This window comes from Janibacter alkaliphilus, from assembly GCF_013408565.1.
GTDB classification, from domain to species: domain Bacteria; phylum Actinomycetota; class Actinomycetes; order Actinomycetales; family Dermatophilaceae; genus Janibacter; species Janibacter alkaliphilus.
In genome coordinates, this window is record NZ_JACBZX010000001.1 from 1900411 (window position 1) to 1957424 (window position 57014).

A 57014-nucleotide genomic window follows, 5' to 3' on the forward strand; every position below is an offset into this window, starting at 1 on the left:
ACGACCGTGTGGGACCCGATGTAGCCGGCTCCGCCGGTGACGAGGACGCGCATGGCGCCCACCGTAGATGGGTGGGCCTGGCGACGCCCGTCGGGTCGCTGTGCGCCCGCTGCGAAGGGGGCCGACCGCCCCGCGGGGGGCGGGGTCAGTCCTGGGTGTAGCGCACCGAGGAGCGACGCACCTCGGTGTAGCTGCCGTCGCCGCCGTAGGTGGTGATCGAGCGCATGATCGTCGTGCGCAGGTGCGCCGGGGCGGGTCCCTCCTGGCAGGAGCGGTGCACCAGCTGCTTGACCAGCAGGTCCACGTCGTGCTCCTCCAGGCAGGGCCCGCAGGTCTGCAGGTGCGCGGCGATCTGCTCGGCGTCGGCGCGGGTGAGCTCGCCGTCGACGTACTGCATCATCCGGTAGAGCGCCTGCGAGCACTCCATGTGGCTCTGCGCGTCGTGCGGGTCGGTCTCGCGGGGGCTCATCGGGTGCCCTCCTCGTCGCCCACGGACATCCCGCGGTCACGGGCGTAGTCGGTGAGTTTCTCCCGCAGCAGCCGCCGGCCGCGGTGCAGCCGCGACATCACGGTGCCGATCGGCGTCCCCATGATCTCGGCGATCTCCTTGTAGGCGAAGCCCTCGACGTCGGCGAGGTAGACCGCCATCCGGAAGTCCTCGGGCAGCTCCTGCAGCGCCCGCTTCACCTCGTTGTCCGGCATCCGGTCGATCGCCTCGACCTCGGCCGAGCGCAGCCCGGTCGAGGAGTGCGACTCGGCCTGGTGCAGCTGGTAGTCCTCCACCTCGGGGGAGTCGGACTGCTTCGGCTCGCGCTGCTTCTTGCGGTAGCTGTTGATGTAGGAGTTGGTGAGGATCCGGTACATCCACGCCCGGAAGTTGGTGCCCGGCTTGTACTGGTGGAAGGCGGCGTAGGCCTTCGCGTACGTCTCCTGGACCAGGTCCTCGGCATCGGTGGGGTTGCGGGTGTTGCGCAGCGCCGCCGCGTAGAGCTGGTCGAGCAGGGGCATCGCCTCGCGCTCGAAGCGGGCGTTGCGCTCCTGCGGGGTCTCGGTCTCGAGGTCGACCGTCGCGTCGGCGGCGGCCTGCGCCTCGAGGGCGTCGGTGGTGGAGTCAGACATCGCGCTCCACCCTAGCGGGGTGGTGGTGCGGTCTCCGGCGTGCAGCACGAGCACGAGCGGCCTCCTGGGGTCTCGGTGGTCACCGAGGTGCAACCGGTCTCGTCACGGCGGCATTCCCGGGGCGTCGTTCCCGTGGCGAGGCGCGGCACGAGGTCTCCGGCCGGTACGGCACCGGCCCCCTGCCCGAAGGGGGTAGGGGGCCGGTGACGATCGTTGTCGCTCGTCAGGCGTTGGGGCGCTTGCCGTGGTTGGCGTTGTTGCCCTTGCGCGAGCGGCGCTTGCGACCACGCTTGCTCATCTGTGCCTCCTCGGTCCGGTGGGCCCCCTCGGCCGGTCACGACCCCGGGGGCGGGTCACGCGGGCAGATTGTCGCACATCAGGGCGTGACGGTGGCGTCTCGACCATTGGGATGCTGTCCGCGTGCTGGCATCATGTGTGGTGCCCGTCATACGCCACGGCGGGCAGAACGCAGACCCCCTGCGCACCACGGAAGGCAGCCGCCATGAAGCGTTCCCTGTCCATGCTCGCCATCTCCCTCGCCGTCGTCGCCACCAGCATCGCCGGGTCCGGCGCCTCCACCGCGCGGTCCATCGGGTACGACTGGGCCGGTCCGGCGGCCGTGGTCAGCCGCTGACGGCCTCCACCGAGGCCCCGGCCCCCGCGGCGGGCACGCCGCGGGGTGTCGTGCTGTACGTCGGTGCCGTCGCGCTGCTGGGCGCGGCGGCACTGACGGCTGCGTTCGTCGCCTCCGGACCGCCGCAGCAGACGACCTGGCTGGCCTGGCTCGTGGTGATGACCCTGCTCGTCTCCGTCGGGCCGCCTCAGGTGGTGGGTCGGATCCAGCTCTTCAGCTCCGGGCTCTTCACCATCGCCGCGGTGCCCCTGGTCGGTCCGGTGGGCACGGCGATCGTCAGCGTCGTCCCGGTGCTCGCCGCCCGCAACGAGCCGATCAAGCGGGTCTACAACACCTCCATCCGCATCCTGTACGGCCTGGCCGGCGGCGCCGCCTACGCCCTCGCCGGTGGGGTCACCCTCGGCACGACCCCGCTGCCGGACGCGGCCGTGCTGGCCCTGGCCGGGCGGATGGCGCTGGCCGCGGTCGTCATCGCCACCGTCAACATCGTCATGCTCGCCGGCATCGTCCGGGTCACCAGCGGGGCCAGCCTCCGAGCCGTCGTGCCCGACCTCGGTCGGACGATCGTCCCGGGCTACAGCGCCTACCTCGTCGCCGCCTTCCTGCTCACCGTGCTGTGGGCGCCGGTGGGGCTGGGGGCCTTCGCCGCCCTCATGGGGCTGCCCTGCCTGGCCGTGGCCCAGTGGGCGCTGCGCCAGTACGTCGCCGAGCACGAGACCCGGCAGAGCGTGCTGGCCGCGGTGCTCAACGCGCTCGACGTCCGCCTGCCGGGCACCCGCGAGCAGGGCGAGCAGGTGGCCAGGGTGGCCGAGCAGATGGCCCGGGTGCTCGGGCTCGCCCCGCGCGACGTCGAGACGCTGACCACCGCGGCGCGGCTGCGGGACATCGGCCTGCTCAGCCTGCCGATCGCCGAGCTCGACCCCGGGCGGCCGCTCGGCGCGCTCGACGGGCCGCTGCGCGAGCACCCCCGGGCAGCGCGTCAGGTGCTCGGCGAGCTGGGCTTCCTCGCCGATGCGCTGGACATCATCGAGGCGCACCACGAGCGGGTCGACGGCAGCGGCTACCCCCGCGGCCTGCGGGACGCGCAGATCCCGATGGGCAGCCGGGTCCTGGCCGTGGCCGACGCCTACGTCAACCTCGTCCTGCCGATCGGCGCGCACCCGGCGCTGACCCCGGAGGCGGCGGTGGCGGCGTGCCTGGACGCCCACGGGCATCTCGACCCCGCCGTCGTCCGGGCGCTGCAGGTGGCCCTCGAGCGGGGGATGCCGCCGCTCGCCGGCGCCGAGACCGCCGGGTCCGCCGGGTCCGCCGGGCGCGCGGCGGTCCCCGGAGCGGCCGTGGACCACGCGCACCCCGACTCGCCCCGGACGGTGCCGCGATGAGCCCCACGGCGGGCGCCGCGCCCCGCACCGCTGCCGGCCTCCTCGTCTTCGTCCTGGCCTCCCTCGTCGGCACCGGCGCGGTGGTGACCGCGTCCCCGGGCGCGGTGCTGCTCGCGCCCACCGTGCCGCTGGCGTTCCTGCTCATCGTCGTCGGCGAGCAGCTCACCGTGCGCGTCTCCGGGCGGCTCATCGCCCCGGTGACGACCGCGGCGGCGCTCGGGCTCGTGCTCAGCCCGATCGCCCGCGACGGGGAGATGCTCACCACCTCGACGGTGGTCGCCCTGGTGTGGGTGGCCATGCTCGTCGGCGCGCTGCTCGCCAAGGTCCGGGGCGGTCCGGTCGTCGAGGGATCGATGGCGGCGCGCTTCCTCGGCCTGGCCACCACCGCCGTGCTGGCGCACGCGGTGCCCTTCGGCGGCTCGACCATCGTCGACCCCGGCTTCGCCCAGGACCGGCACCGGATCGGCACCGCCGTGGCGCTGCTCGCGGTGGCCGCCACCGGTGGCCTGGTGGAGCGGCTGCTGGAGGCGGTGACCGCCTGGTGGGACGAGCGGCAGCCCTGGCGGGCGGTGCTGGCCGCCGAGAGCGGGGTGGTCGCGGCGCTGAGCGTCGCGACGATCTCCTCGGGGCCGCTCATCGCCATGGCCTACCTGGAGATCGGGTGGCTCGGGCTGCCGCTCTTCCTGCTGCCGATCGGCGCGGTGCTCTACACCGTCCGCCGGGTGGCCGCCATCCGGCTGGCCCAGAGCCAGGCCCTCGAGGCGCTCTCCCGGCTCGGCGAGACGGCCGGGGTGAGCCCGCCCGGGCACACCCACCGGGTCGCCCAGATCTCGACCCGGGTGGCCCGCGAGCTGCAGCTCGACGAGGCCGCGGTGCGCCGGGTGCGCCGGGCCGCGCTGCTGCACGACGTCGGTCTGCTCGGCCTGCCGGGCGAGCCCCTGGGCGGGACGGTGGCGACCCTGCCCGATGAGGACGAGCAACGGGTGGCCGCCGCGGAGCAGCGCATCCTGCGCGAGTCCGGGGTGCTCGGCGACGTCGTGCCGATCGTCGAGCAGGTGCGCACCCCCTTCCGCCGCTACCGCGAGCTGGGGGAGGCGATCCCGCTGGCCTCCCGGATCGTCCGGGTGGCCAGCGCCTGGGACGACGTGACCGAGGGCGCGACCTCGCCGCGCGCCCGCGAGGTGGCCCTGGAGCGGATGCACCTCGGCCTCGGCTACGAGTACGACCCCGAGGTGGTCGACGCGCTGGCCGCCACGCTCGCCTCTCGGCGCTGAGCCGGGAGGCGTCGACCCGTCCCGGCCGGGTCGGTCCCCTGGGCATGGCGAGACATGACGAAGGGGGTGCCTGCCGAGCCGGCGGGCACCCCCTTCGTCGGACCTGCGAGGCGGTCAGCCCTGCTTGGTCTCCTTGAAGATCTTGTCGATCTCGTCGATCTTGGCCAGCAGCTCGTCCGCCTGCTCGGCGTCGAACTCACCCTTGGTGCCGGAGGCGCCGGCCAGCTTGGTGGCCTCGTTGATCAGGGTGTGCAGCTGCGGGTACTTCTCGAAGTGCGGCGGCTTGAAGTAGTCGGTCCACAGCACCCACAGGTGCTCCTTGACCAGCTGGCTGCGCTGCTCCTTGATGAGCACCGCACGGGTCCGGAAGTCGGGGTCGTCGTTGTCGGCGACCTTGGCGATGATCGCCTTGACCGACTCGGCCTCGATCCGGGCCTGTGCCGGGTCGTACACACCGCAGGGGAGGTCGCAGTGGGCGCTGACCTCGTCGATATGGAAAAGCTCGCGAAGACGCATGTGTCGTTCCTTCCTGAACGGTGTCCGTGGGGTCGGGTACCAACCTACGCGCCCGGCTCATCGGCGCGAACACCCCTGGCTCAGGTGCGATCCCGTCGCATCAGCACCACGGCGACGAGGGCCGAGCGGGGCAGCGAGCCGATCGACCACGAGTCGACGCCCTCGCGGGGGTTGTCCCGCTCGATCCACAGCCGCTCGGGGGCCTGCGGGTCGGGTCCGGCCAGGCGCTTGACCGCTCGCGGGCGCGACCGCCCGTCGGCGTCCGGGGGCAGGTCGACCAGCACGACGTCCCCCGGCCGTGCGCGTCGCCCGTAGAGCACCACCAGCAGCTGCCCGTCCCGCAGGGTCGGCTCCATCGAGCGACCACGGACCCGGACCAGCCCGGGGCGGATCACCGCGGCGCCCTCGCCCGGTCGACCGCCGCGCTCAGCGCCGCACCGTCGCGGTCCAGGAGCTCCACGCGGTCCCGGTGGAGTACCCGCTGCGGCGGGCGACGACCTTCACCCGGATGCGGTGGCCGACGTCGGAGGAGCCGACCACGTAGGAACGGCCGGTCGCCCCGGGGATGGCGGCGCCGTCCCGGTACCAGCGGTAGGCGTAGCTCGTCGGGCTGGGGGTCCACGCCCCGACCCGGGCGAAGAGGGTCCGCCCCGGCGAGGTGCCGCCGATGACGTAGGGGCGGGTGGTGTCGTGCATCGGCACGCCCACCCGGCTGCTGACCTTGGTGGCGTCCGCGTAGCCGTCCCGGTGGACCGTGACCGCCATCGACAGGTAGCGCCCGGCGTCCTTGGTGGTCGGGGTGTAGGTGCGCGCGGTCGCGCCGGAGATCCGGATGCCGTTGCGCTTCCACTGGTAGCTGACCCGGCTCGGGGAGGGGCTCCAGGAGCCGGCGTCGGCGGTCAGCGTCCGGCCGACCGCGCGGGAGCCGGTGATACGCGGGTCGCTGGACCGGCTGAACGAGGACAGCGAGTCGCGGACCTCGATCCGGACCGTCGCCATCTCGCTGCTCGTGGACTCGGTGGTGACCCGGACGGCGCCGTCGTAGCTGCGCAGCGACGACCCGGCCCGCAGCACCGGGTCACGGTCGCCGGCCCCGCCGGACCCGGTCGGCGTGGGGTCCAGCAGCACGGTCTCGCCGGTGCTCGGGTTGACCCGCAGCACCCGCACCCCGGTCCGCTGACCCCAGCTGTTGTAGCGGTCCGCGCCGGCCGCGGTGCGGTACTCGACGTAGTAGGTGACCCCGGTCAGCGGGTTGCGCACCCGGGCGACGCGCTGACCGGTGTGCCCGGCCAGCGGGCGCAGCCGGACCGTGGTGGTGCCGGTGCCGACCGTCTTCGCCGCCCACGAGCCGAGCATCCCGGTCCGCAGCGCCTGGGGGGCCGACAGCAGCGGGCTCGGGGTGCTCGTGTCGTCGATGCCCATGATGTCCTGGCCGTCGCCGTAGGCGTGCTGACGGCACCCCGAGCGCCACAGCCGGCTTGAGGAGTGGGCGGCGTCGCTGACCGATCCGCAGACCAGGCTGTCGGCGTGCTCCAGGGACATGTTGTGCCCGACCTCGTGGGCGAGCGCGTCGGCGATCGAGCCGCTGGTGTAGAGGTAGCCGGCGGCGGTCACCTCGTCGCCGATCGAGCCCAGGCCGTGGTCGCAGCCGGCGCTGCGCGGCAGGACGAGCGCGAGCGAGGTGTTGCCGCGCGGGGTGTAGCCGACCCGGTCGGCGGCGTCGTCCCACATCTGCCAGTACTGGTCGCAGCGGTAGGCCGAGGTGTAGGAGCTGCCCACCTTCTCCACCGTGACCCCGATGGCGCCCTGCGAGCTCTCCTGCCAGAAGTCGTCGGCTCCGGCAGCCTGGCTGCGCATCGCCGCCGCGGAGGCGTAGCTGCCGCCCGCCCCCTTCGGTCGCACGCTGATCATGGTCAGGCGGCGGGGAGAGTCGGCGGTCGTGGCGCCCGCGGAGGCTACGCTCTCGTCGGTGCTGACCACCTCGTCCACCGCCAGCGCCGACCCGGTCGGAGCCAGGGCGCTGTCCACGGTGGCCGCGCCGAGATCGGAGGAGGCGTCCGGCGGGGTCGCCGACCGGGCGTCCCCGAGGTCGCCGTCGTCGAGGCGGTGGGTCTCGACCTGACCCTGGCCGTCGGTCACCCGCAGCGCCTGCCCGTCGTCGGCCGCGTCCTGGACCTCGGTCGGCACGGTGACGTCCACGGTGACCTGGCTGCCTGGTGCCACCTCGGCCACCGGGTCGGCGGCGATCGGGACCAGCCGGTCGCCGACCCGCACCGCCGCCTGCACCGGGACGCCGGGCTCGGCGGCGGTCTTGAGGAGCTCGCCGTCCAGGCGGACCCGTGGCTCGTGCGGCCCGCCGGGCACGGAGGGTGCCGCCGGGGCGGAGCCAGCGGTGGGCCCGGCGGCCCCGGCTGGCGCAGCGGCCACGGCCGGCGTCGCGGTGGAGGCTCCGGCCGGGGCGGCAGCCGAGATCGTCAGGGCGGTCAGGGTGACCAGGGTCGGCATCAGCGCGCGGTGGGACATAGCGGCTCTCGCAGTCGAGGGCAGGTGCGGACCCGACGAGCGGGCCGCTGCGAGGATACGCCCGCGACCACCCGGAGCGCCTGCTGCGACACCCCCGGTGGTAGCCGTGACGGACGGGTCGCGGGCGGGGGCGCCCGCTGTGCCATGATGACCAGCGGTCCCACCCGGCCCCCTCCGCGCGACCGCCACCCCCGGCCAGCGCCGCCCCACGAGCCCATGACGGCACCCGGCAAGCCCGGACGGAAAGTGAGTCCCTGATCGTGTCGCAGCCCGAGCAGACCACCACCTTCGACCTGGACGCGGCCGCGTTCCGGGCGCACGAGGGCGGCAAGCTCGAGGTACGAGCCACCAAGCCGCTGCGTGACCGGGACGACCTCTCCCTGCTCTACACCCCCGGGGTGGCCGACGTCTGCCTGGCGATCGCGGAGGACCCGTCGCTGTCGCGGCGCTTCACCGCCCGCAACAACACCGTCGCGGTGGTCTCCGACGGCACCGCGGTGCTGGGCCTGGGCGACATCGGCCCGCTCGGCGCGATGCCGGTCATGGAGGGCAAGGCGGTGCTCTTCAAGCACTTCGGCGGGGTCGACGCCATCCCGGTGACGCTGGAGTCCGGTTCGGTCGACGAGCTCGTCGAGGCCGTGGTCCGGCTGGCGCCGAGCTTCGGCGGGATCAACCTCGAGGACATCTCGGCACCGCGCTGCTTCGACATCGAGCGGCGGCTGCGCGAGCGGCTGGACATCCCGGTCTTCCACGACGACCAGCACGGCACGGCGATCGTCGTGCTCGCCGGCCTGATCAACGCCTGCCGGGTCCTGGACCGGCCGATGTCCTCGCTGACCGTCGCGGTCAGCGGCGCCGGCGCGGCCGGGGTCGCGGTCACCCAGCTGCTGCAGCTGGCCGGGGTCACCGACATCGTGGTCTGCGACTCGCGCGGGGTCATCGAGCCCGGCCGGGCCGACCTGGTGGCCCACAAGCAGCAGCTCGCCGACACCACCAACCCGCGCGGGCTGCGCGGCAGCCTGGGCGACGCGCTCGTCGGCGCCGACGTCTACGTCGGGGTCTCCGGGGGCACCGTGCCCGAGGAGCAGGTGGCCACGATGGCCCCCGACCCGATCATCTTCGCCCTGGCCAACCCCAACCCCGAGGTGCACCCCGACGTCGCGCACCGCTACGCCTCGATCGTCGCGACCGGCCGCAGCGACTACCCCAACCAGATCAACAACGTGCTCGCCTTCCCGGGGATCTTCCGGGGTGCGCTGGACGCCGGTGGGGTGCAGATCAGCGAGGAGATGAAGCTGGCCGCGGCCCGCGCCATCGCCGACCTGGTGGAGGAGCCGAGCGCGGACCTCATCGTGCCGCCGGTCTTCCAGGAGGGCGTCGCCGAGGCGGTGGCCGCCGCAGTCGCCGCGCACGCCAGCTGAGCCGCTGCCGCCGCCCCACCCGTCACCCCACCGGCTGCCCACGCCCCACCCGCCACCCCTTTATGGGGTTACCCGATAAAGGCTCGCTCACCCCGGAAGGCTTCTCGGGTGAGCGAGAGGTTCTCGCGGGTGGGGTGGCGATCGGCAGGGCGAAGGGGGTGGTGCGGCCGTCCCCCTTCGCGGCCGGTCAGCTCGGGCTCGTGACTGAGCACAGATGGTTGCCTCGGGTCGGCCCGAGGCGACCAGATGCGCTCACTCAGGTGCGGCCTGCGCGTTCCACCCCGGTCTCGGGTCAGGCGTAGATCTCGGCGAGCCGCTGTCGCTGCACCTGCGGGTTCATCTCCCGCAGCAGGTCGCGTGCCCCCTGCAGCGCGCGCTCCCGCACCGCTCCGCCGGCCAGCACCTCGAGCACCCGGTCGGCCGCCGCCGCCGGGTCGGCGACGGTGAGCAGGCCGGTCCCGGCGAAGGCGGGGATCTCCCGCGCCAGCACCGGGGCGTCGCACCAGGCCGCGTCGAGCACGCTGATCGGGAAGCCCTCGTAGGCGGCGCTGTGCAGGTACACCCCGGCCGCGGTCAGCTCGGCGACCAGCGCGTCGGCCGGCAGCCACCCGGAGACCGACACCCCGGCCCGCTCGAGCCGGGCGGTCAGCTCGGGGTCGTCGGCGCTGCCCAGCCAGCGCACCTCGACCGCGGGGTCACGCTCCCGCAGCCGCTCGGCCGTCTCGGCGAGCCAGCCGGGGTCCTTCTGCGGGCTGACCCGCCCGGACATCACCACCCGTCGGCGGCGCGGGCCGTCCGGCTGCGGCGCACGCACCCCGGGGGAGGCCAGGCTGGGCACGTTGGGCAGTACGGTGCGCCCGGCGCCGGGGGAGAGTCGGGCCGCCAGCCGAGCCTCCTGCTCGGAGAGGACGACCACCCGGTCGGTGCGTCCGCCCAGCGCCCGTTCGACCGCGGCGACGGCGGTCCGGGCGGCCCGCGGCAGCCGGGGGTCGAGCAGCTTGTAGGCGTGCGGCTGGTAGACCACGGGCGCACCGGCCGGGACCGCCCGGGCGTAGACCCCGGCCCGGCTGGAGTGCGCGTGCACGATGTCGGCGCCGGTGGCCCGGACCGCGGCCCGCACCGCCCGCAGCCGCGCCAGGCTCGACCCGGGCAGCGCGGTGGTGCTGGCGAAGCCCTTGCCGGCGGGGTCGTCCTCGCCGGCCCACAGCAGGTGGTGCTCGTGCTCCGGGCTGAGCCCGACGATGGTGTCCACCGCCCGGCCGACGCCGGTGCTGTAGCAGTCGGTGACGTGCAGGACGCGACGCATCAGGCCCTCGGGGCGTAGCCGACGACCGAGTGCGCCAGCCGGCGGGCGGCGGGCGCGGCGGAGAGCGCCTGCCGGGCGGCCGGGTAGGCGCGCCGCAGCTTGAGGTCGAAGCTGCGCAGGGTGTCGGTGGTGTTGACGTCGACCCGCGGGAGCGCGTGCCGGCCGTGCCCGTCGTAGGTGGCGAAGGCGGCCTCGAAGCCGGCGGTGCGCACCGCCTCCCGGGCCCGGGAGTCGTGGTGCCCGAAGGGGTAGGCGAAGGTCCGCGGGTGCTCGCCGCTGATCCGGAAGATCTCGGTCCGGGCCGCCGTGGTGGCCTGGGCCAGCGCCGGGTCGGCCATGCCGCGCATCGAGTCGTGCACCCAGCTGTGGCAGCCGAGGTCGATCCCGTGACCCGGCAGCGCCCGCATCTGGGCGTCGTCCATGAGCTGCTTGGCCGGCGACTCGCCGGGCCCGGGCACGTGCCCGGACAGGCCGGGGGAGACGTAGCACAGCGCCGGCATCCCACGACGCTGCAGCACCGGGGCGGCGTCCTCGAGCACCGAGACGTATCCGTCGTCGAAGGTGATGAGCACCGGCCGAGCCGGGCCGGGCCCGCCGTCGAGCATGTCGAGGTAGGTCGCCTCGTCCACCGCGGTGAACCCTCGCCGCTGCAGGTGGTCCATCTGGGCGGCGAAGGCGGCCACCGGGACGAAGTTGTTCGGCGGGTCGAGCGCGGCCGGGACGGTGCCCAGGCCGTGGTACATGAGGACCAGGGTGCGGTGCCGGCGCCTCATCGGGCGCTCCGGCGCAGCAGCCACAGCCCGACCGCGCAGACCAGCACGACCGCGTAGCCCGCGGCGAGGTACAGCGGCCGGGACGGGGTGGTCGTGGTGTGGTCCGGGCTCGGCTCGGAGAGCTGGACGACGGCCACCTGGGGGTCGTCCTCGGCGCGGTCGGCGGCCAGGTCGACGAGCCGGTCGGCCAGCCGGCTGGCCTGCCCGGCGTCGTCGGCGGTCGCCGAGATCCGCACCGTGGTCGAGTCCGGGTCCACCTCGGCCGTGGCGCCGGCGTCCTCACCGAGCCCGAGCTCGGCGACCGCCGCCTCCACCTGGGTGTCCGCGGCCAGCGCCACCGCGTACTGCTGGGCGATCAGGCGCAGCTCGTCGGAGCTGGTGGGCACCTGCTCCTGGGAGACCCCTTCGCTGCGGAGGCCGACCACGGCGTCCGCCTGCTGCTGGGTGGGCAGCTGGGCGACACCCACGGTCACCGCAACCGCGCCGAGCACGGCGAGGATCGCGGGCAGCAGCCACGCCCGCCGCCGCCTCGGCGCTCGTGCACCGCCGGCGCTGTCGGCGCTGTCGGCGTCCGGGACACCGGCGTCCGGGTCGTCCCCGGAGACCCCGCGCGGGCGCGAGCGCTCTTCCTCGGGGAGGTGGCTCTGGCGGCGCTCGGCGCCCTCCAGGCTCCCCGTGCGCTCGGCGCTCGCCACGCTCTGGTCGCTCCCGGTGCGCTCGGCGCGCGGCTGGTCTGGCCGGGGCTCCGCGTCGGCGGGCGTCCCCGAGGTGCGGCCGGTCTCGGCCGGTGCCTCGGTGGCGCGGTCCGCGCGGTTGGGCAGGATCTTCATGTCCGTCCTTTCGACTGACGTGCTTCTCGACCGGGTGACGACCGGCAGCGTCCCGGACGCTGCGTCGCGGACCCGGCTCAGGGGCAGGGCGGCGACCGCCCCGGCCAGCAGCCAGGTGGTCGCGGTGATGATCGGGTTGCGCCAGGGGAAGTCGATGACCCCCTGGACGCCGGCGCCGCACAGCGCCGCCGTCGCGCCGGCCGCCACCCACCGGGCGCCGGCCTGCTCCCAGCCCGGGCCGCGCCCGGAGGCACCGAGCAGGACCAGGCGGAGCAGCACGGCGAGCAGGGCGAGCAGCACGACGAGGCCGAGCGCGCCGGTCTCGGCGAGCACCGTGAGCGGGAGGTTGTGCGCGTGCAGCGGAGGCTCGGCGACCAGCGGCGAGTCCGGCCCGGAGCCGATCTGCTCGAGGCCGCCCGGACCGACGCCGATGATCGGCGAGGCCGCGGCGGCGGACGCCGCCATCGCCCAGATGAGCGGCCGGTGGTCGTCGGGGGAGGCGCTGGGGTCGCTCAGCGAGCTGATCCGCTCGATGAGCACCCCGCCCGGTCCGTCGGCGCCGAGCAGCATGAGGCCGGCGAGCACGAGCACCACCGCGCCGACGCCCCCGGCCACCGGGCCGCGGGCCGGCGGCAGCAGCAGGACGAGCACCAGCAGACCGGCCACCGCGCCCACCCAGGAGCCGCGGGAGAGGCTGAGCGCCAGGGCGCAGAGCACCGGCACGGCGGCCACCAGCAGGACCGCGCGCCAGCCCGTCCGCCGGGCCGTGCTGGCCGCGGCGAGCAGCAGCGGCAGCCCGAGCATGGTGTAGGCGCCCAGCTCGTTGGGCTGGGCGAAGGGGCCCTGCAGCCGGCCGCTGACCACCGCCCCGCCGGAGCTGCTGGAGAGCTCGCCGAGACCGGTGAGGGACTGCGCGCTGACGGCGACCAGCGAGACGAGCACCGCCGAGAGCACCACACGACGCTCCGGAGGTCCGAGGTGCACCAGGGCCGCGGCCGTGCCCCAGCCGAGCATGCTCGCCCCGGTGAGCACCAGCGAGCGGGCCGGGTCGACCGCTGTGGGCAACGAGATCACCTGTGCCAGCGGGATGCCGGCCGCGACCGCGAGCAGCGGCGGCAGCGGCTGGCGCCGGGTGTCGAGCACCAGCAGCAGCCACAGCACGACGACCGCGAGGCTCAGCGGCAGCACCAGGCCGGGTGCCCACGGTGCGACCACGGCGAGCACGACGAGAGCGCCGGTGACCAGCGGGGTCAGCGGGCTCGGGGGCGTCGTGCCCGGCGTCGGTGACGGATCCGCGGCGCCGGTCCGTCGGGGCGAGGTGTCGGGCGGCGACCCGGTCGGGGCCAGGGTGCTCATGCCGGCTCCTTGACCATGACGCCGCGCACCATCCGGTAGGTGCCGGGGTCGAGGTGCCGGGTGGCCAGCACCCAGGCGGCGACGTAGGCCAGCCCGCCGAGCACCAGCCCGACGATCGTCGGCAGCGGCAGCAGCATCACCCCGGCGGCGACCACGGAGGCGCCGGCGGACAGGACGAGGTTGCGGCGCACCCGGGTGTGCGGGAAGCGTCGCCGCAGCGCGACCAGCAGCACGGTGGCCTGGACCAGGTACGAGACGGTGGTCGCGGCGGCGGCGGCCGGCGCCCCCCAGACCGGGATGAGCGCCAGGTCGATGGCCAGGTTGGCCACCAGGGCCAGGCTGCTGGCCAGCAGCACCGCCGGGTCGGGCCGCAGCGAGAGCAGGGCGCTGAGGCTCACCTGGGCGATGCCGAAGAAGAGCGGCGCTAGCGCCAGCCAGGCGATGATCGCCACCGACCCGAACTCGTCCCCGAAGAGCAGGCCGACGAGCTCGTCGCCGCGGGTGAGCAGCACCGCCGCGTACGGCAGGTAGATGGCGCTGACGATGATGAGCGCCCCCGAGACGGCCCGGTTGCGGTCCGGGGAGCCGGCGCTGCTGTCGGACAGCGCCGGCAGCAGCACCCGGGCCACCGACCAGCTGATGAAGAGGACGGTCTCCAGGAGGCGGTAGGCGGCGGTGTAGTGACCCACCGCGACGGTGCCGGCGAGCCAGCCCAGCAGCACGACGTCGATGCGGAAGAGGGCCATCGAGACGAGGTCGTTCAGTCCGGTCACCCGGATCGCGCTGACGAAGTCAGCGGTGTGCTCCCGGGTGACCAGCCCGGGTCGGGGCCGGACGTCCGCCTGGCGACGCGCGGTGCCGGCCATCAGGACCACCCCGGTGAGCGAGGCGGCGCAGTAGGCGGCAGCCGCCCCGGCGACCCCGGTCCCCAGGTGCAGGGCGAGCACGACCAGCCCCAGCGCGAGGAAGCGCTGCACGACCAGCACCACCGCGGGTCCGGACTGCACGTGCCGGACGCTGGCGGCCGAGCGGAAGGCCTCGATGACCGTGTCCGCGCAGGCCGCGACGACCAGCGCCAGGCTGGGCGCCCAGCGTCCTGGCTCGTCCAGGGTCAGCCGCAGCACCAGCGCCGCGCCGAGGACGACGACCAGGGTGAGCGCGAGCCGCATCGCCAGCAGCGACGACAACCGGGCCGACAGGCTGGTGGGCTCGCCGCCGGCGAGCTGGACCAGGCGCTGGTCCAGGCCCAGGGTGGTGACCGAGGACAGCAGCAGCCCCAGCCCGAGGGCGAAGGAGAAGGCGCCGAACTCGGACACGCCGACGACCCTCGCGAGCACTCCGAGCATCGCGAGGGTGGCCAGCTTGCCGAGGATCTCGCCCGCGCTGAGGGTCACCCCGGCGCGGGTCATCCGGCGGGCGTCCGTGGGGCTCACCCGGGCCGGCCGCCTGTGGTCGTCGGCGTCGTGCCGGCTCCCTCAGGCGCGCCCTGGCGCAGACCCACGGCGGCGCCGGCCACCTTCGCCCCGTCCCGCAGCACGGTGACCAGCGGGACCAGCGCGGTCACGGCCATCGGGTGCGGCCGGGACGCCGCCCGGCGCAGCGGCACCCACAGGTAGAGGGTGGCGCCGGCCGCGGCGAGGCCGCGCAGCCGCGGTCCGCCGGCCAGCAGCATGGCGCCGCCGGCGCCGTAGGCCAGCGCCCGGGCGCCGTCCCGGGCGAGCAGGCGGCGGTCGCCGGAGTGCCCGGAGCCGAGGCCGTACCGGTAGTACATCCGCAGTGTGCTGCGCAGGGTCGGCCGCTGCTCCCAGGTGACCAGGGCGTCGCTGACCAGGTGCGCGTCGTGGGTGCGGGCCACCGTCCGCCCGAAGGTGACGTCCTCGCCGGTAGCCAGGTGCTCGGGGAACCCCCCGGCCTCGCGCCAGGCCTCGGCGGTGACCGCCATCGACCGGCCGGTGGGCATCGTCGCGTCGAAGGACCGCCCGAAGAGCCGTCCGTGCAGCCGGGTGAGCGGGCTCGGGTGGGTCAGCTCGTCGACCATCGGGTAGCCGGTCACGGCCAGCGCCGACTGCAGCGCCGAGGTGCTGGTCACCGCGTAGACACCGGTGAGCAGGCCCGCCTGCGGGCGGTCGGCGCCCGCGGCGCGCAGCGCCGGCAGCCATCCGGGGTCGGGGTCGCAACCGACGTCGGTGCAGGCCAGCAGGTCGTGGCGGGCCTGGGCGATGCCGATGTTGCGACCCTGCGAGATCCCGGCGCCGTCGGTCTCGACGATCCGCACCCGCGGGTCCTGCGCCGCGTGGCGGTGGCCGGTCTTGAGCGTGCCGTCGCGGGACCCGCCGTCGACGACGACGATCTCGTCGTCGTCGCCCAGCTGCGGGCGCAGCGCGCGCAGCAGCTCGTCGAGGCCCTCGGCCTCGTCGAGGACGGTGGTGATCACCGAGACCGGTCGCTGCTCGGCGAGCCCGGCACCGGGCCGGCGGGCGACCTCGGCGAGGTGGCGCTCCAGGGCGTCCGTCCCGCTGTCCTGGTGCACCGAGGCCTCGTGGGCCAGCCCGTGGCTGCCCAGGTCTGCGCGCAGCTCCGGGTCCTCGAGCCGGACCAGCACCTCCGCCAGCGAAGCGGGGTCGCCGGGCCGCACCGGCAGCGCCGCCCGGCCGAGGTGGCCGTGCAGCGGTGGGGTGGAGACCACCGACGTGCCGCAGGCCATCGCCTCGTGCGCGGAGACGCCGTAAGCCTCGCCGCTGACGGCGGAGCCCGGGTCGTCGCGGGTGAGCACGGCCACCGCGTCGAAGGCGGTGAGCCGGGCGCGGATGTCCTCGACCGCGGCGTGCAGGTGGACCCGGTCGGCGACGCCCCGCTGCTGCGCGTACCGGGTCAGCCGGTCGGCCTCCTCCGGGTGCGCGGCGTCCGGCAGGGCGTAGACGTGCAGCTCCCAGCGGGGCGCGTCGGCCAGGGCGCCGATCGCGTCGTCGACACCCTTGTAGGGCACCAGGCGGGTGGCCATGGCGACCCGGTGGCGCTCGCCGTCCGCGGGCAGCCCGAGCTCGTGGCAGGCCTGCTCGCGAGGCAGGACCGTCTGCACGGGGGGCGGGCCGGCGACCACGGAGGTGTGGCCGCGGTCCTCGGTCAGCCGCTCGACGGCGCTGATGCTGCCGTCGGTGAGCCGGTCCAGCAGCCGCACCGGGCGACCGCTGAAGGAGTCGTCGTGGCGCACCCACGCCGAGCGGGTCGCCGACAGGTGGCCGGCGGCCGCCCCGACCAGGCCGGCCTTGACCCCGTGGCCGAGCACGAGGTCGGGGCGGCCGGCGCGCAGGTGGCGGGCCAGCCGCAGCACGGTGCCGGCGGCGCCCTTCGCCCGGCGGCCGGTGGGGATCACCGTCACCGGGACCCCGCGCTCGCGCCAGGCCTGCGCCGCCGGTCCCTCGGCGAGGGTGACCACGTCGACCTCGAGCCGGCTGCTGGCGGCGGCCAGCCGCTCCATCCAGATCTCGGCACCGCCACGGGTGGCCGAGGGCAGCACCGCGCACACCCGCAGCGCGCGAGGCGCCGGCGGCGTCGGGGGTGCCTGGGTGTCGGGGGTCGTCTCAGCGACCGTCTCGGCGTACAACGCTGATCACCGTCTTCATGAGGATCTTGGCGTCCGACCACAGCGACCAGGTGTCGATGTAGACGTTGTCCAGGTGGGCTCGGTCCTTGATCGAGGTGTCGCCGCGCAGCCCCTCCACGGCGGCGTAGCCGGTCAGCCCCGCCGGGGCACGGTGCCGGTCCTCGTAGCCGGGGTAGGCCTCGCGGTACTGGTCGACGAAGTGCGGGCGCTCCGGCCGGGGCCCGACGAGGCTCATGTCGCCGCGAAGCACGTTGACCAGCTGGGGCAGCTCGTCCAGCGAGGTGGCCCGGATGAACCGCCCGACCGGACCGATCCGGTCGTCGTGCGAGATGTTCCACGTGGTCGCGGACTCGGCGTCGTCGGCCGGGGTCAGCGAGGTGAACTTCAGCAGGGTGAAGGGGCGTCCGCCGCGGCCGATCCGCTCCTGGCGGAAGATCACGCCCGGGCCGATCTCCCAGCGCACCGCCAGGGCGGTGGCCAGCATGACCGGGGAGAGCACGAGCAGCGCCGCGAGCGAGAGCACCACGTCCGCGGCACGCTTGACCTGCCAGCCGGCGCCGCTGCGCTCGGCCGGGGCGACGGCCACCAGCGGGATGCCGGCGATCTGGTCGTGGGCCGCCGAGGCGGGCGCGCCGAGGCTGTAGCCGACCGGCACGGTGTAGACCTCCAGGCGCTGCTGCTCACGGCGGATGGTCCGGGCGAGCTGCCACTCCTCGATCCGGGGGAAGGCGAAGACGACGCAGGTGATCCGCTCCCGGGCGACCACGGCGGTGAAGTCGTCGAAGCCGCCGAGCACCGGCAGACCATCGGTGGTCGGCTGGGCCTGCTCGCCCAGCAGCCCGACCGGTTCGACGCCGTCGTGGGTCCGCTCGATCATCCGTCGACCGAGCTCGACGGCCTCCGGGCCGTCGCCGAGGATGAGCACCCGGGTGCGCCGCTCCGGGTGCCGGCGCACCGCCCGGCGACGCAGGGCGTAGGCGACGAACCGGCCCAGGACCATCGAGCTGAGCACCGCCAGCAGCAGCACCGGCGCCTGCGGCAGCCCGCTGAGGCCCGGTACCACGACGGTCATCTCGCCCGCGGCAATGCCGGCGACCGCGGCCAGCAGCAGGCGGGGGAGCTCGTCGAGGACGTTCTCGGTGAAGCGGGTCCGGTAGAGGCCGGTGGCGCGGTTGACGCACAGCACGCCGAGGGCGACGGCGAGCAACCCGACGAGGTCCTGCGGCATGAGCACGGCCAGGACCACCAGGCCCCACAGGTCCGCGGCCAGCAGCGGCAGCAGGCTGCCCCGACGCTGTCGCGCCGGCGGCGTCGACGGGGACGCCGGGCTCGGGGTGGGGCCCTCAACGGGTCGCGGCGGCTGCGGGTGTCGTCGGCTCAGCGGGGTGGCCATCCGGCGCCAGGCGGGGTGGTCGGTCCGGGTGGGCGGGTGTGCTCGGTCGGGCAGGCGCAGCCGGCGCCGGGTGGGTGCCGGCTGCGGGCGTACGGGGTCCGTGGTGGACGTCATGCGTGCTCCCCCCTCAGAAAGCAAGCGGTGTCTGCGTTCCCGACGGCGGTCAGCCGCGGGATCCTGCGTGACGGTGTCGACCGCTGGGGCCGAGCGGGCGGTCAGCCCGCGCGGACACCTCCTCCGGGCGTGGTCGACATGCTCCGGGACGTGTCACGACCTGGCGGTGACGCCCCCCACGAGGCGGTGCCTCGTGGTCGTGACGGTCCGGTGTAGGTCTGGGCGCGGCGCACCGCGCGGACCAGCTGCTGAGCGGCCGGCGAGGCGTCCCGGGTGTCCCGGAGCCGCTGCCGTGCCTGCTCGGCCCAGCGGCGGCCGCCCAGGTGCGCAGCCGCGAGCCGCGGGTGCGACCAGAGCTGCAGCCGCTGGGTGGGCAGCTCGTTGTTGCTCAGCCGCTGCTTGAGGCCGGTCCGGCCGCGGCCGAAGTCGACGCCGGTGATGGCGGGGTCGGCGTGCCAGCGCTGCAGGGCCCGGCCGAAGAGGACGTCGCTGGGGGAGTGCCCCTCGGCGCCGGGCCGCATCCGGTGGTCCAGCAGCCGCACCCGGTCGTGGTCGTGGGCGGCCAGCAGGTAGGCGAGCAGCTCACCGTCGTGGACCAGGCGCCACAGCTCCACCTGGCCGCGCCCGGCCAGGTCGGCCACCAGCTCGGTGTGGGCCCGGGCCCGTCGCGGGTCGGCGAACTCGTCGGCGCGGGACAGCGCGAGCTCCCGGGCCCGGCGCAGCCGCAGGGTCTCCGGCAGCGCGGCCCGCACCTCGTCCGGCTCCGCGAGCCGGTCCACCTGCCAGCGGGTGCCGGAGGCGTCCAGGGCCCGCTCGGCCCGGCGGGCGTTCTGCCGCGCCTTCTTGCGGGCCCAGGTGTGCTCGTCGCGCACCAGCGGCCAGTCGAGCTGGGGCGTCGGGTCGCCGGGCGTCAGCAGCGCGGTGCCGGTCCGCGCGTGCAGCGCGGCCGTCACCGGGTCGTCCACGGGCAGCTGCTCGAGGTCGACGTACCAGGCGCGATCGCGGCCCAGCCGGGCCAGCAGGGCCTCGGCCAGCGCCACGGCGGCGTCGGCGTCGACCGCGACCAGCCGCTGGTGATCCAGGTGGCCGTGCCCGGCCAGCCGCACCGTGCGCAGGTCGCCCAGCGGGGTGCGCCGTCGGCGCTCCTCGAGCAGCGCCGCCGCGCCCAGCCCGGCACCCGGCCGGTCCACGGTCAGCGGGCTCACGGCACGGCCGGCGGTGGCCGCCCAGGGCAGCAGCTCGCGGGCGTGGCTGCCCAGCGGGACACGGGCGTGCTCGTGCAGCGCGAGGAGGTGCTCGCGCGGGTCGGCGGGGTCGCCGGCACGCACTCCTGCCCGGGAGCCGAGGGTGGGCGTGGTGGGTGCCGGGGCGGTGCCCGCGGTCACAGCGCCCGCACGCCGTCGGGCGCGCTGGCGTCGATGGTGAAGGAGGGCTGCGGGCCGGCGACCTCGGGCCGCGGCCGCACCTTGCGGGCCACCCGGCTCAGGGTGATCTTGCCGGCCGTGCCGAGGCCGTGCTCGGCCTCGCTGGGCCGCTGACGACCCAGGGTGTGCCGGGCGAAGTGGTTGCCGGCGACGACCTGCTCGCGCCGGGTGGAGGCGGCGGTGCGGTGCTCGGTGGAGAGCGAGACGTTCAGGCCCTCGACGTTGACCACCCGGTGCGGCGAGTTCTGCGGCCACCAGGCCACCTGCCCGGGGGTGAGCTCCATCGACGAGGCGTGCTCGTCGAGCTCGACCCGGTAGGGCAGCTGCTCGTCGCTGGCTCCGGCGACGACCTCCTCGAGGTGCTGCGGGCTGACGAAGCGGGGACCGCGGGGGTAGACCCACACCCGCTTGGTGCCGCGCATCTGCCACAGGGCGTTCGGCTGGTTGTCGGCGTGGTAGTAGACCTGCGCCGTCGGCGAGGAGATGAGCAGGGTCGCCTTGACCGAGAGCGGCCGGAAGCCCGGCACCAGCTCGGCGATCTCCTCGTAGAGCTCGCGGGTCAGCCGACCGATGGTCTCGTCGTGCTGGCCGACCCCGACGACGTTGAGCCACAGCCGGCCGCCGGCGACGATGTCGAGCAGCTCGGCACCGGGCAGGTCGGTCAGCGCGCCGCGCTGCCACTCGTCGGTACGGGTCGGGTCGGTGCCCATGGTGTAGGGCTGGACGATCGAGCGCGGCACCCGGTCCAGCAGCGCCGCGAGCGCCGAGTCCGACCAGGCCTGGTCCTCGTGCAGCCGGTGGGCCGCCCGGTGCGGCCCGTCCCCCCAGCTGTCGATGTCGTCGAAGGTCCACTGCGTGCGTGCAGCAGTCATCACTGTTCGAATACCCCCGGAATCTGGTGTGCCAGGACGAGGGTGATCGTCCGGCGTGATCCGATCGTGACATATGAGGTGGGGCCTTGTCGCGTCGAGCGCGGGTCGTGACGAGGCTCTCGCCCGGCAGGACGGGCCAGGCTCGGCGTGTCGCGAGCCGCCCTCGACGGCCGCATGGCGAACGCGAAGTTTGCTCACCCATAACAGGTGGTTATGCTGGCGGCGTTCCGCACCCCATCCTGAGGAAGCCGCTCGTGACCCTAGCGACCCCGCTCGAGACGCGTCCGCAGACGCATCTCGACCAGCTCGAGAACGAGTCGATCCACATCATCCGTGAGGTCGCCGCAGAGTTCGAGCGGCCGGTGCTGATGTTCTCCGGCGGCAAGGACTCGATCGTCATGCTTCGCCTGGCGGAGAAGGCGTTCCACCCCGCGCGCATCCCCTTCCCGGTGCTCCAGGTGGACACCGGCTACGACTTCCCCGAGGTGCTGTCCACGCGGGACGCGTGGGTCGAGCGGCTCGGGGTGCGCCTGCACGTGGCCTCGGTCGAGCAGGCGATCGCGGACGGGGTCGTCGTCGACGACGGGCACACCCCGCGCAACCGGCTGCAGATCGGCACCCTGCTGCACGCCATCGAGTCCGAGGGGTACACCGCGGCCTTCGGCGGCGGGCGCCGCGACGAGGACAAGGCGCGCGCCAAGGAGCGGGTGTACTCCCACCGCGACGACTTCGGCCAGTGGGACCCCAAGAACCAGCGCCCGGAGCTGTGGAGCCTCTACAACGGGCGCATCCACGAGGGCGAGCACATGCGGGTCTTCCCGCTGAGCAACTGGACCGAGCTGGACATCTGGCAGTACATCGGCCGCGAGCAGATCGAGATCCCGTCGATCTACTACGCGCACACCCGCCGGGTCTTCGAGCGCGACGGGATGCTGCTCAGCGAGAGCCCGTACAACCCCCTTCGCGACGGGGAGCGGGCCGAGGAGCGCACGGTGCGCTTCCGCACCGTCGGTGACCTCACGCTCACCGGGTGCGTGGAGTCCACGGCGGCCACGGTCGCCGAGATCGTCGACGAGGTGGCCACCGCGACGCTCACCGAGCGTGGCGCCACCCGCGGGGACGACCGCTTCAGCGAGGCCGCCATGGAGGACCGCAAGAAGGAGGGGTACTTCTGATGACCCTGCTCACCGACACCCCGCCGGTCACCGACGCGGCCGCCACCCAGCCGCACGGGCTGCTGCGCTTCGCCACCGCCGGCTCGGTCGACGACGGCAAGTCCACGCTCATCGGCCGGCTGCTGCTGGACTCCAAGGCGATCATGGCCGACCAGCTGGAGGCGGTCGAGACCACCTCCCAGGCCAAGGGCTACGACTACACCGACCTGGCCCTCTTCACCGACGGGCTGCGCAGCGAGCGCGAGCAGGGCATCACGATCGACGTGGCCTACCGCTACTTCGCCACCCCGGCGCGCAAGTTCATCATCGCCGACACCCCGGGCCACGTGCAGTACACCCGGAACATGGTCACCGGCGCCTCCACCGCCGACCTCGGACTGGTGCTCGTCGACGCCCGCGAGGGGCTGACCGAGCAGTCCCGTCGGCACGCCGTGCTGCTGTCCATGCTGCAGGTGCCGCACGTCGCCGTGGCGGTGAACAAGATGGACCTCGTCGACTACTCGCAGGACGTCTTCGAGCGGATCCAGGCGGACTTCCTCGAGTTCTGCGCCGGCCTGCACGTGCCCCGCCCGGTGGTCGTGCCGATCTCGGCGCTGGTGGGGGACAACGTCGTCGAGCCCAGCGCGCGGATGCCGTGGTACGCCGGGCCGACGCTGCTGCACCACCTGGAGACGGTGCCGGTCGAGGCCGAGCAGCCGGACGGGCCGGGGCGGCTGCCGGTGCAGTACGTCATCCGGCCGAAGTCGGACGCCTACCACGACTACCGCGGCTACGCCGGGCAGGTGGCCGGCGGGGTGCTGCGCCCGGGCGACCCGGTGGTCGTCCTCCCCTCCGGCCGGCGCAGCCACGTCGCCGGGATCGACCGCTTCGAGGGCGAGGTGCCCCAGGCCGGCGAGGGGGAGTCGGTGACCCTGCGGCTCACCGACGACGTCGACGTCGCCCGGGGCGACATGATCGTCGCCGCGCAGGGCGCCCCGCAGCCGGTCAAGGAGCTGGAGGCGACGATCTGCTGGATGGCCGAGGCGCCGCTGCGCCCCCGGCAGAAGCTGGCGATCAAGCACACCACCCGCACCGCCCGGGCGATGGTCACCCGGGTGGACCACCGGGTCGACACCAACACCCTGCACCGGGACAGCTCGGCCGAGGAGCTGGGCCTGAACGAGATCGGTCTCGTCGCGCTGAAGCTGACCCAGCCGCTGGTGGTCGAGCCCTACGAGAGCAACCGGACCACCGGCTCCTTCATCCTCGTCGACGAGGCCACCGGGGCCACCGTGGGCGCGGGCATGGCCTGGCTGGGATCCGACGTCAGCGAGCAGGAGCTCTACGACATCTGAGCGCGGACGCGACGACATCTGAGCGCGAGACGCGACGACGTCTGAGCGCGAGACGCGACGACCTCTGAGCGCGCGCGGGTGGCGCCTCAGCCGAGGCGCATCCACTCGCTCCAGCCGTGGTGCAGCACCAGCCAGGCGAGCAGCCCGTAGCCGGCCTGGCCCGGGTGGGTGCCGTCCCGGCTGGTGGCCAGGTCGGAGGACCACTGCTCGTGGCCGGCCAGCGGGGTGCAGGTGTCGATGAAGGGCACGCCCCGGCGGTCGCACACGTCGCGCTGCGCCTCGGAGAGCTGGCGGACCTGCTCGTCGGTGGCCGGGTCGGCGCCCGGCGGGGGACCGACGACGAAGGTGGCGATGCCCCGGCTGGACGCCTCGTCCAGGATGTTCGCGAGGTTGAGCCGGTGCCGGGCCAGCGAGGTGCCGGCCTGCAGATCGGCGTGGCCCACCTGCACCACGAGACGACGCTCGGCCGCGTCGCCCCAGCGCGACGGCCCCTCGCTCTTCCACCGCTCGGCGACGTCCGCGGAGGTGGCCCCGCGGACGCCGAGGTTGTAGAAGGCGAGCGAGGCGTCGCCCAGCGGGGTGCGCCCGAGCACCCGGCCGACCCAGCCCTGCGCCTTGGGGTCGCCGATCCCGGCGACGAAGGAGTCGCCGACGAAGACCACGACGATGTCGCGCTGCCCGCCGTCCACCGCGAAGGACGCGCTGGGGGTGAAGTCGTTGCCGGCGGCGTCGGTGGTCGGGTGACCGCTCACGTGGTGCTCCTCGGGGTGTCGTCGATCTCGTCGTCCAGGTCGTCGTCCAGCCGCGCCAGCCAGGAGGCCAGCCGCTCGACCGCGGTCTCGTGCTCGGGGTGCAGGTCGACGAAGGTGCGCAGCTGGTCACCCACCCAGGCCAGGGAGACCTCTTCGTCCCCCCGGCGCTGCTCGAGCTCCTCGATGCCCCGGTCCGTGAAGTACATCGCTCAGCGGTCGAAGGCGGCCGACATCAGCGCGGCCTGCTCGGCCGCGTGCTTCTTCGCCGTCCCGGCCGCCGGCGAGGCGCTGGCCGGTCGGGCGACGACCCGCAGCGGCCGCTCCTCGCCGTGCGCCGCGAGGGCGCGGGAGAGGTTGAGCGCCAGGAACGGCCAGGCGCCCATGTTGGACGGCTCCTCCTGGACGACGACGATCTCGGCCTGCGGGTACTGCGCGAGCGCCGCGGCGATCTCCTCGCCGGCGATCGGGTGGTACTGCTCCAGCCGCAGGATCGCGGTCTGCTCGTCGCCGCGCTTGCTGCGCTCCGCCTCGAGGTCGTAGACGACCTTGCCGGAGCCCAGCAGCACCCGGGTGACCTGGTCGCCGGCCGGTGCCTGCGGGTCCGGCAGGATCGGCCGGAAGGTGCCCTCGAGGAAGTCCTCGGGCTGGCTGGCCGCGGCCTTGAGCCGGAGCATCGACTTCGGCGTGAAGACCACCAGCGGGCGGCGCGGCCGGGCGTAGGCCTGGCGACGCAGCAGGTGGAAGTAGCTGGCCGGCGTCGAGGGGAAGGCGACGGTCATGTTGTCCTGCGCGCACAGGGTGAGGAAGCGCTCGATCCGGGCCGAGGAGTGGTCCGGGCCCTGGCCCTCGTAGCCGTGCGGCAGGAGCAGCACGACCGAGGACTGCTGGCCCCACTTCTGCTCGCCGCTGGAGATGAACTCGTCGACGACGGTGGCCGCGCCGTTCCAGAAGTCGCCGAACTGCGCCTCCCAGAGCACCAGCGCGTCCGGCCGCTCCACGGAGTAGCCGTACTCGAAGCCCATCGCGGCGAACTCCGAGAGCAGGCTGTCGTAGACCCAGAAGCGAGCCTGCCCGCCGCCGAGGTAGAGCAGCGGGGTCCACTCCTCGCCGGTGAGACGGTCGGTGAGCACGGCGTGCCGCTGCACGAAGGTGCCGCGTCGGCTGTCCTGACCGGTGAGCCGCACCGGGGTGCCCTCCATGAGCAGCGAGCCGAAGGCCAGCAGCTCTGCGGTGGCCCAGTCGATGCCGCCCTCGCGTACCGAGTCGGTGCGCTTCTGCATCGCCTGCTGCAGCTTCTTGTGGACCGAGAAGTCCTTCGGCGGGGAGCTGAAGGCGTCCCCGATGCGCTGCATGTCCTGCTCGGAGATCGCCGTCTGGTCGGCCGGGTGCCGGGTGTCGTCGGAGGTCTGGGTGCTGGGACGCTCCAGGCCGGCGTTGTCGCTCTCGTCGACGCCGGAGCCGCTGAGCGCCTCCTTGGTCTCGACGAAGACCCGCTCCAGCTGGTTCTGGTAGTCCTTCAGCGCGGCCGCAGCCTCGTCCTCGCTGATGTCGTCCCGGCCGATGAGCGACTCGGTGTAGAGCTTGCGCACCGAGCGCTTGGACTCGATGAGCTTGTACATCAGCGGCTGCGTCATCGACGGGTCGTCACCCTCGTTGTGCCCGCGGCGGCGGTAGCAGACGAGGTCGATGACGACGTCCTTGTGGAACTTCTGCCGGTACTCGTAGGCGAGCTCGGCGACCCGCACGCAGGCCTCCGGGTCGTCGCCGTTGACGTGGAAGATCGGCGCCTGGATCATCCGGGCGACGTCGGTGGAGTAGACCGAGGAGCGGCTCGCGCTGGGCGAGGTGGTGAAGCCGACCTGGTTGTTGACCACCACGTGGATGGTGCCGCCGGTGCGGTAGCCGCGCAGCTGGCTCTGCTGCAGCGTCTCGGCGACCACGCCCTGCCCGGCGAAGGCGGCGTCGCCGTGCATGAGGATCGGCAGCACCGGGAAGTCCTCGCCGGCGTGGTTGAGCCGGTCCTGCTTGGCCCGGGCGATGCCCTCGAGCACCGGGTCGACCGCCTCCAGGTGGCTGGGGTTGGCGGCCAGGTAGACCTTGGTGCTGGCGCCGTCCTCGGCGATGAACTCGCCCTCGGTGCCCAGGTGGTACTTCACGTCGCCGGAGCCCTGGACCGACTTCGGGTCCAGCTTGCCCTCGAACTCGCGGAAGATCTGCCCGTAGGACTTGCCGGCGATGTTGGCCAGCACGTTGAGCCGGCCGCGGTGCGGCATGCCGATGCAGACCTCGTCCATCTCGTCGGCGGCCGCCCGGGAGAGGATCCGGTCCAGCAGCGCGATCGCCGACTCGCCGCCCTCGAGGGAGAAGCGCTTCTGCCCGACGAACTTCGTCTGCAGGAAGGTCTCGAAGGCCTCGGCGGCGTTGAGCCGGCGCAGGATCCGCAGCTGCTCGTCGGAGGTGGTGCGGGCGTAGCCGACCTCGATCCGGTCCTGCATCCAGCGGCGCTGCTCGGGGTCCTGGATGTGCATGTACTCCACGCCGATGGTGCGGCAGTAGGAGTCGCGCAGGATGCCGAGGATGTTGCGCAGCTTGAGGAAGGGCTGGCCGCCGAAGCCGCCGGTGGCGAAGTGCCGGTCGAGGTCCCACAGGGTCAGCCCGTGGGTGGTGATGTCCAGGTCGGTGTGCCGCCGCTGCTGGTACTCCAGCGGGTCGGTGTCGGCCATGAGGTGGCCACGCACCCGGTAGGCGTGGATGAGCTCCTGGACGCGGGCGACCTTGTTGATGTCGTCGTCGTGCGTCGCCGAGATGTCCTGCACCCAGCGCACCGGCTCGTAGGGGATGCGCAGGCTCTCGAAGATCTCGTCGTAGAAGGCGTCGTCGCCGAGCAGCAGCTGGTGGATGACCCGCAGGAACTCGCCGGACTGGGCGCCCTGGATGATCCGGTGGTCGTAGGTCGAGGTCAGGGTGAGGATCTTGCTGACCGCGTTCCGGTTGAGCGTCTCGTTGCTCGCGCCCTGCCACTCGGCCGGGTACTCCAGCGCGCCGACGCCGATGATCGCGCCCTGCCCCTTCATCAGGCGGGGGATGGAGTGCACCGTGCCGATGCCGCCGGGGTTGGTCAGGGTGGCGGTGGTGCCCTGGAAGTCCTCCAGGGTCAGCTTGCCGTCACGGGTCTTCTTGACGAGCTCCTCGTAGGCGCTCCAGAAGGCGGTGAAGTCCATCTTCTCGGCGGCCTTGACCGAGGGGACCATGAGCGAGCGGGAGCCGTCGTCCTTCTGCAGGTCGATGGCGATGCCCAGACCGACGTGCGCCGGCTGCACGACGACCGGCTTGCCCTTCTCGTCGGTGGTGAAGCCGACGTTCATCTCCGGCATCTTGGCCAGCGCCTTGACCAGCGCGTAGCCGATGATGTGGGTGAAGGAGATCTTGCCGCCGCGGCTGCGCCGCAGGTGGTTGTTGATGACGATCCGGTTGTCGATGAGCAGCTTGGCCGGCACCGCCCGCACGCTGGTCGCCGTCGGGACCTCCAGCGAGGCCTCCATGTTGGTGACCACCCGGGCGGCGGCCCCTTTCAGCGGCTTCTCGACGTCCTGGTCCTCGACCTCGGGCTGGGAGGGCTTCTCCGGCTCGCGGGGAGTGGGCTCGGCGGCCGCCGCGCTGCGCGCCTGGCCGCCCGAGCTCTTGGAGCTGGACGACGAGCTCTTCGACGACGAGCTCTTGGACTCCGAGCTCGTGGTGGACGAGCTCTTGGACGCCGAGGCCTTCGTGTCCTTCGACCCGGCGCTCTGCGACCCCTTCGAGTCCTTGGCCTCGGCGGTGCTCGCCGCGGACTGCTCGGCGTTCTTCCGCTTCGCCTGGGTGTCCTCGGCCTCCTGGGCGCGCTCGGCCTGCTTGGCCTCCTTCGCGCCCTCCGCCTTCGCGCCGTTGGCACCCGCCCCGTTGCTGGGGGACCCGCCGCTGCCCGGGGTGTAGCTCTCGAAGAACTCCCACCAGGCCTCGTCGACGTTGTTCTTGTCCTGCTTGTACTGCTCGTACAGCTCGTCGACGAGCCATTCGTTGGGACCGAAGTCGGTCAGGGAGCTCGAGCCGTCCTGCTCAGGCACGCCGCATTCGCCTCTTCCGTGGACATCCGCGATCGAACGGACCCGTCATCGGGCCACCACGACAGCCTAACGCTCCCACCGGCCGCATCCGAAGGACCGGGGCCGGGTTGTGCCCGGGGCCTGCCGACGGCCTCCCGGAGAGCTCCGGGAGGCCGTGGGTGCGGCGGGCTCAGCGGTCGGTCAGGAGACGTCCTGGCGCACCGCGCGGAAGATCCCCGGGACGGCGAAGAGGGCCGCCCAGCCGGCGAGCACGAGGGCCCCCGCCCACCAGCTGAGCTGCTGGGTCTCCTCGGCCCCGGGCTGCGCGCTGATCGCCAGCACGGCGCTGGTCGCCGCGCTCGGCAGGTACTGGGCGATCTCGGCGCCCCACTCGGTGATGCCCAGCAGCACCCCGATGATCGGCTCGACGATCCAGGCGATGCTGATCGCCAGGACGAGGGCGGCGACCTGGTTGGGGATGAGGATGCCCACCCCGAGCCCGATGAGGGCCCACAGCCCGAGCACGAGCATTCCGAGCGCCAGGGTCCGCCAGACATCGGCGGACGGGAAGAGCTCGGCCCCCTGGATGCCGAGGATCGCACCGCCGACGAACACCGAGGAGACGATCGCCAGCAGGCCGTAGACCACCCCGAGCACGAGCAGCGCCAGCACCTTGGAGCCCATGACCTTGACCCGTCGGGGGGTCGCCAGGAAGGTGCTGGTGATCGTCTTGTGCCGGTACTCCGAGCCGACCTGCATCACGCCGATGGTCAGCAGCAGCACGTAGCCCACGCCCAGGCCGCCGGTGTAGACGTTGATCGCCAGGTCGGTCGGGTCCATGGGCCCGCCCATCATCTCCTCGGCCGAGCTGCTGGTGAGGAAGAACCCGTTGAGCGCGGCGAAGGCGGCGCCGACCAGCACGACGGCGATGGCCATGCCCCACCAGAGGCGGGTGGTGAAGAACTTCAGCAGCTCGGACCTCACGGTGGCGATCATGCCGAGGCTCCTTCCGGACGAGCGGCGGCGCCGTCGACGGCACCACCACCGAGGTTGCGGTTGGACCCCTCGGTGAGCTCGAAGAAGAGCGCCTCGAGGTCGGCGGTCTTGGCCTGCAGCTGCCAGATCGGCAGGCCGGCGCGCAGGGCCACGTCACCGACGAGCCGCAGGTCGTCGGTCTCGGCGAGCAGCGTGCCGTCCTGCTGGGGGCGGGCGACGACGTCGGCCACCCGCAGAGCACCGGCCAGCGACTCCGGGTCGGAGGTTCGCACCAGGGCTCGCGAGGTGCCGTGCAGCTCCTCGATCGAGCCCTCGCGGACCAGCCGACCGTTGGCGATGATCACCACGTCGTCGACGGTGGTCTCCACCTCCTGGAGCAGGTGGCTGGAGATGAGGATGGTCTTGCCGCTGTCGGCCAGGGAGCGCAGGAAGCCCCGCAGCCAGCGGATCCCCTCGGGGTCGAGGCCGTTGGCCGGCTCGTCGAGGATGAGCACCTGCGGGTCGCCCAGCAGCGCGGCGGCCAGCCCGAGCCGCTGGCGCATGCCCATGGAGTAGGCGCCCGCACGCTTGCGGGCGGCCGCCGGGATGCCGGTGAGCTCGAGCAGCTCGTCGGCCCGGCGGTCGGGCAGGCCCGCGGCCGCCGCGATCACCCGCAGGTGGTCCCGGCCGCTGCGTCCGGGGTGGAAGTTGGTCGCCTCCAGCGCCGCGCCGACGGTGCCTGACGGGTTGCTCAGGTCGCGGTACGCCTGGCCACCGATGGTCGCCGTCCCCGAGGTCTGCCCGATGAGCCCGAGCAGCATCCGCAGCGTGGTCGTCTTGCCGGCGCCGTTGGGCCCGAGGAAGCCGGTGATCCGGCCCGGCGCCACGTGGAAGCTGAGGTCGTCGACGGCGGTGAAGCCGCCGAAGCGTTTGGTGAGGTTGCGGACCTCGATGGTCGTGCCTGCCACTGCCATCCGATCTCCCCTGTCTCTTGGAAGTGGCACTATCCAAGCAGCCGGAGCGCTCGCTGTCCTCCTACGAGGGTCGGATCTTCGTGGCGTGTCGCGCCGGCCCGGCTCCACCTCAGGTCGGAGATGCGGCCCGCGCCTATACTCGCCCGCATCATGACCACTGGTCTCCTGCTCCTGCTCGCGGTGGTCCTCACCCTCGGCACCGCGATCTTTGTCGCCGCCGAGTTCTCCCTCGTCGCCCTGGACCGGCCGGCGGTGCAGCGGGCCGTGGACGAGGGCGACGCACGGGCCCGGCCCGTGCTGGGCTCGCTGCGCCGGCTCTCCACCCTGCTCTCGGTCTGCCAGGTCGGCATCACGGTCACCACCCTGATGCTCGGCTACGTCGCGAACCCGGCCATCGGTGCGCTGATCTCGCCGTTGCTGGAGTCGGCCGGGATGCCCGAGGGCGCTGCCGGGGGCGTGGCCTCGGTGCTGGCGCTCGTGCTGGCCACCGTCTTCTCGATGATCCTCGGGGAGATGGTGCCCAAGACCCTCGCCGTCTCCGAGCCGCTGGGCACCGCCAAGCTCGTGGCCACCCCGATGCGCGTCTTCGGGATCATCTTCAAGCCCTTCGTCGTCGTGCTCAACGGCTCGGCGAACTGGTTCCTGCACCGGATCGGGGTGGAGCCGCAGGAGGAGCTGTCCGCGGCCCGCAGCCCGGCCGAGCTGGCCAGCCTGGTGCGCACCTCGGTCGAGGCCGGGACGCTGGACAGCGCCACCGCCCGCCTGGTGACCCGCTCCCTGGGCTTCGGCGACCAGACCGCGGCCGACGTGATGACCCCGCGCAACCGGGCCACCGCCATCGACCGCGGCGGCAGCGCCGAGGAGCTGGTGGCGCTGGCCCGGCGGACCGGGCACTCCCGCTTCCCGGTGATCGACGACGACTGGGACGACGTCGACGGGGTGGTGCACGTCAAGCGGGCCATCGCCGTGCCGCACGATCGCCGGGCGGACGTGCCGGTCTCGGCGCTCATGGTGGACGCCGAGGTGGTCCCGGAGACGCTGCGGCTGGACCCGCTGCTCATCCAGCTGCGCGACACCGGGCTGCAGATGGCCGTCGTCGTCGACGAGTACGGCGGCACCGCCGGGGTGGTCACCCTCGAGGACCTCGTCGAGGAGATCGTCGGCGAGGTCTCCGACGAGCACGACCTCGGGCAGACCACCGGACGGCCGCTGGCCGACGGGTCGTGGACCGTGCCCGGGATGTGGCGACCCGACGAGGTGCGCGAGCGGCTCGGCGCACCGGTGCCCGAGGGGAGCGCCTACGAGACGGTCGGCGGCTGGGTGATGGCCGCCCTGGGCCGGGTGCCCGAGGTCGGCGACGAGGTGCCGCTGGAGGGCTGGCAGGTCACCGTCGCCGACATGGACACCCGCCGTGTCGACCGGCTGCGCTTCGTGCCGGTCGGCCCGCCGGGCACCGGCCTCGGCCCGTCCTCGGACGCGGCCGGGAGCGGGTCGACCTCCGTCGGGCCGGGGGAGGCGTCGTGACGATCCTGCTCATCACGGTGGTCCTGCTGCTCGGCAACGCCTTCTTCGTCGGTGCCGAGTTCGCCGCGATGTCCGCCCGGCGCAGCCAGCTGGAGCCGCTCGCCGAGGCGGGTGACAAGCGCGCCGCGGTGGCTGTCGAGGCGCTGCAGCACACCGGGGTCCTGCTGGCCACCTGCCAGCTCGGCATCACGCTGTGCTCGGTGCTGCTCGGCGCCGTGTCCGAGGCGGCGCTGCACCACGCGCTGCACCCGGTGATGGAGGCGGTCGGGGTGCCGCACGCGATGACCGACGCGGCCTCGCTGGTGCTGGCCATCCTCATCGTCGTCTACCTGCACGTCGTCGTCGGCGAGATGATCCCGAAGAACCTCGCGATCGCCGGACCGGAGCGCTCCGCCCGGCTGCTCGTGCCGCCGCTGATGATGGTCGGCCGGATCGCCCGGCCGGTGATCACCGGGATGGACCGGGTCTCCAAGGCCTTCGTGCGCGGCATGGGCGTCGACCCGAAGGACGAGGTGTCGGCCGCCTTCACCGCCGAGGAGGTCCAGCACATCGTCGACGAGTCGCACCGCGAGGGGCTCGTGGAGAGCGAGCAGTACGGCCTCGTCGGCGCCGCGCTGGAGTTCTCCGACAAGGACGCCGGCGACGTGGCGGTGCGGCTCGACCAGCTGGTCACCGTGCCCCCGGAGGCCACCCCGGACGACGTCGAGCGGCTCGTCGCCCGGCACGGCTACTCGCGGTACCCGACCTGCGACGACGACGGCGAGATCACCGGCTACCTGCACCTGAAGGACGTGCTCTACGCCGACGACGAGGACCGGGCCGAGCCGGTGCCGCGCAAGCGGGTGCGACGCCTGGCCAGCGTGCGGGCCGGGGACGAGGTCGAGGAGGTGCTGGCGACGATGCAGCGCACCGGCGCGCACCTGGCCCAGGTCACCGACGCCGACGGCGAGGTGCTCGGGGTGGTCTTCCTCGAGGACGTCATCGAGGAGCTCGTCGGCGAGGTCGCCGACGCCACCCAGCGCGAGCGGGACTGAGCCGCGTCGTCCCGGCAGGGCGCTGGGGCTTGTGTGACCGGTGCGACTCGTGGGACTTTGCTCCGGTCGGCCGGTGATCTCGGCCGTCCCGGGACAAGGAGCGCCATGAGCACCCAGAGCACAGGCCAGGGCCACGAGGCCTCGGAGAAGCATGGCTTCTCCACCCGCCGCGCCTTCATCCTCGCCGCCATCGGCTCGGCCGTCGGGCTGGGCAACATCTGGCGCTTCCCCTACGTGGCCTACGAAGGGGGCGGCGGCGCCTTCATCGTCCCCTACCTCGTCGCGCTGCTGCTGGCCGGCATCCCGATGCTCTTCCTCGACTACGCGATCGGCCACCGGCTGCGCGGCTCGCCGCCGCTGAGCTTTCGACGGGTCTCCCGCAAGGCCGAGTGGCTCGGCTGGTGGCAGGTGCTCATCTGCGCGGTGATCGCCGTCTACTACGCGGCGATCATCGCCTGGGCGGTGCGCTACACCGGCTTCTCGATCGACCAGTCCTGGGGGGCCGACCCCGAGGCCTTCCTCTTCGGCGACTTCCTGCAGGCGGCCGAGACGCCCGGGCCGACGCTGGAGGTCGTGCCGGGCGTGATGATCCCCATGGTGATCGTCTGGCTGGTCACCCTCGCCGTGCTGGCGCTCGGCGTGCAGGGCGGCATCGGCCGGGTGGCCACCGTCTTCATCCCGCTGCTCGTCGTCGCCTTCGCCGTCCTCGTGGTGCGGGCGCTCTTCCTGCCCGGCTCCGAGCTGGGGCTGGACGCCCTCTTCAGCCCGGACTGGGCCGCGCTGGGCGACCCGTCGGTGTGGGTGGCCGCCTTCGGTCAGATCTTCTTCAGCCTCTCCGTCGGCTTCGGGATCATGATCACCTACGCCTCCTACGTGGACCGCAAGACCGACATGACCGGGTCCGGCGCGGTGGTCGCCTTCTCCAACTCCGGCTTCGAGGTGCTCGCCGGCATCGGCATCTTCGCGGCCCTGGGCTTCATGGCCCAGGCGGCCGGGGTGGCGGTCTCGGAGGTCGTCGCCAACGGCATCGGGCTGGCCTTCGTCGGCTTCCCGACGATCATCTCCGAGGCGCCCGCGGGGGCGCTCATCGGGCTGCTCTTCTTCGGCTCGCTGGTCGTCGCCGGGCTCACCTCGCTGATCTCGATCACCGAGGTGGTCATCTCGGCGGTGCGCGACAAGCTGGGGCTGACCCGGCCGGTCGCGGTCGCCGTCGTCGGGCTGCCGATGATGCTCATCAGCTGCCTCTTCTTCGGGACCACCGGCGGTGTCTACGTGCTCGACACGATGGACACCTGGATCAACTCCTTCGGCATCCTCGTCGTCGCCGCGGTCGCCATGCTGCTGCTGACCTACGTGTGGCGGGCGCTGCCGGCGCTGGCGGACCACATGAACCGGATCAGCTCGATCCACCTCGGACGCTGGTGGTTCGTGCTCGTCGGGGCGGTCGTCCCCTTCGTGCTGCTGGTCATCCTCGGCCAGGACCTGTGGAACCGCCTGGAGACGCCGTACGAGGACTACCCGGCGAGCCTGCTCAACACCTTCGGCTGGGGCGTGGTCATCGTCGTGCCGATCCTCGCGGTGCTGCTCTCGCTGCTGCCGTGGCGCTCGGGCCTGTCGCTGGAGGACCCTGGTGAGGAGCCCTCGTCTCGTGGGCCGGACGAGCGCGACGTGCCCGACGCGCACGCCTCGACCAACGGCACTGCCGAGACCCACGGCACCGTCGACCAGGAGGAGACCCGATGAGCACCGCCGCCATCATCATGCTGATCGTCGCCGTCGTCTGCGTGTGGGGTGGCCTGGCCGCCGCCGTGGTCAACCTGCGCCGCAGCGACGCGGCCGGGGACGAGGGCCCCGGTCGGGCGCCGACGGGCGGCCGAGGGGCGAAGGGCGGTCGCCACGCCGCCGGGTGAGCCGGCGACCTGTCCGGTCGGGCTGGCCGGTCGGGCCGGTCGGGCCGGTCGACCAGGGCAGAGCGTGGGTCTGCGACTGCTCCGGAAACGACCGTGCGACGCCGCGTGACCTGGCATGATGCGCCTCACGCCAGCAGGGGAGCAGGGGAGAGCCACATGAACGTCCGGGCACGGGTCGCGCTCGTCGGAGCCGCCACGATCGGTCTGACCGCCGCGGGAGCGTCGGCGGCGCACGCCGCACCAGGCATCACCATCACCGGCTGGGACACCTCGACCTGCGCGAGCGAGGGGGCGCCCTCGCCGCAGATCCGCTGGGAGCTGGCCGAGGCGCAGGACCCGAGCGAGCAGCCGACCACGGTCAAGTACCAGCTGGGCATCGACGACCAGGCCGACTACGAGCCGTGGATCGACTTCGGGTTCGGCGAGACTGTCGTGACCTTCACCGGCGAGCCGGTGCGCCCGGGGGAGCACGTGCTCACCCAGGGGGTCGCCGGACAGGCGCCGCCGCTGGCCGAGGCGCTCACCTTCACCGCGCCGGCCTGCCCGGACGGCTCGCCGGCCCCGGCCGCGACGGCCTGGCCGCAGCAGGCAGAGGGCGCGGGGGAGCTGACCGCCACCTTCGGCGAGCCCACCTGCAGCAGCCCGGTCGTCCCCGGACGCTCGGCGCTCCCCTTCGACTACACGGTCAGCGACTCCGGTGACGCCCAGATCGTCGTGCTCGTCGACGGCGAGGAGACCATCGGCACCACCCTGACCGCCGGGAGCGAGGACACCTACGCGGTCGCGATGCCCGAGGGCGAGCACGAGTACGTGCTGCAGGACGGCGCGGGCAACGAGCTCGACACGGCGACCGCCACCGCGATCAGCTGCTCCTCGGACGGCGACGAGGACGCCACCGGGGAGGACGACGGCGCCGACGGCTCGAGCGACGACGGCGCCGGCGACGGCACCTCGGCCGCGACCGACGACGGCAGCGAGGGTGGCCAGGGCTCAGCCTCGACGGAGGGGGCCGACGCCGCCGACGGGGCGTCCGGCGACGGCGCGGGCACCGCGGACGACGGGTCCGCGGCGACCGGCGCGACGGACGACGCCGGTGCGGACACCCCGGCCGTCCCGGTGGTGGTGCAGACCGACAGCCCGGCCCCAGGGGTCGGTGCCTGGCCGGCGCTGGCAGCGTCCTCGCTGGTGCTGCTCGGCCTCGGGCTGCTCGTCCGGCGTCTGTGGGCTCGCGACCGTCTCGGCTGATCGGTTCGCGACCTGGTGTTTCGCGGCCCGGGCGCTCGTGAACCTCGCCGGCCCGGATCGTGAGTGAGCGCAGATCGTCGCCTCCCCGGTCACGGTGACGACGCGATGCGCTCACTGACGAGCTGATCGCCTGGGCGGGAAGGCCTGGTGCGCACACCGGCGGGTCGCGGCGGGCCAGGACACAGGTGAGGGCCAGCACCCTTCGCGGGTACCGGCCCTGATCTGCGCCCCCGGCAGGATTCGAACCTGCGGCCCCTGGTACCGGAAACCAGTGCTCTATCCCCTGAGCTACGGAGGCATGTCGCCCTGCGAGAACGAGCCCGCCTGGCGACGCCCGAGACTAGCACCGGCTCGCCCCGACGAAGAATCGCCACCTACGACGCGAGCTACCACGCAGAAAGTGCTGTGATCGCGACACTTACTGCGTGGTAGCCGGTGGCGGTGGGTGGCGTGCCGTGGGGACGGCGGGGTGCGTCTCGTGGCGCGGCCCGGCACGCGGGGCCTGCCACCCGCGAAATAGACTGCGCTCCCGTGACCCCCGAAGAGCTGTCCGCGGCCATCCGCGCTGCCCTCGCCCAGGCCGTCGCGGCCGGCGAGCTGAGCGTCGACGTCCCCGACGAGGTCCGCGTCGAGCGTCCCAAGCAGCGCGAGCACGGCGACTGGACCACCAACCTCGCCCTGCAGCTGGCGAAGGGGGCGGGACGCCCGCCCCGCGAGGTCGCCACCGTGCTGGCCGAGCGGCTGCGAGCCACCGACGGCATCGCCGCGGTGGACGTGGCCGGGCCGGGCTTCCTCAACCTCACCCTGGACGCCGCCTCGGCCGGCGAGCTGGCCCGCAGCATCGTCGAGGCCGGGCCCGCCTTCGGCCGCAACGACTCCGCCGCCGGGAGCACCGTCAACGTCGAGTTCGTCTCGGCCAACCCGACCGGGCCGCTGCACATCGGGCACACCCGCTGGGCCGCGCTCGGCGACTCGATGCGCCGGCTGCTGGCGGCCAGCGGCGCCGACGTCACCTCCGAGTACTACATCAACGACGCCGGCTCGCAGATGGACACCTTCGCCGCCTCCGTGCTGGCCCGGGCGAAGGGGGAGCCCACCCCCGAGGGCGGGTACCCCGGCGGCTACGTCGACGACCTGGCGGCCACCGTCCGGCAGCAGCGCCCCGACCTGCTCGAGCTGCCCGAGGACGAGGCGCTCGCGGTCGCCCGCGAGCTCGCCTACGCGGCTCAGCTGGCCGACATCCGCGGCACCCTCGAGGACTTCGGCGTGCACTTCGACGTCTGGTTCTCCGAGGCCGCCCTGCACGAGCAGGGAGCGGTCGCCCAGGCCGTGCAGCGGCTGCGCGAGCAGGGCCACGTCGACGACGCCGACGGCGCGGTCTGGCTGCGCACCAGCGACTTCGGCGACGACAAGGACCGGGTGCTGATCCGGGCCGACGGCAACCCCACCTACTTCGCCGCCGACGCCGCCTACTACCTCAGCAAGAAGGACCGCGGCTTCGACGAGAAGATCTACCTGCTCGGCGCCGACCACCACGGCTACATCGCCCGGCTCAAGGCCATCGCCGCCTGCGCCGGCGACGACCCGCAGCACAACATCGAGATCCGGATCGGCCAGCTGGTCAACCTCGGCGGGGCCAAGCTCTCCAAGCGGGCCGGCAACATCATCGAGCTGCGCGACCTCGTCTCCTGGATCGGCTCCGACGCGGTGCGCTACAGCATGGCCCGCTACCCCGCGGACAGCCCGCTCAGCCTGGACGGCGAGGAGCTGCGCAAGCAGAGCAACGACAACCCGGTCTTCTACGTCCAGTACGCGCACGCCCGCACCGCGAACGTCGCCCGGCTGGCCGCCGAGGACGGGGTGCGTCGCGAGGACGGCTTCGACCCGGCCCTGCTGGGCGACCCCACCGAGGCGGCGCTGCTGGCGATCCTCGGCGACTTCCCCCGGGTGGTCGCCCAGGCCGCCGAGCTGCGCGAGCCGCACCGGGTGGCGCGCTACCTCGAGGACCTCGCCGCCCGGTTCCACAAGTGGTACGACACCTGCCGCGTGCGCCCGCTGCGCGACGAGGAGATCACCGACACCCACCGCACCCGGCTGTGGCTCAACGACGCCACCCGCCAGGTGCTCGCCAACGGCCTCGACCTGCTGGGCGTCTCCGCCCCCGAGCGGATGTGAGTCCGGTGGCCACCAACATGCGCGCCCACGAGGCCGGGATCCTGCACGCCGACGGCTACGGCGCCGCGCCGCAGTGGCTGCCCTACCCGGGCGACGTCATGGAGCTGCTGCCGATGCTCTGGCCGCAGACCGTCGGCCGCGACGCCGACGGGGTCCTCACCGTCGGCGGCGTCCGCGCCACCGACCTGGCCGCCGAGCACGGCACCGCCGCCTACGTCCTCGACGAGGCCGACCTGCGCGCCCGCGCCCGGGCCTACCAGGAGGACTTCACCGCCCCCTTCGCCCGGCTCGGCGGTGCGCACGTCTACTACGCCGGCAAGGCCTTCCTGTGCACCGCGGTGGCCCGCTGGATCATGGAGGAGGGCCTGGGGCTGGACACCTGCAGCGCCGGTGAGCTGGCGGTGGCGCAGCGGGTCGGCTTCCCGCCGGAGCGGCTGGCGCTGCACGGCAACAACAAGTCGGTCGCCGAGATCCGCCAGGCCCTGGACTACGGGGTCGGCCGGATCGTGCTGGACTCGCTGGAGGAGATCGAGCGGGTCGCCCGGGTCGCCGGCGAGCTCGGCGTGCGGGCCCCGGTGATGATCCGGGTCACCGTCGGCGTCGAGGCGCACACCCACGAGTTCATCGCCACCGCGCACGAGGACCAGAAGTTCGGGCTGAGCCTGAGCAGCGGCGCGGCGAAGGAGGCGATCGCCCGGGTCGTCGAGCTCGGCGACGTCCTCGACCTGCGCGGTCTGCACAGCCACATCGGCAGCCAGATCTTCGACGTCTCCGGCTTCGAGATCGCCGCCCGCCGGCTGCTCACGCTGCACGCCGAGGTGGCCGACGAGCACGGCCTGGCGATGCCGGAGATGGACCTCGGCGGCGGCTACGGCATCGCCTACACCTCCGAGCACGACCCGATGACCCCGGGCGACCTCGGTCGGCAGATGGCCGACCTCGTCGAGCGCGAGCTCAAGCCCTTCCACGAGGCGCACCCGGGGGCCCCGGCGCCGCGGATCTCCATCGAGCCCGGGCGCTCGATCGCCGGGCCGAGCACCTTCACCCTCTACGAGGTGGGCACGGTCAAGCCGGTCGCCCTCGACCACGGCGCGGTGCGCACCTACGTCTCGGTGGACGGCGGGATGAGCGACAACGTGCGGACCGCCCTCTACGGCGCGGACTACAGCTGCACCCTGGCCAACCGCACCTCGGACGCCGCGCCGGTCGTCGTGCGGGTCGTCGGGCGGCACTGCGAGAGCGGCGACATCGTCGTCATGGACGAGTACCTGCCCGCCGACGTCGCCTCCGGCGACCTCATCGCCGTGCCGGGCACCGGCGCCTACTGCCGCAGCCTGAGCAACCAGTACAACCACACCCCGCGCCCGCCCGTGGTGGCCGTCCTGGACGGCCGCAGCCGGGAGATCGTGCGCCGTGAGACGGTGGAGGACCTGCTGGCCCTCGACGTCGACGACACCCCCAGGAAGGACCAGGACCGCTGATGAGCGACCTCTCACCGGCCGCGGCGTCGGACGCGACCGCGGCCCCGGACGAGACCGCGGCCCCGGACGAGACCGCGCCGCTGCGCGTCGCGCTGCTCGGTGCCGGCACCGTCGGCAGCGCCGTGGCCCGCACCCTCACCCACGAGGCCGACGACCTGGCCGCCCGCACCGGGCGCCGGCTCGAGCTCGTCGGGGTGGCCGTGCGCCGGGCCGGCCGGGACCGCGCCGACCTCGGCGTCGACCCCGCGCTGTTCACCACCGACGCGGCCGAGCTGGTCACCCGCGCAGACATCGTCATCGAGCTCATCGGCGGGATCGACCCGGCCAAGGAGCTCATCCTCTCGGCGATGGCCCACGGCGCCAGCGTGGTCACCGGCAACAAGGCGCTGCTCGCCGAGGCCGGACCGACCCTCTACGCGGCGGCCGACGAGCACGGCGTCGACCTCTACTACGAGGCCGCGGTGGCTGGCGCCATCCCGATCGTCCGCCCGATCCGCGACTCCCTCGCCGGCGACCGGATCGACCGGGTCATCGGCATCCTCAACGGCACCACGAACTTCGTGCTGGATGCGATGGACAGCACCGGCGCCGGCTTCACCGAGACGGTGGAGCGGGCGCAGGCGCTGGGCTATGCCGAGGCCGACCCCACGGCCGACGTCGAGGGCTTCGACGCCGCGGCGAAGGCGGCCATCCTCGCCTCGCTGGCCTTCCACACCCGGGTCGGCATCGAGCACGTGCACCGGGAGGGGATCACCGAGGTCAGCGCCGGCGACATCGCGGCCGCCAAGGAGATGGGCTGCGTCATCAAGCTGCTCGGGATCTGCGAGCGCACGGTCGTCGACGAGTCTGGGGGAGAGGGGATCTCGGTCCGCGTCCACCCGGCGATGATCCCGCTCGGGCACCCGCTGGCGTCGGTGCGCGAGGCCTTCAACGCCGTCTTCGTCGAGGCCGGGTCCGCCGGCGAGCTGATGTTCTACGGCCAGGGCGCCGGCGGCGACCCCACCGCCAGCGCGGTCCTCGGGGACGTCGTCGCGGTGGCCCGTCACCGGGTGGCCGGCGGCAAGGGACCGGGGGAGAGCGCCTACGCCGACCTGCCGGTGCTGCCGATGGGCCGCGCCCGCACCCGCTACCACGTCAGCCTCGACGTGGCCGACCGCTCGGGCGTGCTCGCCAAGGTGGCGCAGGTCTTCGCCGCGCACGAGGTGAGCATCGAGACCGTCCGCCAGCAGGTGGTCACCGAGGACGAGGACGGCACCCCGACCCCGCCGCGGGCCGCCCTGGTGATCGTCACCCACAGCGCCGAGGACGCGGCGCTCTCGGCCACCGTGGACGCGCTGGCCGAGCTGGACATCGTCCGCGAGGTCACCTCGGTGCTTCGCGTGGAAGGAAGCTGACATGGCCCACCAGTGGCGCGGGGTCGTCCCCGAGTACGCCGAGCGCCTGCCGATGCTCGCCGGGGCGCCCGTGGTGACCCTGCGCGAAGGGGGCACCCCGCTCATCCCCGCGGCTCGCCTCTCCGAGATCGTCGGCGCCCGGGTGCACGTGAAGTACGAGGGGCTCAACCCGACCGGCTCCTTCAAGGACCGTGGGATGACCACGGCGATGTCGGTGGCCGCGGCCAACGGCGCCCGCGCGGTCATCTGCGCCTCCACCGGCAACACCAGCGCCTCGGCCGCCGCCTACGCGACCAAGGCCGGGATGACCTGCGCGGTGCTCGTGCCCGAGGGCAAGATCGCCATGGGCAAGCTGAGCCAGGCGGTCGCCCACGGCGCCACCCTGCTGCAGGTCGACGGCAACTTCGACCACTGCCTCGACGTCGCCCGCAAGATGGCCGAGGCCTACCCCGTCGAGCTGGTCAACTCGGTCAACCCGGCCCGGATCGAAGGGCAGAAGACCGCAGCCTTCGAGGTCGTCGACGCGATCGGCGACGCCCCCGACATCCACTGCCTGCCGGTCGGCAACGCCGGCAACATCACCGCCTACTGGAAGGGGTACGGCGAGTACGCCACCGAGACCCCGGGCGTGGGCGGGACGCTGCCGGCGGTGGCCACCCAGCGACCGCAGATGTGGGGCTTCCAGGCGGCCGGCTCGGCGCCGATCGTGCTCGGCCACCCGGTCGACGAGCCGGACACCATCGCCACCGCCATCCGGATCGGCAAGCCCGCCTCGTGGGAGCAGGCCGAGGCGGCGCGCGACGAGTCCGGGGGGCGCATCGAGTCGGTGACCGACGAGGAGATCCTCGCGGCGCACCGCCTGCTGTCCGCCGAGGAGGGCATCTTCGTCGAGCCCGCGTCGGCCTCCTCGGTCGCCGGTCTGCTCAAGGCGCACGCCGCCGGCGAGGTGCCCTCCGGGGCGCTGGTCGTGTGCACCGTCACCGGCCACGGCCTCAAGGACCCGCAGTGGGCGCTGCGGCAGGCCGACGGCAGCGAGGTCGAGCCGGTGCGGGTGCCGGCCGAGGCCTTCGCCGTCGCCCAGGCCCTCGGGCTCGAGGGCTGAGGTGCTGACCACCGGTTCCTCGGTCACCCTGCGTGTCCCGGCCAGCAGCGCCAACCTCGGTCCTGGCTTCGACTGCGTCGGTCTCGCCCTCGGCCTGTGGGACGAGGCCACCGCCACCGTCGAGGGCGAGCCCGGCCTGCACGTCGAGGCGACCGGCGAGGGTGCCGAGGCGGTGCCGCGCGACGAGCAGCACCTGGTGGTGCGCTCGATGCACGCGATGTGGCGGCGGCTGGGCGTCCAGCCGCCGGCCGGGCTGAGCCTGCGCACCCGCAACGGGGTGCCGCACGGTCGCGGCCTGGGCTCCTCGGCCACGGCGATCGTCACCGGGACCGCGCTGGCCTACGGGCTGGCCGCCCGGTCCGGGCTGGTCGCCCCGGCGCAGGGCCTGCTGGACCTCGACGTCGTCAACGAGCTCGCCAGCGCGCTCGAGGGGCACCCCGACAACGCCTCGGCCAGCGTCTTCGGCGGGGCCACCCTCTCGGTCACCGAGCCGGTCGACGGCGCCGGCGGCTCGCCGGCCACCACCACGGTGCCGCTGGCGCTGCACCCGGACCTCGGCGCCGTGGTGCTGGTGCCCGAGGCGACGCTGAGCACGACGACGGCGCGCGCGGTGCTGCCGCCCTCGGTCGCCCTGGAGACCGCCGCGGCCAGCACGGCGCGCGGCGCCATGCTCGTGCACGCCCTCACCACCGACCCGTCCGCGCTCATGGCCGGCACCACCGACCTGCTGCACCAGGAGGCGCGGCGAGCGAGCTACGCGCCGTCGATGGCGCTGCTGGACACGCTACGGGCAGCCGGCCACGCGGCGACGATCTCCGGTGCCGGGCCGTCGGTGCTCGTGCTCACCACCGCGGGGGAGCAGGCCCGTGCCGAGATCGCTGACCTGGCCGGAGACCGGTGGCGGGTGCTGGCTCCCGGCGTGCCCACGTGCGGCGTCCACGAGGTTCAGTGATACATTGAGGATGCTCCACCGCCCCGGTGCGCGGCATCCTCGATCGAGGGTCTGCGGCCGTGAGGACCAGGAGCTCTCATCCCACGACCGGCGCCCGGTTCGCGCGCGTCGAGGACGTCGTGGATTCCTCCAGAACCCGGCTTGACGGGTGACATCAGGCCTGCCGTGATCTCGGCGGCCTCGCGAACGAGGGGAAGGATCCTTCGTGACAGACACCACCACCGGCGAGACCACGGCGCCCGAGGCCGAGGCCTCCGGCGCCCCCGAGCAGCCCCGGCGATCCGGCGCGCTCAGCTCGATGCGTCTCGCCCAGCTCCAGTCGCTGGCCTCCAGCATGGGCATCACCGGCACCGCCAAGATGCGCAAGAGCGACCTCGTCGCCGCCATCCGGGCGCAGCAGTCCGGGAGCAGCGGCACCACGACCGAGGCGAAGGGCGAGAAGCCCGCCTCGACGGGCGGGGACCCCGCCGCGCCCGCGCCGAGCGGAGCGGACGAGGCCGCGGCCACCGGGTCCGCCCCCGAGCAGCCTGCGCCCGCCGCCGGCGCCGACCAGGCCGAGACGCCGGACCGTGACCAGCAGGGCGGCGACGACCGCGGCGGCGACCGCGACCAGCGGGGCGGGAACCGCGGCAACCGCGGGAACGACCGCGACCGTGACCAGCAGGGCGGCGGCGACCGCGACCAGCAGGGCGGGAACCGCGGCAACGACCGCGGTGGGAACCGCGACCAGCAGGGCGGTGACCGCAACCAGGACCGCGATCGCAACCAGGGCGGCGGCGACCGGAACCAGGACCGCGACCAGCAGGGCGGCAACCGCAACCAGGACCGCGACCGCAACCAGGACCGCGACCGCAACCAGCAGGGTGGCGGGGACCGCGACCAGCAGGACAACCAGGGCGGCAACCGCGGCAACGACCGCGACGACGACGGCGGCGGTCGCCGCCGTCGCGGGCGCGGCCGCAACCGCAACCGCGACAAGCGGCGCGGCGGCGGGCAGCCGGACGAGACCGAGCCGCAGGTCTCCGAGGACGACGTGCTCGTCCCGGTGGCCGGCATCCTCGACGTCCTGGACAACTACGCCTTCGTCCGCACCTCCGGCTACCTCTCCGGCGCCAACGACGTCTACGTCCCGCTGGGGATGGTCCGGCGCAACGGACTGCGCAAGGGCGACGCCGTCACCGGGCAGGTCAAGGCCACCCGCGAGGGCGAGGAGCAGCAGAGCGTCGGTGGCAAGGGCAACCGGCAGAAGTACAACCCGCTGGTCAAGCTCGAGACCGTCAACGGGATGACCCCGGACGACGCGAAGCGCCGGGCCGAGTTCGGCAAGCTCACCCCGCTCTACCCGCAGGAGCGGCTGCGTCTGGAGACCGAGCCCGGGGTGCTGACCACCCGGATGATCGACCTGGTGGCGCCGATCGGAAAGGGTCAGCGCGGTCTCATCGTCGCCCCGGCCAAGGCCGGCAAGACGATGGTCATGCAGTCGCTGGCCAACGCGGTGACCACCAACAACCCCGAGTGCCACCTCATGGTCGTCCTGGTCGACGAGCGCCCGGAGGAGGTCACCGACATGCAGCGGGCGGTCAACGGTGAGGTCATCGCCTCCACCTTCGATCGTCCGGCGGACGACCACACCACCGTCGCGGAGCTGGCCATCGAGCGGGCCAAGCGCCTGGTCGAGATGGGCCACGACGTCGTCGTGCTGCTCGACTCGATCACCAAGCTCGGGCGCGCCTACAACCTGGCCGCCCCGGCCAGCGGGCGCATCCTCTCCGGCGGTGTCGACTCGGCCGCCCTCTACCCGCCGAAGAAGTTCTTCGGCGCGGCCCGGAACATCGAGAACGGCGGCTCGCTGACGATCCTCGCCACCGCGCTGGTCGAGACCGGCTCGCGGATGGACGAGGTGATCTTCGAGGAGTTCAAGGGCACCGGCAACATGGAGCTCAAGCTCGACCGTGGCCTGGCCAACCGCCGGATCTTCCCGGCGGTCGACATCAACGGCTCCGGCACCCGGCGCGAGGAGATCCTGCTCGCCCCGGAGGAGCTGAAGATCATGTGGAAGCTGCGCCGCGTGCTCGCCGCGCTGGACACCCAGCAGGGTGTCGAGCTGCTGCTGGACCGCCTGCGCAAGACGAAGACGAACTACGAGTTCCTCATGCAGGTGCAGCAGACCAGCTCGATGAAGCTGCCGGACGACGAGCAGGCCTGACCGCCCGCTCCACCCTGCGACGACGGCCCCGCGACCTCCTGGTCGCGGGGCCGTCGTTCACCCCTCCTCGGCTGGACCGTTCTCCGTCGCCAGGCGGTCCAGGCGCAGCTCCAGCCGCAGCGGCTCGGCCGCGGTGAACCCGAGCCGCTCGTAGAGCTCGACCCCACGCTCGCCCGCGGCCAGCTCGACGACCTGGACCTCGGTCTGCTCGCGGAACCACGTCAGCAGCTCGCGGGTGCAGGCCTCGGAGTGCCCGCGCCGTCGGTGCGCCGGGAAGGTGACGACGGTGCTGACCAGACCGCGCTGCTCACCGGGGTCGTCCGGCGAGGGGAGGTGGTCCAGCACCTGGCCGAGCGCGCAGGAGACGACCACCCCGTGCACCTCGGCGACGACCACCCGGACCCGCTCGTCGGCCAGGTGCAGCTGCAGCCACCGGGCGGCCTGCTGCTGCCAGTCGGCGGCGGCGACCATCTCGGTCGGGCCGCCGACGGCCTCGGCCATGATCCCGTGCAGCGTGACGATGGTGGCGATGTCGGCCGCCCGGGCCGGCCGGACGACCGAGCCCTCGACCGGGCCCGGCACCTCGCCGGCGGTCCGGTCGCGACGCCGGGGGAGCGGCGGGCGGGGCGGGCGCGGTGTCATGCCTCCATCATGCCGGGGGACACCGACGGCCGGGACCCCGGCGGTCTCCGCGCCTTCTCGTCGGCGGACGCATCCTGTCGGGAAGATCTGGCGGGCTGCGGGCGTTTGGGAGAGCGTGCCCTGCTCTGGCACACTTCACCGTTGGTCCGGTTCACGGCACGCGACGACCGATCGCCGCACTGCAGAGCACCAGCAGACGTGCAGCGCCGACCCGGACCAGAGACACGACGAGGAGCATCCGTGAAGAAGGACATCCACCCCGCCTACGGCGAGACCACCGTCACCTGCACCTGCGGGAACACCTTCACCACCCGCAGCACCGCCGCCAGCGGCTCGATCCACGCCGAGATCTGCAGCAACTGCCACCCGTTCTACACCGGCAAGCAGAAGATCATGGACACCGGCGGCCGGGTCGCCCGCTTCCAGAAGCGGTACGCCAAGACCTCGGCCAAGTAAGGCCCACGACGCGCCGGTCGCCCCCTTCGGGCGGCCGGCGCGTTCGTCGTCCACCCCCTTCGCCCACCCACCCGGGCAAGCTCTCGCCAGGTTGCGCAACTGCCCGGGCAAATGCGCCGGGTTGCGCAACTGCCCGGGCTTTTGCGCGGGAGGGTGCGCAACTGCCCGGGCTCTTGCATGGGAGGGTGCGCAACTGCCCGGGCTTTTGCGGAGGGTGGGGGACGATCGGTGGAGTGGGTGGTGGCACCCGTGGCCGCCGGAGAGGAAGGAGAGGGTCCGTGCTGGAGTCCGCACGTGCCGTCGTGGCCGAGCACGCCGAGCTCGAGGCCCGGCTGGCCGACCCCGAGGTGGTCGGTGACCCCGACCGGCTCCGCGAGGTCAACTCCCGCTACGCCGCGCTGACCCCGGTGGTCACCGCCTACGCCGCCTGGACCGCCGCCACCGACGACCTGACGGTCGCCCGCGAGCTGGCCGCCGAGGACCCCACCTTCGCCGAGGAGATCCCGGCGCTGCAGGAGCACGTTGCGGCCACCGAGGACACCCTGCGCCGGCTGCTGGTGCCGCGCGACCCCGACGACGAGCGAGACGTCATCCTCGAGGTCAAGGCGGGCGAGGGGGGCGCCGAGTCCGCGCTCTTCGCCGGCGACCTGGTCCGGATGTACCTGCGGCACGCCGAGCGCCGCGGCTGGCGCACCGAGGTGCTGGACGCCACCGAGGCCGACCTCGGCGGCTACAAGGACGTCCGGGTCGTCGTCGGCGCCCGGGGCACGCCGGCGCCGGGGGAGGCGCCGTGGGCCCGCCTGAAGTACGAAGGGGGCGTGCACCGGGTGCAGCGCGTCCCGGTCACCGAGAGCCAGGGGCGGATCCACACCTCCGCCGCCGGGGTCTGGGTGATGCCCGACGTCGGCGACGTCGCCGAGGTCGAGATCGGCCCGAACGACCTCAAGATCGACGTCTACCGCTCCAGCGGCCCGGGCGGGCAGAGCGTCAACACCACCGACTCCGCGGTGCGGATCACCCACCTGCCCACCGGGGTCGTCGTCTCCTGCCAGAACGAGAAGTCCCAGCTGCAGAACAAGGAGTCGGCGATGCGGGTGCTGCGCGCCCGGCTGCACCAGCTGGCCGCGGACGAGGCGGCGGCCGAGCAGGCCGAGGCGCGGGCCTCCCAGGTGCGGACCGTCGACCGCTCCGAGCGGATCCGCACCTACAACTTCCCGGAGAACCGGATCAGCGACCACCGCACCGGCTTCAAGGCCCACAACCTCGACGCCGTGCTCGACGGCGACCTCGACCCGGTCGTGGACTCGGCGGTCGAGGCCGACGAAACCGCGCGGCTGGCCGCCGTCGCCGATGACTGAGCCGCTGCGCGCCTGGCTGGACCGGGCCACGGCCCAGCTGTCCGGGGCGGGGGTGGCCACCCCGCGCGCCGACGCCCTGCTGCTGGCCGGGCACGTCCTCGACGCCGACCGCGGCGAGGTGGAGCGGCGCGCGCTGCTCGGGCACGAGCTGCCCGCCGAGGCCGCCGCGCCGCTGGAGGCCCTGCTCACCCGCCGCGCCCGACGGGAGCCGCTGCAGCACCTCACCGGGGTCGCCCCCTTCCGGCGCCTGGAGCTCGCGGTCGGCCCGGGGGTCTTCGTCCCCCGCCCCGAGACCGAGGGCACCGCCGGGCTGGCGATCGCCGCCGCCCGGTCGGCGGGCCAGGCGCCGGTCGTCGTCGATCTGTGCACCGGCTCCGGCGCCATCGCCCTGGCCGTCGCCGACGAGGTCCCCGGAGCCCGGGTGCACGCCGTCGAGCTCGACCCGGACGCGAACGCCTGGGCGCAGCGCAACCGCGAGCGCACGTCCCTGCCGGTCGACCTGCGCCTGGGCGATGCCACGACGGCCCTGACCGAGCTCGACGGCACCGTCGACGTCGTCGTCGCCAACCCGCCCTACATCCCCGACGGGATGGTCCCGCGCGAGGTCGAGGTGCGCGACCACGACCCTCACGTGGCGCTCTTCGGCCGCAGCGCCGACGGGCTGGCGGTCCCGCTCGCCGTGGCCGACCGCGCCGGGCACCTGCTGCGTCAGGGTGGTCGCCTGGTCATGGAGCACGCCGACTCCCAGGGCGAGAGCCTGCCGCAGGCGCTGCGTGACGCCGGGTGGCTGGAGGTCCGCGACCACCTCGACCTCGCCGACCGCCCGCGCACGGTCACCGCGACCGCACCGGCCCGCTGACCGGCGGCCGTGGCGAAGGGGGTCGACCGCGGGCCCTACCCTGGAGCCCATGAGCCCCGTCGTCGACGCCACCAGCCAGGCCAGCGAGGAGGCGCGCGCCGACAGCATCGACGTCGCCCTCGGCGCGGTCCGCGCCGGCCAGGTCGTCGTCCTGCCCACCGACACCGTCTACGGGATCGGCTGCGACGCCTTCTCCCCGGAGGCCGTCGCCGCGGTCCTGGACGCCAAGGGCCGTGGCCGGGACATGCCCCCGCCGGTCCTCGTGCCGGACCAGCGCACCGTCGACGGGCTGGCCCGCGAGGTGCCGCCGTGGGCCCGTGAGCTCATCGACCAGCTGTGGCCCGGTCCGCTGACCCTCGTGCTGCACGCGCAGCCGTCGCTGCACTGGGACCTCGGCGAGACCGACGGCACGGTCGCGCTGCGGATGCCGGACGACGAGGTGGCCCTGCAGCTGCTCCGGGTGACCGGCCCGATGGCGGTGACCAGCGCCAACCGCACCGGCCAGCCGGCGGCGACCAGCGTCATCGAGGCGGCCGCCCAGCTGGGCTCGGCGGTCGAGGTCTACCTCGACGGCGGCCCGCGCGTCGACGTGCAGCCCTCGACCATCCTCGACTGCACCGGCGACGCGCCGGTGCTGCTGCGCGAGGGAGCCCTGCCGATCAGCGAGATCCGCGAGCTGCTCGGGGACGTCACGCTGCGCCGCGACGGGGAGCCGAGCGCGGACACGGACGAGCCGACCGACAGCGAGCCGACCGCGGACGACCCGGACAGCGACGACGAGCAGTGGCAGGATCAGCCTGACACCGAGACGCCCGGCACCGAGACGCCCGACACCGAGACGCCCGACGGCCAGACGCCCGACACCGAGACACCTGGCAGCGAGCACCCCGACACGGAGGACACCGCACGATGACCGACACCTTCTACGGCTCCGACTTCGACGCGCTGAGCTCCTTCGACCCGGAGATCTCCGGGATCCTGCTCTCCGAGCTGGACCGGATCCGCTCCGGCCTGCAGCTCATCGCCAGCGAGAACCTCTCCTCGCCGCGGGTGCTCACCGCGCTGGGCTCCACGCTGTCCAACAAGTACGCCGAGGGCTACCCCGGCCGGCGCTACTACGGCGGCTGCAGCGAGGTGGACAAGGCCGAGGAGCTGGCCATCGCCCGCTGCCGCGAGCTCTTCGGGGCCGAGCACGCCAACGTCCAGCCGCACTCCGGGGCCAGCGCGAACCAGGCGGTGTACGGCGCCTTCCTCAACCCGGGCGAGACGATCCTGGCGATGTCCCTGCCGCACGGCGGGCACCTTACCCACGGGACCAAGGTCTCCTTCTCCGGCAAGTGGTTCGACGCGGTGCACTACGGCGTCGACCCGGAGACCGAGGACATCGACTACGACGAGATGGAGCGCCTGGCCAAGGAGCACCGGCCCAAGGTCATCCTCTCCGGCGGCTCGGCCATCCCGCGGCTCATCGACTTCGAGCGGATCCGGGCGATCTGCGACGAGGTCGGCGCCATCATGTGGGTGGATGCCGCCCACTTCATCGGTCTGGTCGCCGGCCAGGCGATCCCCAGCCCGGTGCCGCACGCCGACGTCGTCTCCTTCACCACGCACAAGGTGCTGCGCGGCCCCCGCTCCGGCGCCCTGGTCTGCAAGGAGGAGCACGCCAAGGCCATCGACAAGGCGGTCTTCCCGATGATGCAGGGCGGCCCGCAGATGCACACCGTCGCGGCGAAGGCGGTGAACTTCAAGGAGTGCGCGACGCCGGAGTACCAGCGCTACGCCGCCGAGGTCGTCGAGAACGCGAAGGTGCTGGCCCAGGGGCTGGCCGAGCGGGGCATCCGCCCGACCACCGGCGGCACCGACACCCACCTGGCCCTGCTCGACCTCCAGGGGGTCGGGGTGACCGGCGTCGACGCCGAGGCCCGCTGCGACGCGGCCGGCATCGTGCTCAACAAGAACGCCATCCCCAACGACCCGCAGAAGCCGTCGGTGGCCTCCGGGATCCGGGTCGGCACCCCGTGCCTCACCACCCAGGGGATGGGCACCGAGCAGATGACCACCGTCGCCGAGCTGATCCACACCGCCGTGACGAAGGGGGACGCCGACCCCGAGCACGAGGTCTCCCGGCAGGTGCGGGGCACGGTCACCGAGCTGGTCGAGGCCTTCCCGGCCTACCCCCGCTGAGCCGAGCCTGAGCCCCGGTCACCGGGAGCCGGGACCCGCCCATGCGCGAGTACCTCTTCGTCTTCCTCGTCGCGCTCGCCGTCACCTACGTCTCGGTGCCGGCGATGCGCGCGCTCGCCGTGCGGGTGGGGGCCTTCACCCCGGTGCGGGAGCGGGACGTGCACGCGGTGCCGATCCCGCGGCTGGGCGGGGTGGCGATGCTGCTGGGCTACGCGGCTTCCACCCTGGTGGCCTCCCAGCTGCCCTTCCTCACCCAGATCTTCGACACCGGTGAGCTGCTCGGGGTGCTGGCCGGTGGTGCCATCGTCTGCCTGCTCGGCGCGATCGACGACGTGCGCGAGCTCGACCCGCTGACCAAGCTCGGCGGTCAGCTCGTCGCCGCGGCGATCATGGCCTTCGCCGGGGTGCAGCTCTTCTCGCTGCCGATCGGCGTGGTCACCGTGCTGCCCTCGCCGATCCTCGTGCTCATCACCGTGCTCGTGGTGCTGCTGTGCATCAACGCGGTGAACTTCATCGACGGTCTGGACGGCCTGGCCGGGGGGATGGTGGCGATCGCCAGCGGCGCCTTCTTCGCCTACAGCTACCTCATCTCCTCCGGCTACAACCCGCCCAACGTCTTCTCCTCGGCGAGCTTCATCGCCGCGGCGCTGCTGGGCTGCTGCCTGGGCTTCCTGCCGCACAACGTCTTCCCGGCACGGCTCTTCATGGGCGACTCCGGCTCGATGCTGCTGGGGCTGCTGCTGGCCGCGGCGACGATCAGCACCACCGGCACGGTCAACCCCACCGACGTCAGCGCCGACCCGCTGGCCGCCACGGTGCTGCCGCTGCTCATCCCGATCTCGATCATCCTGCTGCCGCTGCTCGACGTCGTCTGGGCGATCGGCAGACGCACCCTGCGCGGGCAGCACCCGTGGGAGGCCGACAGCCAGCACCTGCACCACCGGATGCTGCAGATCGGTCACGGGCACCGCCGCGCGGTCCTGCTGCTGTGGCTGTGGGCCGGGGTGGTGGCGCTCGGTGCGGTGAGCCTCGTCTTCGTCCCGGTCCCGGTCGCGGTGGCCTCGCTGGTGCTCATGCTGGCCGTCGCGGCCGCGCTGACCGCCTGGCTGCCGCGCTACTCCCGACCCGGGCACCGGCCGAAGACCTTCGACGCCCACGGGCGCCGTCTCGACGCCTGACGCGCGGCCCCGCGCAGGCCCTGCAGCAGGCATGATTGGTGGTGTCCGAGACGCTTGTGATAGTTTTCACAAGCGCCGAGAGGCCCTGCCAGAGACCCCACCGACGAAGTGATGCCGATGTCGACACCACCCCGCCGCACCCCGGTCCAGGGCATGCTGCGCGAACTGGTCGTCGTCGGGAGCGTCGGTCTCGTGGTCTTCACCGCGGCCGGTGCGGCGATAGGCGGCAGCGACGGTGCGCTGAGCGCCCTCGTCGGCAGCGCGCTGGCCTACGCGGTCCTGCTGATCGGCCTGTTGTCCATCAGCCTCGTCGTGCGGGACGCGCCCACCTCGATGGCTGGCGCCTACCTGGTGTACCTCGGGCAGCTCATCGTGCTGACGGCGGCGCTGCTCGCGGTGCGGGACGCCCCGTGGCTGCAGGGCACGGTGGCCTCGGCGACCGCCATCCTGCAGACCCTGGCGCTGCAGGTGGCCCAGATCCACGGGTACGTCCGTTCGCGGCACGTGCTCTACCCCGAGGGAGGCCGGGCATGAGCCGGCGTCGGCAGGATGCCGCCCCCCGGCTGGTGACGAAGGCGCTTCCCGATCCTGACCACCAGCGTGCGGCCGAGGCTCGGTACGCGCGCGACGAGACGGCCCCGCACCCCGCGGCGCAGGCCGACGCGATGGGCGCGACGGTCCTGGCCTACCTCATCACCGGCCCGCTGCTCTTCGGCGGTCTCGGCTGGCTGGTCGACCAGTGGCTGGGCACGGCCTTCCTCGTGGCCCTCGGGGCCGTGTGCGGGATGGCCCTGTCGCTCTACACGATCTGGCTCCGGTACGGTACGTCCCAGGCACCCACCCCTGCCCGCGGCGAGTCTGCGCTGCCCGGTGCCGAGCCACAGAACGAGGAGAATCAGTGACTCTGACTGCGCCCGCGTCCATCAGCACGCTCGCGCCCGCGGCCAGCGGCGGTGAGGGCTTCGAGGCCCCCACCCCGGCGATCTTCTGGCAGCCGCTCTTCGAGGTCGGCGGCATCACCGTGACCAACCAGATGGCCTGGGCCGGCATCATCACCGCGGTCCTGTGCGTCGTCATGGTGCGGCTGAGCAAGAACGCCGCGGTCGTCCCGAGCAAGGGCCAGTGGCTCTTCGAGGGCTTCTACAACTTCCCCCGCAACACCGTCGCGCGGGACATGATCGGGACCAAGGAGTTCAAGCGGTTCCTGCCGCTCCTGGTGAGCCTCTTCGCCATGGTGCTCTTCTTCAACCTGGCCGGCTCCTTCTTCCTCACCATGAACCCGGTCACCGGCAAGATCGCCTTCCCGATTGCGATGACCGTCGTCGTCTACGTCGTCTACCACTGGATCGGCTTCCAGCGGATGGGCTTCGTCGGCTACTTCAAGCACATGGTGCCCCCGGGCCTGCCGGGCTGGATCGCGCCGGTGATCTTCCTGCTGGAGCTGGTGACCTACTTCATCACCCGCCCGCTGACGCTCGCCCTGCGACTCTTCGGCAACATGTTCGCCGGCCACATGGTGGTCTACCTCTTCGTCACCGCCGGTGCCTACTTCCTGCTAGACGCCGACGGCATCCTGCTGCGGCTGATGTCCCTGCCGACCTTCCTCATGGCCGGGGTGATGATCCTCTTCGAGCTCCTGGTGCAGTTCCTCCAGGCGTTCGTCTTCGTCCTGCTCACCGCCAGCTACATCGCGGGGGCGCTCGCCGACGACCACTGAGTCGGCGGTCTCGACCGCAGTACCCACAACCGAATAGCCCACCTACTTCTTCGCGGGTCCTCCGTGAAGGCATCACAGAAACACGAAAGAGAGCAACCGTGGAAATCACCGGCTCCGTCTCCCTCATCGGTTACGGCCTGGCCGCCATCGGCCCGGCGATCGCCGTCGGTCTGATCTTCGCCGCCTACATCAACGGTGTCGCCCGTCAGCCCGAGGCCCGCAACATCCTCCAGCCGATCGCCATCCTCGGCTTCGCCCTCGCCGAGGCGCTCGCGATCTTCGGCCTGGTCCTCTTCTTCATCAACAACTGAGGCGGCGGGCCGATCCGGCCCGCTCCTCACCCGTGACCAGACCAGCACCAAGGAGTACCCGTGCAGATCACGGCAACCGCATCGTCGGTCGTGAGCCTCGCTCCGGCGGCTGAGGGCGAGACCATGCCGCTCATCCCGCACATCCCTGAGCTCATCTTCGGGTTCATCATGTTCGCGATCCTTCTCTTCGTGGTGGCGAAGTACGTCGTCCCCAACATGGAGAAGGCCTACGAGGAGCGGCACGCCGCGATCGAGGGCGGCATCGCCCAGGCGGAGAACGCGCAGGCCGAGGCTGAGGCCGCCAAGAAGCAGTACGAGGCCCAGCTGGCCGAGGCTCGCTCCGAGGCCGCCAAGATCCGTGAGGACGCGCGCGCCGAGGGCGCCGCGATCGTCGCGGAGATGCGCACCCAGGCCCAGGACGAGGCGAACCGGATCACCGAGTCGGCGCACAAGCAGATCGAGGCCGAGCGCCAGCAGGCCGCGGTCTCCCTGCGCAACGACGTCGGCCGGCTCTCCACCGACCTGGCCGGCCGCATCGTCGGTCACGAGCTGCAGGACCAGGGCAACCGGCAGCAGCTCATCGACCGCTTCCTCGGCGAGCTGGAGTCCGGCCAGGTGCAGCCGGAGAAGGTCTCCCGCGCCGGGAGTGACTCCTGATGCGAGGCGCCTCCCGCTTCGCCGTCGCCGAGTCCCGCCCGGCGCTGGAGCAGGCCCTCGCCGGGCAGGCCCAGCAGACCGGTGAGGAGCTCTTCGGGGTGACCGCGCTGCTCGACGACAACGCGACCCTGCGTCGCGCCGTCGTCGACCCCTCCCGCGAGGGGAGCGACCGCTCGGACCTGGTCCGTCGGCTGCTCGGCGGCAAGGTCAGCGAGCCGACCGTCGAGGTCGTCGCCACCCTGGCCGCGCAGCGCTGGTCCCGCGAGCGGGACCTGACCGACACCCTGGAGCGCTTCGCCGTCGAGGGCGTCCTCAAGGGCGCCGAGGACGCGCTGCGGATCGACGCCGTCGAGGACGAGCTCTTCCGCTTCGAGCGGATCGTCGCCGGCACCCCCGAGCTGCGGGACGCGCTGGCCAACCGCCAGGCCGAGGCCGGGCCGAAGGCCGAGCTGGTCTCCCGGCTGCTCGAGGGCAAGGCGGCGGCCGAGACCGTCCGGCTCGCCCGGCAGGCCGTCCTCGCCCCCCGCGGGCGTCGGATCGACCGCAGCCTGGAGACCTACCTCGCCGTGGCCGCCGAGCGGCGCGAGCAGGTCACCGCCGAGGTCACCACCGCCGGCGAGCTCAGCGAGGAGCAGCGCACCCGGCTCAGCGCCGCGCTGCAGCGCCTCTACGGCAAGCCGGTCCTGGTGCAGCAGATCATCGACCCGGACGTCATCGGCGGCATCCGGGTCCAGGTCGGCGACGAGGTCGTCGACGGCACCGTGCTGCGCCGCCTCGAGCAGGCCAAGCGCCACCTCGCCGGCTGAGACCGGCCACCGCCCACCGACGCCCGACCGACACAGACCTTCCGGCCAGCAGGCCGGCGATTTCAGGAGAGAGACACATGACGGAGCTTTCGATCCGTCCGGAGGAGATCCGGGACGCCCTGGACGGCTACGTCCAGTCCTACAACCCGGGCGCCGCCTCCCGCGAGGAGGTCGGTCGCGTCACCGACACCGGTGACGGCATCGCCCACGTCGAGGGCCTGCCCTCGGCGATGACCAACGAGCTGCTGCAGTTCGAGGACGGCACCCTCGGTCTCGCGCTGAACCTCGACGTCCACGAGATCGGCGTCGTCATCCTCGGTGACTTCTCCAACATCGAGGAGGGCCAGGAGGTCAAGCGCACCGGCGAGGTCCTCTCCGTCCCGGTCGGCGACGGCTTCCTCGGCCGGGTCGTCGACCCGCTCGGCCAGCCGATCGACGGGCTCGGCGAGATCGCCGCGGAGACCCGCCGCGCGCTCGAGCTGCAGGCCCCCACCGTCGTGCAGCGCAAGTCGGTGCACGAGCCGCTGCAGACCGGCCTCAAGGCCGTCGACGCGATGACCCCGGTCGGCCGGGGGCAGCGGCAGCTGATCATCGGCGACCGCCAGACCGGCAAGACCACGGTCGCGGTGGACACGATCATCAACCAGAAGGAGTACTGGGAGACCGGCGACCCGGAGAAGCAGGTCCGCTGCATCTACGTCGCCATCGGCCAGAAGGGCTCCACGATCGCCTCGGTCAAGGGCACCCTCGAGGAGGCGGGCGCGATGGAGTACACCACCATCGTCGCGGCCCCGGCCTCGGACGCGGCCGGCTTCAAGTACCTCGCCCCCTTCACCGGCTCGGCCATCGGCCAGCACTGGATGTACCAGGGCAAGCACGTGCTCATCGTCTTCGACGACCTGAGCAAGCAGGCCGAGGCCTACCGCGCGATGTCGCTGCTGCTGCGCCGCCCGCCGGGCCGCGAGGCCTACCCGGGCGACGTCTTCTACCTGCACTCGCGGCTGCTGGAGCGCTGCGCCAAGCTCTCCGACGACCTCGGTGCCGGCTCGATGACCGGTCTGCCGATCATCGAGACGAAGGCGGGCGACGTCTCGGCGTACATCCCGACCAACGTCATCTCCATCACCGACGGCCAGATCTACCTGCAGGCCGACCTCTTCAACTCCGACGTCCGGCCGGCCATCGACGTGGGTATCTCGGTCTCCCGCGTCGGCGGTGACGCCCAGATCAAGGCGATGAAGAAGGTCTCCGGCCGGCTCAAGCTCGACCTGGCGCAGTACCGCCAGCTCGAGGCCTTCGCGATGTTCGCCTCCGACCTGGACCCGGCCTCCAAGCAGCAGCTGGCCCGCGGTGCCCGCCTGGTCGAGCTGCTCAAGCAGCGCCAGTCGGACCCGATGCCGGTCGAGGAGCAGGTCGTGGCCATCTGGGCCGGGACCACCGGCCAGCTGGACTCGATCCCGACCGGTGACGTGCAGCGCTTCGAGGCCGAGTTCATCGACCACCTGCGCCGCACCAAGCAGGACCTGCTCGACGGGATCCGGGAGAGCGGCAAGTTCGAGGACTCCACCTCGGAGGCGCTGGAGAGCGAGATCGCCAGCTTCAAGCAGGGCTTCCAGCCCTCCGGCGACGACGAGCTCGTCGCCACCGACGAGTCCGACGACGACGAGGACGGGCAGGACCCGACCCAGGAGCAGATCGTCACGCAGAAGCGCTGAGCCATCAGCCCGGGTGCCCTGACCGGCACCCGGGCCGGCCCGGCCCGCAGCAGCAGCCGCGACCCGCTCCGCACCAGCGGCGGTCGCACCCACCAGAGGAGAGAGGCGGACAGATATGGGAGCGCAGATCCGGGAGTACCGGCAGCGCATCCGCTCCGTCAGCGCGACGAAGAAGATCACCCGGGCCATGGAGCTCATGGCCGCCTCGCGGGTGGTCCGGGCGCAGCAGGCGGTCCGGGCGGCGACGCCCTACGCCCAGGCCCTGACCAAGGCCG

General features: G+C 73.3%; 52 protein-coding genes and 1 tRNA gene (2 of these 53 only partly in view). 31 read left to right on the top strand and 22 right to left on the bottom strand.

Annotation, left to right across the window (positions count from 1 at the left end; all coding sequences use genetic code 11):
- The 4 genes from galE to BJY28_RS17045 all read right to left on the bottom strand — a co-directional run.
- Positions 1 to 53 carry the beginning of a UDP-glucose 4-epimerase GalE gene (galE, locus tag BJY28_RS09270; RefSeq protein WP_179462750.1) on the bottom strand. 967 nt of this gene lie to the left of the window's left edge, so only the first 53 of its 1020 coding nucleotides appear in the window; its start codon is at positions 51 to 53; the stop codon falls past the left edge of the window.
- Between the two features lie 92 nt (positions 54 to 145).
- Positions 146 to 469 (bottom strand): mycothiol system anti-sigma-R factor, encoded by a 324-nt coding sequence (gene rsrA / locus BJY28_RS09275; RefSeq protein WP_179462751.1) that lies wholly within the window; start codon positions 467 to 469, stop codon positions 146 to 148.
- Positions 466 to 1119 carry a sigma-70 family RNA polymerase sigma factor gene (locus tag BJY28_RS09280; protein WP_179462752.1) on the bottom strand — a complete coding sequence of 218 codons (654 nt, stop codon included), beginning with the start codon at positions 1117 to 1119 and terminating at the stop codon, positions 466 to 468. The genes rsrA and BJY28_RS09280 overlap by 4 nt, the downstream gene beginning before the upstream one ends.
- Before the next feature lie 223 nt (positions 1120 to 1342).
- Positions 1343 to 1417, bottom strand: a complete 75-nt coding sequence (locus BJY28_RS17045) for a 50S ribosomal protein bL37 (protein ID WP_425485723.1) — start codon at positions 1415 to 1417, stop codon at positions 1343 to 1345.
- A 204-nt stretch (positions 1418 to 1621) separates the two neighbouring features.
- Here BJY28_RS17045 and BJY28_RS16625 point away from each other — a divergent pair, with 204 nt between their 5' ends.
- The 3 genes from BJY28_RS16625 to BJY28_RS09290 are packed head-to-tail and all read left to right on the top strand — an operon-like array spanning position 1622 to position 4409.
- Entirely contained in the window at positions 1622 to 1753 is a 132-nt protein-coding gene (locus tag BJY28_RS16625; RefSeq protein WP_281366917.1) for a hypothetical protein, read from the top strand.
- A 50-nt stretch (positions 1754 to 1803) separates the two neighbouring features.
- On the top strand, positions 1804 to 3135 hold the full coding sequence (locus BJY28_RS09285) for an HD domain-containing phosphohydrolase (protein ID WP_179462753.1): 1332 nt from the start codon (positions 1804 to 1806) through the stop codon (positions 3133 to 3135).
- The gene (locus BJY28_RS09290; protein ID WP_179462754.1) at positions 3132 to 4409 is read left to right on the top strand and encodes an HD-GYP domain-containing protein; all 1278 of its coding nucleotides are present in this window, start codon (positions 3132 to 3134) and stop codon (positions 4407 to 4409) included. The genes BJY28_RS09285 and BJY28_RS09290 overlap by 4 nt, the downstream gene beginning before the upstream one ends.
- Before the next feature lie 114 nt (positions 4410 to 4523).
- Here BJY28_RS09290 and sodN read toward each other — a convergent pair whose 3' ends face one another.
- From sodN to BJY28_RS09305, 3 genes are all read right to left on the bottom strand, one after another.
- Positions 4524 to 4925, bottom strand: a complete 402-nt coding sequence (gene sodN, locus BJY28_RS09295) for a superoxide dismutase, Ni (RefSeq protein WP_179462755.1) — start codon at positions 4923 to 4925, stop codon at positions 4524 to 4526.
- Between the two features lie 80 nt (positions 4926 to 5005).
- Entirely contained in the window at positions 5006 to 5320 is a 315-nt protein-coding gene (locus BJY28_RS09300; RefSeq protein WP_179462756.1) for a S24 family peptidase, read from the bottom strand.
- 31 nt (positions 5321 to 5351) lie between these two features.
- Positions 5352 to 7448, bottom strand: a complete 2097-nt coding sequence (locus BJY28_RS09305) for a hypothetical protein (RefSeq protein ID WP_179462757.1) — start codon at positions 7446 to 7448, stop codon at positions 5352 to 5354.
- Positions 7449 to 7708: 260 nt separating this feature from the next.
- Between BJY28_RS09305 and BJY28_RS09310 the strand changes: the two genes are divergently transcribed.
- On the top strand, positions 7709 to 8869 hold the full coding sequence (locus tag BJY28_RS09310) for a malic enzyme-like NAD(P)-binding protein (RefSeq protein ID WP_179462758.1): 1161 nt from the start codon (positions 7709 to 7711) through the stop codon (positions 8867 to 8869).
- A 292-nt stretch (positions 8870 to 9161) separates the two neighbouring features.
- Here the strand turns inward: BJY28_RS09310 and BJY28_RS09315 are convergent, their stop codons facing one another.
- From BJY28_RS09315 to BJY28_RS09350, 8 genes are all read right to left on the bottom strand, one after another.
- Positions 9162 to 10175, bottom strand: a complete 1014-nt coding sequence (locus tag BJY28_RS09315; protein WP_179462759.1) for a glycosyltransferase family 4 protein — start codon at positions 10173 to 10175, stop codon at positions 9162 to 9164.
- On the bottom strand, positions 10175 to 10948 hold the full coding sequence (locus tag BJY28_RS09320; RefSeq protein WP_179462760.1) for a polysaccharide deacetylase family protein: 774 nt from the start codon (positions 10946 to 10948) through the stop codon (positions 10175 to 10177). Before BJY28_RS09320 ends, BJY28_RS09315 begins: the two co-directional genes overlap by 1 nt.
- Positions 10945 to 13134 (bottom strand): O-antigen ligase family protein, encoded by a 2190-nt coding sequence (locus BJY28_RS09325; protein ID WP_179462761.1) that lies wholly within the window; start codon positions 13132 to 13134, stop codon positions 10945 to 10947. Before BJY28_RS09325 ends, BJY28_RS09320 begins: the two co-directional genes overlap by 4 nt.
- Positions 13131 to 14567, bottom strand: a complete 1437-nt coding sequence (locus tag BJY28_RS09330; RefSeq protein WP_179462762.1) for an oligosaccharide flippase family protein — start codon at positions 14565 to 14567, stop codon at positions 13131 to 13133. The genes BJY28_RS09325 and BJY28_RS09330 overlap by 4 nt, the downstream gene beginning before the upstream one ends.
- Positions 14564 to 16738, bottom strand: a complete 2175-nt coding sequence (locus BJY28_RS09335; protein ID WP_179462763.1) for a glycosyltransferase — start codon at positions 16736 to 16738, stop codon at positions 14564 to 14566. Before BJY28_RS09335 ends, BJY28_RS09330 begins: the two co-directional genes overlap by 4 nt.
- Positions 16716 to 18245 carry a sugar transferase gene (locus BJY28_RS09340; protein WP_179462764.1) on the bottom strand — a complete coding sequence of 510 codons (1530 nt, stop codon included), beginning with the start codon at positions 18243 to 18245 and terminating at the stop codon, positions 16716 to 16718. Before BJY28_RS09340 ends, BJY28_RS09335 begins: the two co-directional genes overlap by 23 nt.
- A 101-nt stretch (positions 18246 to 18346) precedes the next feature.
- The gene (locus BJY28_RS09345; protein ID WP_179462765.1) at positions 18347 to 19630 is read right to left on the bottom strand and encodes a GNAT family N-acetyltransferase; all 1284 of its coding nucleotides are present in this window, start codon (positions 19628 to 19630) and stop codon (positions 18347 to 18349) included.
- Positions 19627 to 20541 carry a hypothetical protein gene (locus BJY28_RS09350; RefSeq protein WP_179462766.1) on the bottom strand — a complete coding sequence of 305 codons (915 nt, stop codon included), beginning with the start codon at positions 20539 to 20541 and terminating at the stop codon, positions 19627 to 19629. Before BJY28_RS09350 ends, BJY28_RS09345 begins: the two co-directional genes overlap by 4 nt.
- Positions 20542 to 20795: 254 nt before the next feature.
- On the opposite strand from BJY28_RS09350, the gene cysD reads away from it, so the two are divergent.
- Positions 20796 to 21716 carry a sulfate adenylyltransferase subunit CysD gene (gene cysD, locus BJY28_RS09355; protein WP_179462767.1) on the top strand — a complete coding sequence of 307 codons (921 nt, stop codon included), beginning with the start codon at positions 20796 to 20798 and terminating at the stop codon, positions 21714 to 21716.
- Complete coding sequence (locus BJY28_RS09360) at positions 21716 to 23050, top strand: sulfate adenylyltransferase subunit 1 (protein ID WP_179462768.1); 1335 nt, start codon at positions 21716 to 21718, stop codon at positions 23048 to 23050. Before cysD ends, BJY28_RS09360 begins: the two co-directional genes overlap by 1 nt.
- Positions 23051 to 23136: 86 nt before the next feature.
- Here the strand turns inward: BJY28_RS09360 and BJY28_RS09365 are convergent, their stop codons facing one another.
- From BJY28_RS09365 to BJY28_RS09385, 5 genes are all read right to left on the bottom strand, one after another.
- Positions 23137 to 23802 (bottom strand): GDSL-type esterase/lipase family protein, encoded by a 666-nt coding sequence (locus BJY28_RS09365; RefSeq protein ID WP_179462769.1) that lies wholly within the window; start codon positions 23800 to 23802, stop codon positions 23137 to 23139.
- The gene (locus BJY28_RS09370) at positions 23799 to 24008 is read right to left on the bottom strand and encodes a DUF6104 family protein (protein WP_179462770.1); all 210 of its coding nucleotides are present in this window, start codon (positions 24006 to 24008) and stop codon (positions 23799 to 23801) included. Before BJY28_RS09370 ends, BJY28_RS09365 begins: the two co-directional genes overlap by 4 nt.
- Positions 24009 to 24011: 3 nt before the next feature.
- Positions 24012 to 27905, bottom strand: coding sequence for a multifunctional oxoglutarate decarboxylase/oxoglutarate dehydrogenase thiamine pyrophosphate-binding subunit/dihydrolipoyllysine-residue succinyltransferase subunit (locus BJY28_RS09375; protein WP_179462771.1), 3894 nt, complete (start codon positions 27903 to 27905; stop codon positions 24012 to 24014).
- Between the two features lie 180 nt (positions 27906 to 28085).
- Positions 28086 to 28880: an ABC transporter permease gene (locus tag BJY28_RS09380; protein ID WP_179462772.1), complete on the bottom strand. Its 795-nt coding sequence runs from the start codon at positions 28878 to 28880 to the stop codon at positions 28086 to 28088.
- A complete protein-coding gene (locus BJY28_RS09385; protein WP_179462773.1) occupies positions 28877 to 29833 on the bottom strand; it encodes an ABC transporter ATP-binding protein in 957 nt (318 codons plus the stop codon). The genes BJY28_RS09380 and BJY28_RS09385 overlap by 4 nt, the downstream gene beginning before the upstream one ends.
- A 150-nt stretch (positions 29834 to 29983) precedes the next feature.
- On the opposite strand from BJY28_RS09385, the gene BJY28_RS09390 reads away from it, so the two are divergent.
- From BJY28_RS09390 to BJY28_RS09410, 5 genes are all read left to right on the top strand, one after another.
- The gene (locus BJY28_RS09390) at positions 29984 to 31357 is read left to right on the top strand and encodes a hemolysin family protein (RefSeq protein ID WP_179462774.1); all 1374 of its coding nucleotides are present in this window, start codon (positions 29984 to 29986) and stop codon (positions 31355 to 31357) included.
- Positions 31354 to 32391: a CNNM domain-containing protein gene (locus BJY28_RS09395; protein ID WP_179462775.1), complete on the top strand. Its 1038-nt coding sequence runs from the start codon at positions 31354 to 31356 to the stop codon at positions 32389 to 32391. The genes BJY28_RS09390 and BJY28_RS09395 overlap by 4 nt, the downstream gene beginning before the upstream one ends.
- A 105-nt stretch (positions 32392 to 32496) precedes the next feature.
- Complete coding sequence (locus BJY28_RS09400; protein ID WP_179462776.1) at positions 32497 to 34134, top strand: sodium-dependent transporter; 1638 nt, start codon at positions 32497 to 32499, stop codon at positions 34132 to 34134.
- On the top strand, positions 34131 to 34301 hold the full coding sequence (locus BJY28_RS09405; protein ID WP_179462777.1) for a methionine/alanine import family NSS transporter small subunit: 171 nt from the start codon (positions 34131 to 34133) through the stop codon (positions 34299 to 34301). Before BJY28_RS09400 ends, BJY28_RS09405 begins: the two co-directional genes overlap by 4 nt.
- 156 nt (positions 34302 to 34457) lie before the next feature.
- On the top strand, positions 34458 to 35546 hold the full coding sequence (locus BJY28_RS09410; RefSeq protein WP_179462778.1) for a hypothetical protein: 1089 nt from the start codon (positions 34458 to 34460) through the stop codon (positions 35544 to 35546).
- A 225-nt stretch (positions 35547 to 35771) separates the two neighbouring features.
- Here BJY28_RS09410 and BJY28_RS09415 read toward each other — a convergent pair.
- Positions 35772 to 35844: transfer RNA gene (locus tag BJY28_RS09415), tRNA-Arg, on the bottom strand.
- A gap of 233 nt (positions 35845 to 36077) precedes the next feature.
- Between BJY28_RS09415 and argS the strand changes: the two genes are divergently transcribed.
- The 6 genes from argS (at position 36078) to rho (ending at position 44856) form a co-directional block, all read left to right on the top strand.
- Positions 36078 to 37721 (top strand): arginine--tRNA ligase, encoded by a 1644-nt coding sequence (gene argS / locus BJY28_RS09420; protein WP_179462779.1) that lies wholly within the window; start codon positions 36078 to 36080, stop codon positions 37719 to 37721.
- Positions 37722 to 37738: 17 nt separating this feature from the next.
- Entirely contained in the window at positions 37739 to 39202 is a 1464-nt protein-coding gene (lysA, locus tag BJY28_RS09425; RefSeq protein WP_179464043.1) for a diaminopimelate decarboxylase, read from the top strand.
- Positions 39202 to 40596, top strand: a complete 1395-nt coding sequence (locus BJY28_RS09430; protein ID WP_179462780.1) for a homoserine dehydrogenase — start codon at positions 39202 to 39204, stop codon at positions 40594 to 40596. The genes lysA and BJY28_RS09430 overlap by 1 nt, the downstream gene beginning before the upstream one ends.
- A gap of 1 nt (position 40597) precedes the next feature.
- On the top strand, positions 40598 to 41698 hold the full coding sequence (gene thrC / locus BJY28_RS09435) for a threonine synthase (protein WP_179462781.1): 1101 nt from the start codon (positions 40598 to 40600) through the stop codon (positions 41696 to 41698).
- Between the two features lies 1 nt (position 41699).
- Positions 41700 to 42650 carry a homoserine kinase gene (gene thrB / locus BJY28_RS09440; RefSeq protein WP_343037041.1) on the top strand — a complete coding sequence of 317 codons (951 nt, stop codon included), beginning with the start codon at positions 41700 to 41702 and terminating at the stop codon, positions 42648 to 42650.
- Positions 42651 to 42855: 205 nt separating this feature from the next.
- Positions 42856 to 44856 carry a transcription termination factor Rho gene (gene rho / locus BJY28_RS09445; protein ID WP_179462782.1) on the top strand — a complete coding sequence of 667 codons (2001 nt, stop codon included), beginning with the start codon at positions 42856 to 42858 and terminating at the stop codon, positions 44854 to 44856.
- A gap of 57 nt (positions 44857 to 44913) precedes the next feature.
- Here the strand turns inward: rho and BJY28_RS09450 are convergent, their stop codons facing one another.
- Positions 44914 to 45498, bottom strand: coding sequence for a GNAT family N-acetyltransferase (locus BJY28_RS09450; RefSeq protein ID WP_179462783.1), 585 nt, complete (start codon positions 45496 to 45498; stop codon positions 44914 to 44916).
- 240 nt (positions 45499 to 45738) lie between these two features.
- On the opposite strand from BJY28_RS09450, the gene rpmE reads away from it, so the two are divergent.
- The 14 genes from rpmE to BJY28_RS09520 form a co-directional block, all read left to right on the top strand.
- On the top strand, positions 45739 to 45954 hold the full coding sequence (gene rpmE, locus BJY28_RS09455) for a 50S ribosomal protein L31 (RefSeq protein ID WP_179462784.1): 216 nt from the start codon (positions 45739 to 45741) through the stop codon (positions 45952 to 45954).
- Between the two features lie 278 nt (positions 45955 to 46232).
- Complete coding sequence (gene prfA / locus BJY28_RS09460; RefSeq protein ID WP_179462785.1) at positions 46233 to 47312, top strand: peptide chain release factor 1; 1080 nt, start codon at positions 46233 to 46235, stop codon at positions 47310 to 47312.
- On the top strand, positions 47305 to 48171 hold the full coding sequence (prmC, locus tag BJY28_RS09465; RefSeq protein WP_179462786.1) for a peptide chain release factor N(5)-glutamine methyltransferase: 867 nt from the start codon (positions 47305 to 47307) through the stop codon (positions 48169 to 48171). The genes prfA and prmC overlap by 8 nt, the downstream gene beginning before the upstream one ends.
- 49 nt (positions 48172 to 48220) lie before the next feature.
- A complete protein-coding gene (locus BJY28_RS09470; protein WP_179462787.1) occupies positions 48221 to 49084 on the top strand; it encodes an L-threonylcarbamoyladenylate synthase in 864 nt (287 codons plus the stop codon).
- Complete coding sequence (locus tag BJY28_RS09475) at positions 49081 to 50355, top strand: serine hydroxymethyltransferase (RefSeq protein ID WP_179462788.1); 1275 nt, start codon at positions 49081 to 49083, stop codon at positions 50353 to 50355. The genes BJY28_RS09470 and BJY28_RS09475 overlap by 4 nt, the downstream gene beginning before the upstream one ends.
- A 41-nt stretch (positions 50356 to 50396) precedes the next feature.
- A complete protein-coding gene (locus BJY28_RS09480) occupies positions 50397 to 51533 on the top strand; it encodes a glycosyltransferase family 4 protein (RefSeq protein ID WP_179462789.1) in 1137 nt (378 codons plus the stop codon).
- A 117-nt stretch (positions 51534 to 51650) separates the two neighbouring features.
- Positions 51651 to 52067 (top strand): hypothetical protein, encoded by a 417-nt coding sequence (locus tag BJY28_RS09485; RefSeq protein ID WP_179462790.1) that lies wholly within the window; start codon positions 51651 to 51653, stop codon positions 52065 to 52067.
- Positions 52064 to 52435, top strand: a complete 372-nt coding sequence (locus BJY28_RS09490) for an AtpZ/AtpI family protein (protein WP_179462791.1) — start codon at positions 52064 to 52066, stop codon at positions 52433 to 52435. Before BJY28_RS09485 ends, BJY28_RS09490 begins: the two co-directional genes overlap by 4 nt.
- Positions 52432 to 53250: a F0F1 ATP synthase subunit A gene (gene atpB, locus BJY28_RS09495; RefSeq protein ID WP_343037042.1), complete on the top strand. Its 819-nt coding sequence runs from the start codon at positions 52432 to 52434 to the stop codon at positions 53248 to 53250. The genes BJY28_RS09490 and atpB overlap by 4 nt, the downstream gene beginning before the upstream one ends.
- 98 nt (positions 53251 to 53348) lie before the next feature.
- A complete protein-coding gene (locus BJY28_RS09500) occupies positions 53349 to 53561 on the top strand; it encodes an ATP synthase F0 subunit C (RefSeq protein WP_179462792.1) in 213 nt (70 codons plus the stop codon).
- A gap of 60 nt (positions 53562 to 53621) precedes the next feature.
- Entirely contained in the window at positions 53622 to 54218 is a 597-nt protein-coding gene (locus BJY28_RS09505) for a F0F1 ATP synthase subunit B (RefSeq protein ID WP_179462793.1), read from the top strand.
- Positions 54218 to 55024, top strand: a complete 807-nt coding sequence (locus BJY28_RS09510) for a F0F1 ATP synthase subunit delta (RefSeq protein WP_179462794.1) — start codon at positions 54218 to 54220, stop codon at positions 55022 to 55024. Before BJY28_RS09505 ends, BJY28_RS09510 begins: the two co-directional genes overlap by 1 nt.
- A 77-nt stretch (positions 55025 to 55101) precedes the next feature.
- Entirely contained in the window at positions 55102 to 56739 is a 1638-nt protein-coding gene (atpA, locus tag BJY28_RS09515; RefSeq protein ID WP_179462795.1) for a F0F1 ATP synthase subunit alpha, read from the top strand.
- 115 nt (positions 56740 to 56854) lie between these two features.
- Positions 56855 to 57014: the 5' portion of a F0F1 ATP synthase subunit gamma gene (locus BJY28_RS09520; RefSeq protein ID WP_179462796.1), read on the top strand. Its footprint extends 743 nt past the window's final position; 160 of the gene's 903 nt are visible here — the first part of the coding sequence; the start codon lies at positions 56855 to 56857; its stop codon lies beyond the right edge, outside the window.

What these genes read in the sequence shown, in the direction of transcription:
- BJY28_RS09480 (WP_179462789.1), top strand. Translation starts at nt 50,397, where the DNA reads ATGCGCGAGTACCTCTTCGTCTTCCTCGTCGCGCTCGCCGTCACCTAC.
- BJY28_RS09320 (WP_179462760.1), bottom strand. Translation starts at nt 10,948, where the DNA reads ATGAGGCGCCGGCACCGCACCCTGGTCCTCATGTACCACGGCCTGGGC.
- thrC (WP_179462781.1), top strand. Translation starts at nt 40,598, where the DNA reads ATGGCCCACCAGTGGCGCGGGGTCGTCCCCGAGTACGCCGAGCGCCTG.
- BJY28_RS09405 (WP_179462777.1), top strand. Translation starts at nt 34,131, where the DNA reads ATGAGCACCGCCGCCATCATCATGCTGATCGTCGCCGTCGTCTGCGTG.
- BJY28_RS09325 (WP_179462761.1), bottom strand. Translation starts at nt 13,134, where the DNA reads ATGAGCACCCTGGCCCCGACCGGGTCGCCGCCCGACACCTCGCCCCGA.
- BJY28_RS09475 (WP_179462788.1), top strand. Translation starts at nt 49,081, where the DNA reads ATGACCGACACCTTCTACGGCTCCGACTTCGACGCGCTGAGCTCCTTC.
- BJY28_RS09510 (WP_179462794.1), top strand. Translation starts at nt 54,218, where the DNA reads ATGCGAGGCGCCTCCCGCTTCGCCGTCGCCGAGTCCCGCCCGGCGCTG.
- prmC (WP_179462786.1), top strand. Translation starts at nt 47,305, where the DNA reads ATGACTGAGCCGCTGCGCGCCTGGCTGGACCGGGCCACGGCCCAGCTG.
- BJY28_RS09380 (WP_179462772.1), bottom strand. Translation starts at nt 28,880, where the DNA reads ATGATCGCCACCGTGAGGTCCGAGCTGCTGAAGTTCTTCACCACCCGC.
- BJY28_RS09305 (WP_179462757.1), bottom strand. Translation starts at nt 7,448, where the DNA reads ATGTCCCACCGCGCGCTGATGCCGACCCTGGTCACCCTGACCGCCCTG.
- BJY28_RS09385 (WP_179462773.1), bottom strand. Translation starts at nt 29,833, where the DNA reads ATGGCAGTGGCAGGCACGACCATCGAGGTCCGCAACCTCACCAAACGC.
- BJY28_RS09490 (WP_179462791.1), top strand. Translation starts at nt 52,064, where the DNA reads ATGAGCCGGCGTCGGCAGGATGCCGCCCCCCGGCTGGTGACGAAGGCG.
- lysA (WP_179464043.1), top strand. Translation starts at nt 37,739, where the DNA reads ATGCGCGCCCACGAGGCCGGGATCCTGCACGCCGACGGCTACGGCGCC.
- BJY28_RS09410 (WP_179462778.1), top strand. Translation starts at nt 34,458, where the DNA reads ATGAACGTCCGGGCACGGGTCGCGCTCGTCGGAGCCGCCACGATCGGT.
- BJY28_RS09400 (WP_179462776.1), top strand. Translation starts at nt 32,497, where the DNA reads ATGAGCACCCAGAGCACAGGCCAGGGCCACGAGGCCTCGGAGAAGCAT.
- atpA (WP_179462795.1), top strand. Translation starts at nt 55,102, where the DNA reads ATGACGGAGCTTTCGATCCGTCCGGAGGAGATCCGGGACGCCCTGGAC.
- rsrA (WP_179462751.1), bottom strand. Translation starts at nt 469, where the DNA reads ATGAGCCCCCGCGAGACCGACCCGCACGACGCGCAGAGCCACATGGAG.
- BJY28_RS09360 (WP_179462768.1), top strand. Translation starts at nt 21,716, where the DNA reads ATGACCCTGCTCACCGACACCCCGCCGGTCACCGACGCGGCCGCCACC.
- BJY28_RS09485 (WP_179462790.1), top strand. Translation starts at nt 51,651, where the DNA reads ATGTCGACACCACCCCGCCGCACCCCGGTCCAGGGCATGCTGCGCGAA.
- BJY28_RS09470 (WP_179462787.1), top strand. Translation starts at nt 48,221, where the DNA reads ATGAGCCCCGTCGTCGACGCCACCAGCCAGGCCAGCGAGGAGGCGCGC.
- BJY28_RS09370 (WP_179462770.1), bottom strand. Translation starts at nt 24,008, where the DNA reads ATGTACTTCACGGACCGGGGCATCGAGGAGCTCGAGCAGCGCCGGGGG.
- sodN (WP_179462755.1), bottom strand. Translation starts at nt 4,925, where the DNA reads ATGCGTCTTCGCGAGCTTTTCCATATCGACGAGGTCAGCGCCCACTGC.
- BJY28_RS16625 (WP_281366917.1), top strand. Translation starts at nt 1,622, where the DNA reads ATGAAGCGTTCCCTGTCCATGCTCGCCATCTCCCTCGCCGTCGTCGCC.
- BJY28_RS09450 (WP_179462783.1), bottom strand. Translation starts at nt 45,498, where the DNA reads ATGACACCGCGCCCGCCCCGCCCGCCGCTCCCCCGGCGTCGCGACCGG.
- BJY28_RS09290 (WP_179462754.1), top strand. Translation starts at nt 3,132, where the DNA reads ATGAGCCCCACGGCGGGCGCCGCGCCCCGCACCGCTGCCGGCCTCCTC.
- BJY28_RS09315 (WP_179462759.1), bottom strand. Translation starts at nt 10,175, where the DNA reads ATGCGTCGCGTCCTGCACGTCACCGACTGCTACAGCACCGGCGTCGGC.
- BJY28_RS09430 (WP_179462780.1), top strand. Translation starts at nt 39,202, where the DNA reads ATGAGCGACCTCTCACCGGCCGCGGCGTCGGACGCGACCGCGGCCCCG.
- BJY28_RS09340 (WP_179462764.1), bottom strand. Translation starts at nt 18,245, where the DNA reads ATGACGTCCACCACGGACCCCGTACGCCCGCAGCCGGCACCCACCCGG.
- BJY28_RS09390 (WP_179462774.1), top strand. Translation starts at nt 29,984, where the DNA reads ATGACCACTGGTCTCCTGCTCCTGCTCGCGGTGGTCCTCACCCTCGGC.
- BJY28_RS09350 (WP_179462766.1), bottom strand. Translation starts at nt 20,541, where the DNA reads ATGACTGCTGCACGCACGCAGTGGACCTTCGACGACATCGACAGCTGG.
- BJY28_RS09280 (WP_179462752.1), bottom strand. Translation starts at nt 1,119, where the DNA reads ATGTCTGACTCCACCACCGACGCCCTCGAGGCGCAGGCCGCCGCCGAC.